The sequence below is a fragment of the Paenibacillus sp. JNUCC 35 genome (assembly GCF_058269095.1).
On sequence record NZ_CM177771.1, the window covers coordinates 820,687 to 877,923 of the forward strand.

The following is a 57,237-nucleotide window of genomic DNA, read 5'->3' on the forward strand; positions in this document are numbered from 1 at the left end:
TAAAAAGGTTCGCTGAGGAAATGCATGATTTGGGCTATTCCAACGAGCAGATTATAGAGAATGTGCAGAAATTTCTCAAGCTGAATTAAGGGTCTTTCAGAGGAGAGGAAATGAAAATGGCAGAAACCGGGAACGGTACGGAACCTATCGTCGTGTTCGATGGGGTAAGCAAGAGCTTTATCGGCAAAAGGGTGCTGAAGGACGTCAGCTTCCGCATACCGAGGGGGCAGATTATCGGCATCATCGGCACGAACGGAAGCGGAAAATCGACCGTGCTGAAGCTGATGGCAGGCCTGCTGCAGCCTTCCAAAGGAAGGGTGGAGCTTGAAGGACAGCGGGTATCGCGGATCAGTTCGCGGCGGGTCGCGTTCCTGCCGGAGCAGGACGTATTCTATCCGACGCATACCGTGGAGCGTACGCTGCGTTTTTACACCGCGATGTACCAAGACTTTGACATTGCGAAGGCGCTGGAACTGGCCGAATCTTTCGGGCTGGATTTGAAGGAAAAGGTTGCCCGTCTGTCCAAAGGCAACCGCGCGCGTCTGAAAATCGTGCTCGTGCTCGCCAGACAGGTGCCGCTGATCGTGATGGACGAACCGCTGTCCGGCTTGGACCCGCTGGTGAGGGAATCGATCATCCGGACCGTGATTTCTTTCGTGGACATGGAGGAACAGACGCTCGTCCTGTCTACCCACGAAGTCGACGAGATCGAGCCTCTGCTGGACCGCGTTATTTTGATCCGGGACGGTGAGGTCGTGCGGGACGAGGCGGTTGAACAGATTCAAAGCGAATACGGAATCGGACTTGTGAACTGGATGAAGCAGGCAGGCGGATAACGCCCGGCTGCTTTTTCTTCTCCTGAAAAGGAGGTTGACAAACCAATCTATAAACCAATATATTGGTTTTATGAAAACGAAACCAACCATTCAACGAATTAAACGCCAATCGTTCCGCGAAGAGATTTACGAGGCGCTGCGGCAAGCGATCGTTTCGCTGGAGCTTGAGCCGGGCGCCAAGCTCAGCGACCAGGAGCTGGCCGAACAATTCGGCGTAAGCCGCACGCCTGTCCGGGAGGCGCTCAAGCGCCTGGAGGACGAGGGGCTCGTCGAAGCGGTTCCCGGCTCCGCGACACGCGTCACACCGCTGAAGCCCGAGGAAGGCAGGCACGCCTTCACCGTAGTGGCGGCGCTCCATGCCTTGGCCGCCCGTCTGGCCGTGCCCTATCTGGGCCCGGAAGAGTATGAAGCGCTGGAACAGTTCAACAAGGCGCTGGAGGAGGCTCTCGGCCGGAACGATGTTCCGGCGGCGATCGAGGCGGACAATGCTTTCCACGCCGTGTTTCTGCAGGCGGCAGGCAATCCGGAAATCTTGTCCGCGCTGAAAGGCATCCTGCCTAAAGTGCAGCGGCTGGAGATTTCCCGATTCGCTTCCGTTCACGGGCTTCAATCCGTCGAGCAGCACCGCAGAATTGCGGATGCGTGCCGGAAGCGCGATGCGGCAGACGCCGCCCGTCTGGTCGAAGAGAACTGGCTCACCTTGGGGGAACGATTGGCCAAGAGCAATCAAGCAGAGAAAGGCTGAACCTTCATGAAACCGATACTGCTGGGCATTTTATCCGCCTTTTTCTTTGCCATTACGTTCGTGCTCAACCGTAAAATGGAGCTGGGAGGAGGGAGCTGGCTCTGGAGCGGCTCTCTGCGCTACCTGTTCATGGTCCCGTTCCTCCTCCTGATCGTTGCGGGCCGCCGCAACCTGCGGCCTCTCTTCCGGGCGATGCGGCTGCATCCGTGGCAATGGCTCCTGTGGAGCACGGTCGGCTTCGGGCTGTTCTACGCGCCCATGTGCTTCGCCGCGGCCTATTCCCCCGGCTGGCTGACCGCCGGGACGTGGCAGCTTACCATCATCTCGGGCTCCCTGCTCGCCCCGCTCTTCTGGGAGACGGTCGCGACTCCGGCCGGGCCCGCGAAAGTCCGCAGCCGGATACCGCTGCGCGGACTCGCGATGTCGCTCGTCATTCTCGCCGGCATCTTCCTGCTCCAGCTTGAGCAGGCCGGCTCGTTGACGGCGAAGGATCTGCTGCTCGGCGTCCTGCCGATCGTGGTCGCCTCCTTCGCTTACCCGCTCGGCAACCGCAAGATGATGGAGCTGTGCGGCGGCGGACTGGACGTGTTCCAGCGCGTGCTCGGCATGACGCTGGCCAGTCTGCCGTTCTGGCTGCTCCTGGCGGGCTGGGCTTACGCAAGCGCCGGGCTGCCGAGCACGGAGCAGACGTTTCAGTCGCTCATCGTCGCGCTGTCATCCGGCGTCATCGCCACGATACTCTTCTTCCGGGCCACGGATATGGTACGGGAAGACGTGTCCAAGCTGGCCGCCGTGGAAGCTACGCAGTCGGGCGAGGTGCTTTTTGCTCTGGCGGGCGAGGTGCTGCTGCTGTCCGCCGATCTTCCTTCGGCGTTGTCCTGGCTCGGCATCGGGATCATTGTGGCCGGAATGGTGCTTCACAGCCATGTATCCCACCGGCGGTCCGCACCGCGGTCCAATCCAGAACTTTCTATGGAAAAGTAACCGCGAATTTCCGGTTATCCCCAGAAACCGTACTCCCCAAGCAAAGAATTCTTTTGCCAAGGAGGCGGTTTTTTTCGGTTATACCACAGTTATCAACAAAGTTATCCCCATAATCTACACCTTTAAAAGCTTATCTGTGCATAGATTGCACTTTTATTATTAACATATCCACAACCTGGTTTATCCACAAGATTAATCTTTTTTAATGGACCGGGAAAAGGACTTCCAAACGGAAAAACCGAATGTATGTAAAGAGACTCAATCTCTTATAAGTAAAATCTTGCAGAGAACCCGGCGGAGAAGAAAAGGAGTGCGCGAGATGGAGGACCTTACTTTAAACCACGTGGATGCCAAGCATCCGGATCTATGGTTGCTGATAGAAAAACTGGACGAGGAGCTGCTCCATCGGTATCCGGCCGAAGACATTTTCGGTCTTGACCGGGACGATCCCCGTCTGGATCAATCTGTTTTTGTGGTCGCCTACGACGGAGACCGGCCGGTCGGCTGCGGGGGCATCCGTCCGTTTGATGCGGAGAGCACGGAACTGAAGCGTTTTTTTGTGGACCGGAATTATCGCAAAAGGGGAGTCGCGGGCCGCATGCTCGCGTTTCTGGAGGAACGGGCAAGGGAGCGGAGCTTTATATCGATTAAGCTGGAAACGGGTCCGGCACAGCCGGAATCCCTTTATTTCTATAAGAAGCACGGTTATGTGGAAATCGAAAAATACGGCGAATATATCGGCAGTGAAGCGAGTATCTGTTTTGAGAAACCTTTAGCGGCCAAGGGGAGGGAATAACATGGCGGTAACGACTTTATATTTGACCCGGCACGGGCAGACCGAATGGAACGTGGCCAAGAAAATGCAGGGCCATCAGGATTCTCCGCTGACCTCTCTGGGCGAAACGCAAGCGGCCTGGCTGGGCGAAGCGCTGGCGGACGTGCCCCTGGACGGCATCTACTCCAGTTCGAGCCCGCGGGCTGTCCGGACAGCCGAGATTATACGGGGCGCGCGTAAGCTGGACATTGCGGAGCGGGACAGCCTCAGAGAGATGAACCTGGGGGAGTGGGAAGGGCAGCGCTTATCGGATATCGAGCAGTGTGAGCCTGAGCGGCATCATGCATTCTGGAAAGCGCCCCACGAGTTTCGCGCGGGTACGGGCGAATCCTATGAGGAAGTGAAGGAGAGAGCGGTCGGAGAGGTTTTGAAAATGGTCGAAGAGAACCCGGGCAAAAGCATGCTGATCGTGACTCACACGGTTGCGCTCAAACTGATCATGGCGCACTTCGAAAGCCGCGATCTCCGCGACCTGTGGGAGCTCCCTTATATCCATCCGACCTGTCTGTGCAAGGTGGAGCTGACGGACGGTGTTCCGCGGATCGTTCTGCACGCCGATATCTCTCATTACAAAAATGAAATCGAAGGCGCGTTCTGAGCGGAAGTTATTGATTTTTTTCATAGAGTATGCAAAAATACCACAAAAGATCGCATTGGTTAATCATTCCGGTATAGATCTGACGTAGAAAGTACAGCTGGCCCGTGACGGTATGTCCGCCTCTTATGAGGCGATAAATCTGATCTTGTGAGGAGGAAGATAGGCGTTAGTCTATCGAACCGCGATGAAATTTGTTTGCGTTGAGTGCAGCAAGGTGTTTGCCGAATTCCGCTATACCTGTACGTGCAATGGAATGCTTGATATTTCCCAGGACTTTACCGGTCTGGACGCCGAGGAGCTGAAACAGCTATTCCAGAGCCGGCTTTCGGACAGGCTTTCCCCGTATGCGAGCGGGGTGTGGCGCTACAAGGAACTGATTTTTCCGGACGTGGAAGATTCGGCGATTGTGACCAAATACGAAGGAAACACGGGGCTGTACCGGAGCGATGCGGTTGCTTCTTATGCGGGGACGAGAAGCGTCTGGCTTAAGGCACAGAGCGAGAATCCGAGCGGCTCTTTCAAGGACAACGGCATGACCGTTGCGGTTACGCACGGCCGTTCGCTGGGTTACGACCGGTTTACCTGCACCTCTACGGGCAACACGTCTTCCTCTCTTGCGATGTACGCCTCTCTGGCGGGACGCAAATCGTACGTGTTCGTACCGAACAAAAATATTTCCTTGAACAAAGTGCTGCAGACATTAGCTTACGGAGCTAATATTTTCTCTATTGAAGGAACTTATGACCACGGAATCAAGTTTCTGGAGGAGAACAGCGAGAAGCTTGGTTTATATATTTGCAACTCTATCAACCCGTTCCGGATCGAAGGCCAGAAAAGCATCGTGTACGAGCTGGCTCAAGTGATGAGCTGGAAGCTGCCGGACTGGATCTTCGTACCCGGCGGCGCGCTCAGCAACGTGTCCGCCCTAGGTAAAGGGCTTTCCGATCTATATGCGCTCGGTCTGATCGACAAGCTGCCGCGCGTGGCGCTCGTACAGGCGGAGGGAGCGAGTCCCTTCTACAAGATGGTCGCAGAGGGCAAAACGGCGCTCGAAGCGGAGCCGAATCCGTACACGAGAGCCTCGGCTCTCAACATCGGCGATCCGCCGAGCTGGCGCAAAGCGCAGCGCACCCTCCAGGAGACGAACGGCGTTGCCGTGTCCGTCACGGACGAGGAGATTCTGAACGCGAAGGCCGTAATCGACGCGTCCGGCATCGGCTGCGAGCCGGCTTCCGCGGCTACGGTAGCGGGTCTGCGCAAGCTCGTATCCCAGCAGATTGTGGACAAGGACGAGACCGTGGCCTGCATTCTGACGGGGAATATGCTGAAAGACACCGATGCGCTCCGCGAGTACCACCTGGAGGACAACAAACCGTTCTCCAACAAGATCATTCCGTCCAGCCTGACTTACGACGACATCTTTGCCGTGATTAAATAAATGACAGGTTCTGCCCCGTTTTCCCGGAAGGGAGGGCGGGGCTTTGCTTACGGCCGTACGCCAAAGAGCCGCCTTCTCCCGAAAGCGGCTCTTCATGAACCGGATTCCTTCTTCCGAAGGAATCCGGTTTATTTTTTGCTCGTCATGATGCCATAGGCGACCCGCAGGATCAGCCCCAGGAAGAGTCCGGTACCGGCTATGATGTAAATGATCGTGAAAATCTTGCCGAGCTCGGTCTGGGGAACAAAATCCGGATGACCGACCGTGCTCAGCGTCGCCACGCAGAAATACAGCGAATCCAGGACGGAGAGTTCCTCCACCTGCGTGTAGAAAATCGTGCCGGACAGAAGAATCAGGAGAATCAGGACGAACAGCACCTGAAAATCCTTTTCTTTAAAAGCGTGCCAGAGACCGCCGACGAGTCTTTTGAGTGTGAGTATAAACGATACCATGGTTCACTCCTGCTTCAGATGAGAGTACGGGGCTGTCGTTACAGGCGAAGTGTCCGGTGTTCGCGCTCTGTGTTCCGCGTTTCGAAAGCGGCGGCCGCCGTATACAGGTTCCGGATCGCCCTAAGGCGCCCGCTTAGAGAAACCGCAAAACGGGTCCGGCGGTCAGGCTTCCGGTTTGACGAGCGCTTTCTGGCTCTGTACCTCGTTGTTCAGCGCGAGCATCCGGGCGTCCAGCGAGGCAATCAGATCGGCGGTGTCCTTAAGCTCCTGACGGATCTCGGCCGGAACGCCTTCGTTGTATTTGTAGTAGATTTTGTGCTCCAGGCTTGCCCAGAAATCCATGGCCACCGTGCGGATCTGAATTTCCACGGGCACATGCTCGATCCGGTTGGTCAGAAAGACGGGAATCTGAATAATAAGATGAAGACTCTGATAGCCGTTGGGCTTAGGATGCTTGATGTAATCCTTCGTCTGAACGACTCGCACATCGTTCTGGCTGCAGATCATGTCATAGATCCGGTAGATGTCGGTTGAGAACGAGCAGATGATGCGGATTCCGGCAATGTCCCGGATATAGGAACGGGTGTTGTCCATCGTGATCTCGAGATTTTTGCGTTTGAGCTTGGCGGCGATACTCTCGGCCGATTTGATTCTCGTTTTCATATGCTCGATGGGGTTGTAGTCGTGAATAAACTGGAACTCCTCGTTGAGGATTTGCAGCTTCGTGCCGACTTCATCCAGGGCAAATTTGTAGGTGAGCAGAAAATGCGCCCAGCTTTTCATATTTTTTATATCCAAAATCAAAATGAATCCTCCTAACCGGCCGGCCAGCCGGCCGGATTTTCGAAAGGTACGCTATAAATTTTACAGGCTGCGGACCGGGAACACAAATTCCTCGATATTTGGGCTTAAACGCAGCCGTTTCCGAATGCTTATCCTTGCCCTGAAAAGCGGAGACATATCCCCGCTTGTTACGCAGGATCCCCGAAAAAAGGGCGCTCTTTCGAACGCCCTTACCGGACCGGAGATCAGCTCTTGGTAATATGCCCGATCAACTCCGAGACATCCTCCTGCCCGGCGAGCGGGGAGAGGGCTTTTCTGAACAGCCGGAAGGTTCCGGGCTCATGCTGTTCCAGCCATCTCAGGGATTTTTTCGGTCCCCAATACCAGCGCCCTTTAAGCCTGAAGTAGATCTCCAGACTGTCCTTAAGCAGCCAGTGATACCTGAAATCGCCCTCGGTGTCACCTTTTCCTGCTCGTTTCAGCATTTTTTGAAGCCATGCCTTCTGAAAATCGGCCTCTTCCGGACCTAATTTTTCCGGTCCTTCCGCGAATATGGATTGAATCTTCTCCAGAAAAGGAGCGGCCAGTCCGCGGCTGTCGGTCACAATTACACCATCATGAATATGCAGAAAACGGAGCGGATCGTCCATGGACGATGTGGGATGAATCCAGGCATCGAGCAGCAGGCCGTCTATCCGGGAGGTGTCGTTTCTCTTGAAATTCCGATCCGAGAAGATCATAAGATCCAGATCGCTTTCGTCTGTATAATCCCCGTTCGCATAGGAGCCGTAGAGGATAACCGAATGGCCTTCATACTTGCCCGCCAAATAGCCGGCCGTTTGTTTGATTTTCTCGTTGTTCATTGATATTCCCCGCTATCTATAATGTTGTGAGTTATTCCGGCACCTGTTAATGAAGCGGGGAGGGAATCAAATCGGTGTTATTCCGTGTACCATGGACAATCCTCCTTTGGCCCAATGAAAATGACGTTCAAACTTGAGGAAGTTTAAACGCCACTCAGGGTAGGTTCATTCGTTTTCGACATTTCATATCGTTCTCCGCCAGCCTTTAGACAGCTATTTTAGGAAATTTAGAGAAGTGCTTTGAGTTCCCGGCAAGCTTTATCGTATGCCTGCCACAGCTCTTTAAAGATGGTGCCCGATAGATGAACGGTTCCGTTCTTGGCCTGGTTTTCGATTCTCTCGATCAGCTTCGAAAATTGATCGATCCCCAGGCTAAGACTTGTCGATTTAAGGTCATGGGCGATATATTGGATGGCGGTCAAATCGCCCGCCCGCATTTTTTCTTCCAGCTGATTCAGCTTGGAAGGCGTCTGTTCCTGGTACATGTCGAGCAGCATGGCCAGCACGCCGGGTGACCCGGGTTCATCCAGCCCGTTGAGCTCCTGGATCACCTCCGGTATGAGCACATGCTCGTTCACGGGCTCGGGCGGACCGGCGGGAAGCCATCTGCGGATGACGGACTGGAGCTTCGAGAGCTGGATCGGCTTCGTCAAGAAGTCGTCCATCCCGGCTTCCAGGCAGCGTAAGCGGTCGCTTTGCATGGCGCTTGCCGTCAGCGCGACGATGGCGCTCCGCGGATGCCGGCGGGCATTCTCCCATTCGCGGATAAGCTGAGTCGCCTGGAGTCCGTCCATGACGGGCATCTGCGAATCCATCAGCACGAGCGAATAATCTTTGCGGGAGCGCGCTTCCAGAGCTTCCTCGCCATTACTCGCCGTGTCGATATGCATGAAGCCCAGCTTCTGGAGCTGGAGGAGGGCGACCTGACGGTTGATGGCGTTGTCTTCGACGAGCAGGAGAGGCTGACTCCGCTCTTCGTCCGTGAAGGCGGGGCCGATGCCGCTTCCGGTAGTGTGCAGCGCGGCCGCGGCTTCCTGACGGTACTCGGCTTCCGACGGAATCGCGAGCTGCAGCTCGAACCAGAAGGAGGAACCGATGCCTACCTTGCTCGTCACGTCGATGCGGCCTTCCATCCACTCGACAAGCCGCTTGCAGATCGATAAACCGAGGCCGGTACTCTTCTGGGCGTCTTCCCGCTGGGTATGGGCCTGGTAAAACGGCTCGAACACTCGATTGACATGTTCTTCCGGGATGCCCACTCCCGTATCCGTCACCTCAAAGCGCAGAGTCTGGAAGGTGGCCGAGCTTTGCAGCAGGCGGATCCGGATATGAACCTCGCCGTCGTCGGTAAACTTGATGGCATTTCCTGCTAAATTAATCAGAATTTGTCGGATTCTTCCTGCATCTCCGGTCAGGAATTGGCCGACGGATTCGTCAACGGTCCCCCTCAGCTTATTTCGCTTGCGGGAAGCGTTCGGCTCCAGGAGTCTCAGGGCGTGATGAAGGAGTTTCCGGACCTCGAAGGTTTCCGGTTCCGGCTGCATGTGGCCGGCTTCGATTTTGGAAAGATCGAGAATATCGTTGATGATCGTCAGGAGAAGCGAAGCGGATTCTTCTATAATGGCGATGGACTGTTTCTGTTCTTCGGTCTGCAGCGTGTCGGCGAGGAGCTCGGCCATACCGAGAATGCCGTTCATAGGTGTGCGGATTTCATGGCTCATGGTGGCAAGAAACATGCTTTTCGCCTCGTTGGCTCTTTCGGCTTCCGCCTTGGACTGTACCAGTTCTACATTTGTTTTGGAAAGCTGCCTCTGCAGCGTGATTAGCTCGTTGTTCAGGGAACTGAACTGGGTAAGGGCTTGCTCTTCGCGCTGTCTCGCCTGAATGACCTGCTGGGAAAGCTTCTCGATCGTTTGGCGGTAATGAGTGATTTCCAGGCGTTCGTCCTCTGTTTTCATATTGGGATCCACGTAGAATCCTCCTTCCTCGGTAAACGAGCGGTCTCAATTGGACCGGGCTAATTCGTTTCCGATACGGTGGTTATTCCAGTGGTCCGCCAGCCGAATGGCTTCCTGCGCGTCGTCCGCATAACCGTCGGCTCCGACTTTACGCCAGAGATCGCGGTCAATATTGAACGGCAGTCCGCCCACCAGAATGTGCACATATTGTCCTGCTTCACTGCTGCGGATTTCGGCAATTAGCTCTTCCACCAGATGCACGTGAAACGTCATAGTCGCCGAGATGGCGACAACTTGTGCTTTCTTCTCGACAAGGGTGCGGATCAAACTGCGCGTAGGGACATTGGCGCCCAGATAGTAGGTGTCCCAACCGTTCAGTTCAAAGAAATCGGCGACCATGCGTAATCCGATTTCATGGAGCTCCTGTCCCACGCAAGCGGCCACCATCGTGTTACCGCTGCGCTCGGTTGCAAACAAGTGCGGATACAAGTGCGACATAATCATCTGGGTGGCAGCCGTGCACAAATGCTCCTGTGCGACGGTAATCTGATTGGTCTGCCACAGCCGGCCGATTTCACGTTGAGACGGTTGAAAGACATGGAGGTACAGGTCGGCTATCGCCATGCCTTCCTCCAGCTTCGTTAAAATGAGCTGTAACGCCTCGCGGCGGTCCGCCCGCAGGATAGCCTCGGTATATGCGATTGCCGTTTCCGAGAAAGGCCGTTCTTCGGATAAGAATGTCTCCGAAGTCTGGGCGGATTGGATCTGATGGAGTCCGATTTCGAGGTACTCGCCGATCAATGCGCGATCCGCTTCCCCGAAATGAGCGTTAATCGCTTGTTCGATCATCTGGAAATTCAGCGCCAAGTCTTCCCTGGATACTTGGTAGCCGGACAGAAGCTCCGTCATCCAGGATGTGTAGTGATTGAACAAGTCGGGACTTTGCATGTATACGCTCTCGGCCAGATACTTGATGCTGTAACCGGAGTCTTGAATCGTCAGCAAACGTCCGCGTTCGCCGAACCGTTCCGCCAGTTCCGGCTGATACTTATATTGAAGCTGAGTCACATACTCCGCTAAATTCTCCGCCATCTGAAAAAGGCGTCTGCCCGTTTCCTCATGATTCATGAATAGGGTGACCTCCTTTATAGGCATCGTTGATGCCATATTTTTAGTAGACGGGAAACTCGGACGTTTCTACCATTATACCCTTTTTCGGCATAATTGGAAATTGTCTGGCTCGGGGAAAGACTTAAAAAGTTCGGATAACGGACCGAAATGTATGTTAGGATGGTGCTATCTACCTATTTCGACATGATCTGAACAATTATCAAGCGGGGGATAGAAAATGAGGCGCTGGCTGGATCGTTCGCTGAAGCGGAAACTATCATTTCTGATGCTGGTATCCATAGGGATTCCGTTGTTGTCTTTCGGAATATTTTCCTATCAAATCGCTTCGTCGGTTACGGAAGAAAAGGCGAAGCAGTCCGGTTTCGGGCTTCTGACCCAGATGAGAACCAACATGGAGCTTATGGTCCAGGACGTAGAGAACATGTCGATCTTCCTGATCGGGCAGAGAGATGTGCAGCAGTATTTGTCCGATACCCAGTGGGATGCGCTCAAGCCTACCATTATTATAGGGTTTCTGACCAACCTGGCGTTCTCGAAACCTTACATTGCCGAAATCACCATAGACTCGGCGAGAGACCTTCCCTCCTTATCCAATACAAGCATCGTCAGTTCCGGCATGCCGCCCTGGCCGGGTCCCAAAGATACGGAGCCCGGAAACCGTCCGAAATGGTGGACGCCGCTGTATAAGAACCAGACCACTATCGGCGAGAAAAATATGATTTCCCTGGTGCGGCCCATCCGAAGCGTGAACACATTCGCCCATCTGGGCAGCCTGACGATCAGCCTGGACCAGAAAGTGATTGCCGATACCTTGCGGAAATCGAACATCAGCGAAGGCGGCAGCGTCCTGCTCGTGAACGAACAGGGCAACATCATTGCCGGTCCCGGAGTGGAATGGCTGAACCGTCCTCTGTCCGAATGGATGCCGGGAATGCCCGGTATCACGGGGGCCTCGGGGTCTTTTAATGTGGGGCAGGGCGCCGACAGAAATACGGTTTTGTACGATACGGTGCCCGGCGTGGACTGGAAGCTGGTCGGCATTATGCCGTACAAAAACTTCCGCGAGCAGAACCGTTACGTGCTGCTGTTAACCGCGGCGGCGGTCGCTATTGCGGTGGTTCTGGTCGCCTCGCTCGTGATCTTCTTCGTCCAGCGCGTGACGAAGCCGCTGCTTATGCTGACCCGGTTCCTCAAGGACACCGACCCGGAGGAACCTATGAAAGCCCTTCCGGTCACATCGGCCGACGAGGTCGGGCAGCTTATGCGCAGCTACAACCGGTTAAGCGACCGGATCGAACGGCTGACCGAGCAGGTAAAGCTGAATGAAGCGCGGAAGAAGGAGACCGACATGCTCGCTCTTCAAGCGCAGATTCATCCGCATTTTCTGTACAATACGCTCTCTTCTGTCCACTGGATGGCTCTGATGAGCCAGGATATGAAGATCGCCGAGATGGTCGGCCATCTCAGTGACTTCCTGCGGTTCAGCCTGAACAAGGGGGCGGAGTACTGCGAGGTGCAGCAGGAAGTCGCTCACGCGGAGCACTATGCCGCCATCCAGGCCGTCCGCTATCCCGACAAATTCGATATCGAGTTCGTCGTGGATCCGGATATCCGGCAGAAGCCTGTATTGAAGCTTCTTCTTCAGCCGCTCATCGAGAATGCGCTCATTCACGGCATCCAGAAGCAGCGCGAAAAAGGCAGCATCCGCGTCTACGCGCAGCGGATGGGCACGGAGCTGACCTTTATGGTGGAAGATACCGGGATAGGAATCGAACCCGATAAATTGAATGAAATCCGGGCGGCCTTGTCGGCGGCGGACGAGCCTGTCGTGCCGGGCAGCTACGGCTTGCGCAACGTCCACCGGAGGCTGCAGCTCCATTACGGCAGCGAGGCGGGGCTGCATATCCGCAGCATCGTCGGAGAAGGCACGGTGATTACATTTATGATACCGATTGTAGAGGGGGCGGGGACAGCATGAATATTCTGATTGTCGATGACGAAGTCATTATTCGCACCGGCTTAAGCACGGTTATTCAGTGGGAGGAGCTGGGCTTCCGCCTTCTTCCTGCCGCGGAGTCGGCGGAAGAAGCGCTGGAACGCGCCCCCGCCGAGCATCCCCATATCGTGCTGACGGACATCCGTATGGGCGGAATGGACGGAATCACGATGGCCGAGAAGGTGAAGCAGATGCTTCCGGACAGCGAAATCATCGTGCTGACGGGCTACGATGATTTTGCTTACGTCCAGCAGGCTATCCGCGGCGGCATCGGCGATTATTTGCTGAAATCGAGCCGGCCGGAAGAAATTATCCGGGCCGTGATGAAAGCGAAGCAGCGCATTGTGAGCAAGTGGGATGCCCGCAAAGCGGACAATATGCAGCGCCGCGCCTTCCGCAGCGGACTGCTGGAGCGTCTTGTGACCGAAGGCATCGACGATGCCGATTCGCTGGAGCAGGTGCCCCAGGTGCTGACCAAGCTCGGCCTGCCTCACCTGCCGGAAGCGGCCGCGGGCGTGTGCCTGCAGGTGCTCCTGATCAGCGTGCAGGGCTGGGGCGACAGCCGCGCTGCGGGGAACCTGCTCCAGTTCGCCGTCGACAACATGCTCGGCGAGCTGCTGCCCTGCGAGACCCTGCGGCGCAGAGACGACATCGTCGTCCTGCTCCGGGCGGATGGCAGGGACGTGGATGCTCTGCGCAGCAGGCTCGGCCGCGTCTCGGACAAGCTCAAGTGCGTACTTTTCACCGCGGCAGGCTCGCGGGTAAGCGGGCTGGGGCAGGTGCCGCGCTCCTACCGGGAGGCGGTCTATGCCGCATCTTTCCGCGGCTTCGCGGGGGCGCAGACGCTGCTTGCCTACGAAGCGGTGGAGGGCCGCAAGGGCGGGCGCACGGTCTGCTCGAAGGAGGAAGAATCGGAACTGGCGATTCTGCTCAAGAACGGCAATCCGATCGAGCTGCGCCACTTCGTGCAGAAGGCGCTGGACGGCGAGATCGCCGATGCCGAAGCGACGCCCGCTTCGCTGAAGGCCTACTCGGATTCGCTCGTCGTTGCGGCCCACCGGTGGCTGGAACGGACCGCGTCTGCGCTCGGCATGCCGCAGCTTCCCCGTCTGCCCGAGCAGGACCCGGCCAAACGTGCTCAGGGAGACAAGCTTCCGGGAGACGGCACGGGCGCCGAAGGGCAGGGCGATCTCCAGGAGAACCTGTATCTGCGGCTGCGCGTCATTATGGAAACCTATTATCAATACGTGTCGGAAGACGGCGTTCTCTATATCAAGCGGGCGATAGCCTACATTCAGGATAATCTCGACCGGACCCTGACTCTCCAGCAGGTGGCGGGGCACGTGCATGTTCACCCGAATCATTTCAGTGAAGTTTTCAAACGGGAAACCGGCGTAAACTACATTGAATTCGTCATGAGGGAGCGCATCCGCCGGGCCGCCGAAATTTTAAGGGAAACCCCCGTCAAGGTCAGCGAGGTGGCCAAGAAGGTCGGCTACGAGGATATTAAATATTTCAGCCAGCTGTTCAAAAAATACACGGGGCAGACGCCGACGGAATTTCGTGCGGGACGCGAAGGCAAGCAGTAAAGCATTGGACCCGGAGCCCGGCCGGTTGGCCGGATACGTGCTTTTGAACGCGGGTAACGGCTTAAGACCTGGGAATTTCTGTCTCTTTAAATTCAGTAGATTCGGGCTCGCGGAGTCAGGAGGAAAGCAGGGCAACCTGATAAACACGGCCCTGCCGGTGTTTAAAATAAAGGCTCCGTGATGCTTGCCGGCATCGCCGGGGCCTTCTTATTTTCCAACTATTGGAGGGTAAGGGCATCTAAAAGGGCTGAATTTACCCCACCCTATCCCCGAAATCACTCCCCTTTTGACAATGGCTGTCCCCTTTTATACTAAAAAAGAATAGAGATAAGGAGGGGTTACACATGATGAAAAAAACGGCAAAAACAGGTATTGCGTTGATTCTGTCACTCTCATTGTTATCCGCATGCAGCAAAGAGCCGGCAACAACGGGCACGGGCGACGCCGGTAAAGGGACCGAGAAAGTCAAGCTTTCCCTGTGGCACAACTTTACGGGTGAAGATGCGCGCGCCAAAACGATGCGGGCTATCATCGAAGAATACAAAAAAGCGAACCCGAATGTGGAGCTTGAAGTGCAGGCGATTCCGCCGGACGGTTACAAAACGCGTTTGAAAACGGTTGCAGCCGCTAACGAAATGCCGGATCTGTTCCAGATGTGGCCGGGCGCTATGACCAAAGAATTTGTAAGCGGTAACTTGCTTCAGCCTGTGGGCGATCTGCTCGATAAAAATGCGGAGTGGAAAAACGGTTTCCTCCCGAACTCCTTCGACGATTTTACGGTAGACGGCAAAGTATACAGCATTCCGATGTCGTTGTCCCCGACCTCTATCCTTTACTACAACAAGAAAATTTTTGACGATAACGGCGTAACGGTACCAAAAACTTGGGATGAAATGATGAAAGCGATTGAAGCGTTCAAATCCAAGAAAATTACCCCGATCGCACTCGGCAATAAAGCGGCATGGCTTGCGCAGTCCAGTATCCTCAGCTCACTGGCAGACCGTTACACCGGTACGGAATGGTTTATGAAAGCGGCGGCGCAGGACGGCGCGAAGTTCACGGATCCCGAATTCGTATCCGCTCTGAAAGCGCTGCAGGATCTCGGCAAGGCGGGAGCTTTCCAGGAAGGCTTCAACTCCATCGACAACACGCAAATGGAGCAAATGTTTGCACAAGGCAAAGCGGCTATGATGATCGACGGCGGATGGGCCTTGACCAACCTGACCAACGGCGCGCAGCCGGAAGCGTTGAACAACATCGAAGTCACGGTGCTGCCTTCCGTTCCTAACGGCAAAGGCGATCCGCAATCCCTCTCCGGCGTTGTAGGCATAGGTCTGGGCCTCAACAAGAAAGTAGAGGGCGCGAAGAAAGAAGCGGCTGACAAGCTGATCCAGGCGATGGCCGGACCGGAAGCGCAGAAGCGCACGCTGGAGTCCAACCAGTTGGTCTCCTATAAAGTCGAGCTGGATAAGAGCAAGGTTTCCACTCTTTTCGCGAAAGTGAACGACCTGGTCGGCCAAGTAAAACGTACGCCGGTTTATGATTCCCAGCTTTCCTCGGCGGCTTCCGAAGTGATCAACAACGGCATTCAGGAGCTTCTGATGGGCGGCAAGCCGGAAGAAGTAGCGAAGAAACTGCAGGATGCACAGGCGAAATCTCTCGGCAAATAACAGGATTCCGGTAGTAGAAGAAGCGGGGCGCTAGTCGCCCCGTTTTTAACAAAGACAGGCGGAGAGAGCCGGGACGGCGGAGAAAGACCTGCCGGAACAACGGACGGCCGGACATCGGCGCGGCCGGGAAGCCGGAAAATTTTCGAACGATTGAGATCATAAAAAGAACGATCCCGGTGAAAAGCCGGGCACAACGGAATTCCCGGTAGGAAAGCACGGCGGAAACACGCCCCGCAGTCTGCCCGCATTACGCAGTCTGAAGCTGTTTCCGCACGCTGCTTCACCGGCGAATAACCATGCTTCCTGATAGGTTTAGTAGATATTTTTTGAACCGCCTTGAAGGTATACACCAACAGGAGGGGAGAGACGCCATGACTTCCTCGTCAAGAAGGACCAACTTTATCGTGCTTGGTCTCCTGCCTGCGCTGCTTATTTACAGCGTATTTGTCATTGTCCCGATTTTCTGGTCGGCGTATTACGGGTTTTTCGACTGGAAAGGGATTGGAGAAGCCAAGTTCAACGGATTTGATAACTATGTCGAAGCCCTGAAGGATCCGATCTTCTGGCTCGCGTTAAAAAATAACCTGATCGTGGTAGCGGCTTCCGTCTTCGGACAGGTGCCGATCGCCCTCGTGCTGGCCCTGGTGCTGCGCAAGAGCAACTTCTTCCAGCGTTTTATCCGTTCGGCGGTATTTATGCCGATGGTGCTTTCGTCGGTCGTCGTCGGGATTATCTGGAGCTACATTTATCACCCGCAAATCGGGATACTGAACTTCCTGCTGGATGCGGTGGGGCTGGAATCGTGGAAGAAAGCCTGGCTTTCCGACAAATCGGTGTCCATGCTCGCGCTGACCGTTCCGATTATCTGGAACTATATCGGGCCTTACCTCATCATGTTTATCGCGGCGCTTCAAAATATTCCTTCGGATATTGACGATGCCGCCATGATCGACGGGGCGACGGGAAGCCGCAAGCTGTTCTCCGTTACGCTGCCGATGATCTGGGATACCGTGAAGGTCACGATCGTGCTTTGTATTTCGGGAAGTTTGAAAGCTTTCGACCTGATTTATGTCATGACCGGGGGCGGTCCTGCGCATTCAACGGAACTGCTCGCCTCCTATATGTACAACAACACGTTCTCCGTCTACCGCTTCGGTTACGGCAGCGCCATTTCCACGCTGATCATCATTATCAGCCTGGTGCTGATCGCCGGAAGCCAGCGTCTCATGAGACGGAATCAGGCTGCATGACGAAAGGAGGAGGGCTCGCATGCCACAGATGACCGGAACCGCCGTTCCTCCCGTGAAAGGGACGGAACCCGCCCGCAGAGAGAACGCTTTTGGCAAGCTCGCCAAAAGCTCGATTTTAAATATTTTGCTTGCCGTGTACGCGCTCGTCACGCTGTACCCGCTGATCTGGCTGTTTATCAGCGCATTCAAGACCAACGACGAATTTTTCGGCAAGCCGTTCGGCCTTCCGGCGGAATGGAAATGGGACAACTTCGTGCAGGCCTGGAAAGTGGCCGACATCGAGACGGCCGTTATCAACTCGGCGATCGTCACGCTGGTTGCGCTGGTGCTTACTCTGGCCATTGGCGCGCTGACCGCGTTCGTCCTCTCCCGCTTCTCGTTCCGCATGCGCGGACCGCTGATGGGCTACTTCCTGCTCGGCATGCTCATTCCCGTGCACAGTACGCTCGTGCCGCTGTTCATCATGCTGAAAAAAATCGGCATGCTCGACACGTACGGCGCGCTGATTCTGCCGTACGTCGCCTTTGAGCTGCCGGTAGCCATCTTCATCATCGCCGCCTACATGACGTCGGTGCCGAAGGAAATCGAGGAAGCCGCGCTGATCGACGGTACGGGCTACTGGGGCATTTTCACCAAAATGCTGCTGCCCCTGTCCGTTCCCGCGCTGTCCACCGTCGGAATTCTCGCGTTCCTGCGTTACTGGAACGATTTCGCGTTCGCGCTCGTGTTTATCAACAAGCCGTCCCTCAAGACGCTTCCGCTCAGCTTGTCGCAGTTCGCTACCGGTTTCGGCACGGACTACAGGCTGACGATGGCGGCCATGGCCATCTCGGTCATCCCGACCATTCTGATCTACCTGGCCTTCCAGGAGCAGATCATGAAAGGCATGGTTGCCGGCGCGGTTAAGGGTTAATGAAAAGAATGCAAAAAAGCCTCTCTGACCGAACACATAAACGTGTTCCTGTTCAGGAGGCTTTTTTTGCCGGGCACGCGGCAAGGGTAAAGGGAGAGGTACTTACAGACTCACCGCTGTATACGCGAAAATCACGATGAAAATCAAATAAGTGATGCTGACGTTTTTCATGTAAGAATTAAAACTTTTGTTTTTTTTGTAGTCCAGATACGCACATACGAAGGCGGCAGCGATAAGTAAGCACGCCGTAGTAAGTGTAATCACGGGACTGAAGTTTAGGAATTTTACGATCAACAATGCGACAATGCTTAAGAATGAATAGAGAAGAGCAATCAAACCATCACCCCCGGGTGAAGAAAATACACCAAAATTACGATTTTGTTTGTATATTTTACCATATTTTATGTCGGGACAGTACTCGCCCTGCGCACAAGAAAGCATCAAAAAATCCCTCCGAGTAAACAGGGTCTACTTAAGAGGGATTTTTTCTGCTTCATTCTATGCAAACGTTCCGGCCTTGTGCAGCGCGCCTGACAGGCATGAACGGTGTGAGGGAATCAGCTGCCCGGAGGCAGTCAGGGCCGTTGTCCGTTTTACTGGACGCGGCTCTGTTTTTTGCTTCTCATTTTTTCGAAGGCCATGTCAACGAGTTTTGGGAGCACCGCCACTAAAACTCCTGTCGCAACCTTTTGCATCAAGGAAGATTTCATGACTCATTCTCCTCTCTTGTTCTGTTGTATTTCTTCTTAACCGGAGGGGGAAAGGATGAAACGGGAACGGGTCCGGTTAGCACGATTTTCCGACCGTGACGATTTTCCTGCTCTTTCAAAAAGAGTGGAAAAAGACGGAATAAGCATCTTATTTTAGGTTTTTGTAAACAAAACTTAATATTTATACAGGATTGTAAACATTGACAGCTTTTAACAGCAGGGGGATAATAATTGTAACTTATGGAAAAAGGAGGGGAGACAGCGAGCAGGTTATCGTTTGTACTGGAGTTTGTGAACGCAAGAACTCGGTTGCACCCTCACACATTAACCCTTTAAAGGAGTGTAGTCATGTACGATAAAATCGTAGACATTTTGTGCGCTATCAAAGAAGATCAACCGGAACTCCGGCAATCCCTGTCCCCCGCAACGGACCTTAACAACGATATAGGCCTCGATTCACTGCAAATGATCCAGTTTATGCTGAAAGTCGAGGATCAGTTGAACGTCGCCATCGACTACGACCAATTCGATTACGAACATCTCGAGTCGATCGAAGCGTTTATCTCTTTTTTGAAAAGCTGCCAGTCCCAAGCGCAGCCGCTGTACGAAGATGTCAAACAGTGAAGCCGGCATGATTCCGAAAACCGTTATGGGAACCTTCGATCCCGAAACGCGCTGGAGGGACCCGGATCTGGCCCGGCTGCCGGCTATGCCCGATAAGGACCGAGAGTCAATTGTCCTCTGCATGGACGACCTGTTGTTTCCGTTCTGCGGGCCGGAAGATATCCTTTACAGCCGCTGCAAAATCGATCCGGTGCTGCACGAGTATCTGGAGGGGCTAGGGTTTTCCTTTCGGAACCGTTACCTCTATGATTTGAACGACGAGCGGGCCGCTCTGCCGGGACCGGACGATTTCAAGCGCTGTGTGTTCCGGCTTGCGGCCGACAAAGACAAGCTTGTCGATCCGGAAAACAGGGTGCTGCAGGCCGCCGGTTCCGGTTATTCCGACGGTGCGGAGCAGCCGCAATCTTTCGCTCCGATGAATGCCGCCGGAGCCTCCCGACAGGCGCAATCGGCGGAAGAAGCCGGAATCACCGGTGCAGCCGGCATTTTGTCTCCGTACGCCATTACGGCGGAGACGGAAGCGTACCTGCAGGCGGCCGGACCGCTGGAGCCTCTGCCGGACCTGAAGACGGTTGTACGCGTCAACTCAAAGATGTACTCCAGTCGTCTCCTGGCCAGAATCGGCGAGAAGTGCTACGGCACGGAGGCGGGCAGTGCGGCGGAAGTGGAGGCGGCCGGGAATGCGCTTCTGAAGCAGGGGCCTTACCTGCTGAAAGATCCCTTCGGCGTTTCGGGCAAGGGAAATCTGCTCATCGACAGCGAAGCGATGCAGCGGAGGATAGCGGAGCACTTGCATAAACAGGAGGGAAGCGGACTGCGCTCTCATTTCCTGCTGGAGCCTCTGCTGAAGAAAGAAACGGATTTCAGTTCTCACTGGCTAATCCGGGAGAGCGGAGAGACGGAATTCATCTCCGTTCAGCGGATGATCAACCACCAGCAAAATTACGGCGGGTCGATCAAGGCGGATGAGGCTTTTATCCGCCTGCTGGAGAACGCCGGCTATTTCGGTGTGATGGAGAAAGCGCTCCGGCTTTTGGCGGAGGACGGCTACCACGGCTTCGTCTGCTTCGACTCCATGATCCTGGAGGACGGGGAAGTCGTATCCATCGTGGAGATTAACGCCCGCAAGTCCATGGGCCTCATTAACGCTTATCTCGATAAATGCTGGGAGAAGCACGGCCGTACGGGCTGGCTTACGTTCCTCTCCCTCGGGCTTCCGGAAGGCTTCGCCTTCGGCAGACTGCTGCATGCTCTGCGTGAGTCCGGTCTGCTGCTGACGGCCCCCGGCGGGTACGGGATCGTTCCTCTCTCATCCAATACCGTGATGGTCAACGAGATTCTGACCCGCCGCCGTATGGCCGAGGGAACACTGAACAAACGCGGTATGCCGAAAGGACGGCTGTATGTATCGGTGGTCGGCCGTGACGACGAACACCGCAGCGAACTGGTCGAAAGCTTGCGGCACGTTCTCGCCGGTTTGTCCGTTAAGGTGTACAACTAAATCTGCAACTCGGGAGCTGCGAATGAATTCATCTTCGGTTACTTTGCTGGCGTCGGGGAATTCGCTCGGCGCATACATTCCGGCTATGCATCTGCACACGTACCTGCAGGGCAGGGGAGTCGGTTCGGACGTTCACGTTCTGGAGAACGTGTATCACGAAGAAGTCCGGCACAAGATCCGGGCCACCAAAAAAGCGTTCCATGCGGACTTCTCCGTTGCCCGTATGGGGCACAAGCTGGCGAAGCCCGTCGACACTTCCCTGAACGAGGAAGCGGTCCTGAGGCTGCTGGAAGACTGGAAGCGGTCCGGCGTCACCCGGTTTGCGGTGTTCACCGGCTTCTGGCTGCCGATTCTGGAACGCTATAAGGCGGCTGCCGGCCGGCCCCTGGATATCCGGCTGATCCGGCTGGACGCGTGGGATACGCCGTCGTTTAAAGTGCACAAGCAGCTGTATCCCGGCTACGACAACGTCTGGTTTTACGAGCCATCGGAGCTGTCCCCGGTCGGCTACATCGCTTCGGACGAAGCGGAGCCCCTGCCCTACGGGCAGCGTGCCGGACGCATACTGATCCACGGCGGCGGCTGGGGGATCGGCACTTACGCCGAGACGATCCGCGAACTCCGCGCGCTCGGCCGCCGGCTCGATGTGATCGTCTACGACCCTTCCGAAGTGGAGGAGGACGACGGGGTTACGCGCTACTTCGGAACGGATGCCTCCTGGGATCCATGGAGCCGGGACGAGCAGGGGCGGCATACGTTTCCGCCGATGGTCCGTTATGTCCGTGAGGATGGCGTTCTCCGGGAGTACCCGCTCCGGGATTACTCCATTTACACGGACTTGATGCGCAATTGCGCAGCGATCATCAGCAAGCCGGGGGGAGCTACCCTGAACGACTCGCTGTCGTTCGGAATCCCTTTTGTCATGCTGGAGCCGTTCGGCGACCACGAGCTTCATAATTCAACCTACTGGGAAACCTGCGGTTTCGGTATCCGGTTTGCGGAGTGGCAAGCCCGGGATTTTTCTGAACCTCTGCTGGAGGGGATTTGCACACGATTGCTGGAGCAGCGGTCAAAAATCAACCATTTTGGGAGGAATACTTATGCAGCCGAAAACAGCAGTTACGTTTGACCAACTTACGTTCCGTAATATGAAAAGAACCCTGGTTCCGCTGGCGGAAACGGGAAGGAAGCGCAGGGAAGATCCGGCTTATGCGGCCCCCGTGCCTTACGAGATCGGAATCAAGCTCAATAACGGCTGTAACCTGCGCTGCAAACACTGCTTCGAATGGAACCCGGACGGCTTCCATCACGGCTTTGCCAAAGAAGTGAAGAACGATGAAATCGAGATTCCCGTCGTGGAGAAGCTTCTGGCCGAAACGAGAGAACGCAAATCCCGTGTGTTCCTGTGGGGCGGGGAGCCGCTGTTCTACTCCAAGTTCGATGAACTGGCGGAATTGCTGGCCAAAGAAGACCGGTACACGACCATTTGCACGAATGCGATTCTCATTGAGCAGAAGCTGGATTCCATTCTGAAAATGTCGGAAAATCTCGTCATGCTGGTCAGCCTGGAAGGCTTCGAGAAGGAGAATGACGCGATCCGGGGCAAAGGCACGTTCAAGAAAGTGATTCACGCCGTCAAACTCCTTCTGGATCTGCAAAAGCAGGGCGTGTATAAAGGCAAGGTGTCCGTAGCCTTGACCGTAAACGACCAGATGGTCGGCCAGTTGTACAGCTTTATGGAATACTTCGAAGAAATGGGCGTCGATTCCGTCTACTTCTGTTTCCCTTGGTACATCCCTACCGATACGGCGGAGAAAATGGACACCTACTTCGATGCCCATTTCCCGCACTTGGCCGCCCGTTTCGAAGAAGGCCACAAGAACAGCTGGCATTCGTTCACGTTCCACATCTCGCCCGACAATTACGACACGCTGATTGATGAACTGAACCGCGTCAATTCCCGGGTATGGAATGTTCGTGTCCGCTACCAGCCCGCTCTGGAGCCCGAGGAAGTGGAAGACTTTATCCGGGGCAGCGAGAAGCCGGCCATGAAACGGACGAAGTGCTTTTCGATCTCCAACCGGATGGACGTTATGCCGGACGGCAAAGTGAATCCGTGCAAATTTTTCCCGGAATTCAGCGTCGGCAACTTGAATGAAGAAAGCGTGGCGGACATTTTCCACGGCGATGATCTCCGCAAGCAGCGCGAAGTTCTGGCCTGCGGTCTGATGCCGATTTGCTCCAAATGCGTGCTGCTTTATAACAACGGGATTTAAGCGTTTAAACTTTATGCCGCCCAATCAGGCAAAACAGGCAATCGTTCAGGAGGGGCAGGGATGGACTTCATCCGTGTGCGGGAGCTGCACAAATCGTTCGTGTATTACCGGAAAGAAGCCGGGCTTAAAAATTCGCTGAAAAATTTATTCGCCCGCAAGTCGCTGGTGAAGGAAGCGGTAAAATCCGTTTCCTTCGACATCGGCCCCGGCGAGTGCGTCGGATTTCTCGGGCCCAACGGGGCGGGTAAAACCACGACGCTCAAAATGCTGTCGGGCATTCTGTATCCCACCGGCGGGGAAGCCGACGTGCTCGGCTATGTGCCGTGGGAGAGGAAAAACGAGTTCAAACGGCTTTTTTCCATAGTGATGGGCCAGAAAAACCAGCTTTGGTGGGATCTTCCCGCAAGCGAGTCGATTTATCTGAACAAATGCATCTATGACGTGGACGACGATCTTTACCGCCGGAGCCTCGCCGAGTTATCGGAAATGCTGGATGTTCAGGAGCTTTTGAACGTACAAGTGCGCCGGTTATCCTTGGGCGAACGGATGAAAATGGAGCTGATCGCCGCTCTTATCCACCGGCCCCGGCTGCTTTATCTCGACGAGCCGACGATCGGCCTCGATTTTCCTTCCCAGAAGAAGGTCAGGGAGTTTCTGAAATATTACAATGAGCAGTTCGGCGCGACGATTCTGCTGACGAGCCACTACATGAAGGATGTGGAGGATCTATGCAAGCGGACGATCATCATTAACGAAGGAAGTCTGCTGTATGACGGGGACCTCCATAAGATCAATGATCTTTTCGGCGAGCAGAAAATTATCCGGCTGCAGTTCTCCGAGCCCGTTGCCGAGCATCGGCTGGCCAAGTTCGGCAAAATCGTCAGCGGAGACGGCTACAATGCCGTTCTGGAGCTGCCGAAGCACCGCTTGAAGGAAGTGTCACGCGCCGTGCTCGATGCGTTTCCGATCGTCGACTGGACGATTGAAGACGTGCCGATCGAGGAAAGCATTTCGATGCTTTACCGCAAGGAGTCCGTCGGATGAACAGACGCAAATTGTACATGGCGGTTTTTTCGATGGGCGTCCAGCATTCGATGGAATACCGGTTTCACTTCTTTCTCGGTCTGCTGGGAGCCGCTTTTCCGATCCTTGTCCAGTATTTCATCTGGACGGCGGTGTACCGGCATTCCGGCCAGGCGGCGCTGTTCTCGTACTCGTACGGTCAAATTATTTTGTACACCATTTTGGCGGGGCTGGTGTCCAAGCTGATCGCTACCCAGTTCGAGCACCAGATTGCCGACGATATCAAAAACGGCGGCCTTAACAAGTATTTGATCAAACCGGTGAGTTACTTCGGTTATCGGCTGGTGTCCTTCTTCGGACAGAAGGCGATCTATTACGGAATTACGGCGATTCTGCTTATCGGGATTATCTGGATTTCGGCGGCAAGGGAAGTGCTGGATGTGGAGGCCGTACGGCTGATCTTGTTTGCCTTCACGCTGCTCGGAGCGCTTCTGCTCAACTTCCTGATCGCTTACTGCATCTGCGCGAGCGCGTTTTACTTGCATGAAATCTCGTATTTTTTCGTCATTACAAGTCTGCTTGTCAATATTTTGAGCGGGGGCATGTTTCCTTTGGAGATTTTCGGGGAAACGGTTGTGAAGGCGCTCCAATACACGCCGTTCCCGTATACGATTTATTTTCCGGTCAATGTCCTCAGCGGCAAGACGGAAGCGGCGGCTATGTACCTGGGGCTGCTGATCCAGTGCGGGTGGATTCTGCTGTTCTTCTGGCTTTCCCGCCTGACGTGGCGCGTATCCATGAAGAAATATTCGGCGGTTGGGGGGTAGCGGACGTTCCATATGTTTAAAATCGCGAGAAAATACGCGCTCCTGTACGGCATGTTCATCAAAAACTGCCTCATCGCCCAGATGGAGTTCCGGGGCAATTTTATCATGAGCCTGCTGGTCGAATCCGTCTACCTGCTCGCCAAGCTGCTGTATGTGCTCGTCGTGTTCCGCACCGATCTTCACGTGGACGGGATACCGCCCGAAGGGCTGCTGCTATTTATTGGCATGCATACTGTGGCGACCGGAATTTATGTCGGCCTGTTTTTTACAAATTTCATGAAAATTCCCGAGTATATCAAAGACGGCTCGCTTGATCTCATGCTGACGAAGCCGGTTTCCCTCCAGTTCATGGCTTCCCTGCGTTATGTGGATCTGGCGCTTCCGATTCCCGACATTCTGGTCGGGTTCGTCATGGTCGGTATCGGTTGGCACGCCATGGATATTCCGCTGACGTTCGTGCAGCTTGCGGGATTCGCCCTGCTGCTTGTCGTCTCCGTTGTCATCACGTACTGCCTGATGATTATTCCGGCGCTGCTTTCGTTCTGGTTCGTCCAGACGGGCTCCGTATCGGAAATCGCCCATTCTGTCTGGGACGCCAACAATTTTCCGATGGCCATTTACCCGGCCTGGGTCCGCCGGATCGGCACCTTCGTTATTCCCCTGTTCCTTATTACCAATTTCGGCCCGCTGTTCCTGCTCGGGCAGCTCAGCTGGTTGTATGCGGGACTGGCGCTGGTTGGATCGCTGCTGCTTTTCGCTGTCGTACGGCTGCTCTGGAAACAGGCCGTAAGGGGATACAGCAGCGCGAGCAGCTAAGACGGCTCCGGCTTTGCGGTCCTGACAAGCGACCGGGCCGGCAGACGCGTGAAGGCTGCTTCCTGCCTGGAATTGCTGCCCTGAGCTTGAATTAGCGCTCGTGCCTGAGTCGGCGCTCTGTGCTTGGAGCTGCGGCCCCGTGCCGAGTCTGCCGAGGGAGCTTCCCGCGGAAAAGTACTTCAAGGAATTCTGAATTCCCATCCTATACCTAGAAAAGGAAGTGCCAAAGCATGCCGGATGTTGCGACAAGAGAGGGATACACCTCGTTAAACTGCGTATTTCAGGAGCCGGGCCGGATCGAGCTTATAGAGGAAAAGGTGCCCGAGCCGGGACCCGGACAAATTTTATGTGCGGCCAAAAAGTCGCTGATCAGTACGGGAACGGAACTAGCCTGTCTGAAAGGGAACTTCGATGAGGGGACGGTCTGGTCATCGTGGGTCCGCTACCCGTTCTATCCGGGATACTCCATGGCGGCGGAAGTGCTGAAGACGGGCAGCGGGGTAGAAGGAATCCGAGCAGGCGACAGGATCATCTGCCCGGCCGGACACCGCCAGTACTTCCTGGCCGATTACCGGGAAGCGGCGCTTATTCCCGATACGGTCCGTGATGAAGAGGCGGTTTTTACGCAGATCGCCAAGGTCGCCCTGCTGGGTATCCTGCGTGCCGAGCCCGCATTCGGCGAAAGAGTAGGCGTCGTCGGGCTAGGTCTTATCGGCCAGCTCGTGGTCCAGTATCTGAATTCGAGCGGTGCGCGCCAAATTATCGCGATTGCGCCGGAGAGCTCCCGTCTGGATCAAGCCCGTCGAAACGGGGCGACCGATCTGCTGGATCTTCCGGTGGCTGATGCATTCGGACCGGTAGAAGAGCTCACCGGAGGTAGAATGCTTGACACGGTGTACGATATTACGGGCTCCTACGCCGTACTGCCGCACTGTACCCAACTCACCCGGGACCTCGGAAAAGTGATCCTGCTGGGCGATTCGACGGAGCCTTCGAAGCAGACGGTCGGGCCGAAAGTCGTCTTTAATTCGGTCAGCATACTGGGAATTCACGGGCGGATGATGGAAGGTTTTAAAGGGTGGACGGAAGCGGATATGAACGGATTCATCTTCGAATCCATCCGTCGCGAAAAACTGGACGTCGCAAGTCTCATTAGCGAGAAAGTAAGCCCGCTCGAAGCCGTATCGGTGTATTCCCGGCTCGCCGGGCGAAAGTCAGATTCCATGGGAGTTATATTCGATTGGACGCAAGTGTAACGGCAGAGGGGGAGACGAATGAAAGCGTGTAGCGAGCTTACGTTGAAGGAGAAAATCGGCCAACTGTTGATGGCCGGCTTCGAGGGCTTTACGCCCGATGTGAATATCCGGGACCTTTTGCAGAACCATTTCGTCGGTGGTGTCGTGTTCTTTTCCCGCAATCTGGACAACCCCGGGCAGGCATTCGCTTTAACGGAGGAACTTCAGCGGATGGCTGTGGCCGCAACCGGCATCCCGCTGTGGATCGGGACGGACCAGGAGGGTGGCATGGTGGTCCGGGTAAGGCAGGGGATCGCGCAGCTGCCCGCGGCGATGGGGCTGGGAGCTGCGCGCAATCCCGGGCTGCTTTACGAAGCCGCCAAGGGGACGGCGGAAGAGCTGAAGGCGCTGGGCATCAATATGAATTTCGCGCCGGTAGTGGACATCAACGTCAATCCGCGGAATCCGATCATTGACGTCCGCTCGTTCGGAGACGACGCCGAACTGGTCTCCGAGCTGGGGATCGCCGCCATGCTCGGCTTTCAGGACGGAGGGATCGCCTCCGTCATCAAGCATTTTCCCGGGCACGGCGATACGGAAACGGATTCCCATGCCGAGCTGCCGGTCGTGAGGCATTCCCTCGAACGGCTTCGGTCGGTGGAGCTTGTGCCGTTCCGGCGGGCAGCCCTGACAGGGGCCGAAGCCGTTATGACGGCCCACGTCGGAATTCCGCTGCTCAGCGGCGGCGAGCCTGTTCCTGCCACTCTCTCCCGGGAAGTCCTGACGGGACTGCTGCGGGAGGAGCTGGGCTTCGACGGGCTTATCGTGACCGACTGCATGGAAATGGACGCGGTGACACAGGGAATCGGCGTAGGCGAGGCCGTCGTCCGGGCCATGCTGGCCGGAGCGGATCTGCTGCTCGTCAGCCACACGTACGCAAGCCAGTTGGAGGCGGTGGCTGCTCTGGAGCGCGCCGTGGCGGACGGGCGCCTGCCGGAGGAGCGGATCGACGCTTCCGTGGAGCGTATTCTTCGCCTGAAGGAGCGCCGCATCGGAGAGCTGCGGGAGCGCAGCTGGGAAGAAGCGCGGCTTCTGCTGGAGAATCCGCAGACGCTGCGGACGATAGAGCGGCTCCGTGAAGAAAGCATCACGGCCGTCAACCGTGAACCGGATTTCTGCAGGCTGTCCCCGGGCGTCGACACGCTGGTGCTATGGCCGCAAATCTCGGCCGCCTGCAAATCCGAAGACGAGCCGGTACACGATGCTACCCTGGCCGGCTTCCTGCGCCCTTTGATCGGGGCGAAGCTCACGGAGCGCGTGTACGGGACCAGCCCGGGTCCGGATGAGATTGCGGCCTTGGCTTCCGAAGCGCAGCGATACGGGCAGATCGTCGCCGGTATTTTCCACACGGCTTCTAATCCGGGACAGCCCGCATTGGTCCGCAAACTGCTGGAGGGAGGCGCCAAAGTCATCCCGGTTTCCCTGCGCAACCCCGTCGATCTTGCGGCATTCCCGGAGGCCAAAGGCTTCCTGGCCTGCTACGAGCATCATCCGCATACCCTGCAGGCCCTGGCCCGTGTTCTGACGGGTGCGGCGGAGCCTGCCGGAACTCTGCCGGTCACCATTCCGGTTTACATCTCAGAAAGGGGAGAATCAGATGAACGCCGTTCAGCTTCCGTTATCGAATCCGCCACTTAAAGGTTTTTTGCGGTGGGGCTACACACTTTCCATTACCAGCGGACACGAAGAAACGACTCCCTGGTTCTACAGCAATTTTGTCCAGTTATCCTGCACAAAGAAATTTTTGGAGGACGGCAGGCAGTGCTACGTCGACTTTTTCCGGGGCGAGCCCAATGAGCTGAATTTCAACAATCCGTTCCTGCTCACATGCACCGTCAATTATACGTTCTTGGAAAATCTGGCGCTGGATGATTGGCCGAAATTTTTTGCGGATCAGATCCGTAACGGGTATTACTGTATCGTTTTTTTGGACGAATCCAGGCTGTCGCCGGCGGCTTGCTATCAGAAGGAGTCGTTCCCCCATCATCTTTTTCTGTATGGGTTTAACTGGGAGGAACGGGTCTTTTATGCCTCCATGTTCGACCATACGGGGGTATACCGCAATCTGGAGATCTCTTTCGAAGAGTTTCTCGATGCCGTAAATTCCATGAAAAAGCTGCTGAAGGAGGAACAAACGTCCGATCACCATACGTATTTTTACAAATACGAGCCGGAATTCCACTATCCTTTCGACAAAACGGCCGTGATCGACCAATTGCGCGATTACCTGAACGGGGAGACCCGCTTAAACCGGATCAATTACAATCCGGACAAGGATGAAGCTTTCGGAATCAGGGTATACGACTATTTGCAGATGTACTATGACGCCGTAGAGCAAAACGATCCCCGGCTGGGAATGCGCAACGATGTAAGGCACCTTCATCTCCTGTGGGAACATAAAAAAATGATGAGCGACCGGATCGGATATCTGGTGAATGAGGGGATTATTCCGTATGACGAGGAGCTTGCGGAAGGTTATAAAGATCTGGCTAAGAGAGCGATGAAGCTGAGGGACCAGTACATTCGACATGAAATCCGCGAGGATAAGGAAATGTTTGAACGGTTAAGACTCCGGTTCAACCAATTCCGGGACGAAGAGCCTGCACTTCTGCAAAAGCTGATTGCACTGCTCGAAAGTTGAAAAAGGCCCCAGAGAGAGAACCATCGGAACCGGATGCGGCGCATACCGGAAAGCCGGGTTTCTGCAAGGGGCCGGGATAACTGTGCGATGTGAAAAAAAGCAGCGGGCAAAGAAAGGGCTTGGGCGAGGAGCGAAGGTACATGTTCTTTGGCAGTGCATGACACTAAGGGTTCAGCCCGCCTCTCCTAATGCCGGAGCCGAATTTTTGATCTGCTGAGCCAGCCGGGCGACAGCCGCGTCAGGCTCGGTTACGTAATACAGGTAGGACGAGCGGCCGGTATCCAGCTTCCACCAGAGCCAATGCAGCCTGGATTCATTGCGGAGCTCCGCTTTGGATACCGGCGTATAAATCCGGCCGTCCGCATCGACGAGAATAACCCGGCCTTTGGAATTTTCATAAGAAAGCCGGAGAGGCTCCTTGCCGGGAATAAAGGCGGAGGTGGCTTCTTCTTGCCGCAAAGCTTGCTTGGTAAGGGCCAGGCGGGTAAACGATTCAATGACACCCTTGTCACGGTAAGTAAAATTTTCATCAGGCAGATAAAAAGAGGCGGGCTGCGAGCGGGTCATCAGGTCGCCGTAAGTCATGGAACCCGGCACGAGCCTGTTTAGCAGCGCGCTTAACACCAGGGAGACAAGGACGGCCGTGATGATCAGGCCTGCCGTTAATCTACGCCCGAAACCTTCCGGCAAACTCCATTTACCGAACCATTGAAAAAAACGCAGTGTCATTGTACCGCCTCCCGGGTCATAATTGTAAGCGATTTCAATAAAGATTGGAATTAAATCGTGAACGATCAGATGTCTGAGCAAGCGCCATTGATGAGAATGTGACTGCGATCCGTTCGTGCATAAATTGCGCTTATGATTCTTGGGCAGCCGCTACGCATTTACTGCTCGCCACTTACTACGTACCTTTTACCACTTGCATGTAAGTTTATTTAAACGGATTCCGTTAGTTAGACGCCGATTTTCGAAAAAAGTTTTTTCCGGTATTGGATTTAAAGGATCGGTGTGTAAAAGGAGCCGCAGGTTGCACATACGGTGCGGTTCGGTAAAAGGCAAGCCGCATTTTATGCAGCTTGCCTGGTTTTGCGTAGAGAAGGAAAGAAGTTCAATATTCGGTTGTAATGACCGGCGTGCCGATTGTGATACGCTGCAGTCCGCTTTCGGTTACCGTGTGAACCGCGGCCTGCAGGTTGACGCGTTTGCCGCCGCTGATTACCGAAGCGTGAAGCTTGGGCGCGCTCAGCGTTATGCTGACGGTCTCTCCGTCGGCATAACGCTCCAGCGGAGCGGCGCCGAGCCGCTTCGCGAGCAGCGCCTGAAGCCCGTCGGCTTGAGCCGCGGCCCCTGCCGAAGGCCGGGCCGCAGCTCCCTGCAGGACGACGTTGCAGTCCGCCTGCACGCCCGCCGCTTGCAGGGCGGCTTCCAGGCTTTCACGGCGCGCTTCCAGCGCCGGGAGGCCGTCGGCTGTGCGCGCTTCCAGCCGGGCGATGACGAACGCGCTGCCGTCGTCAAGGCGGGCGAGCTGCAGCGACAGCCCGCCGCCGCCCGCCGCAGAGCCGCCGCCCGCCGCAGAGCCGCCGCCCGCCGCAGAGCCGCCGCCCGCCGCAGAGCCGCCGCCCGCCGTGTAGACGGCGTGGCCGGAAGCGCGGCTGACGGCGCCTGACGGCAGCGACAGCCGCGCCGCCAGCGCGTCGCCCGCTGCGGCGAGCGCGTCGTCGCCTGCCGCGGCAGGCAGCGGAGCCGCATAGCGCAGCGTGACGGCGGCGTCCGGCGCGAGCACGCCGTCCGCGGCGGCCAGCAGCGCGGCGAGGTCGGAGCGGCCTGCATCCGCGGCCGTCGGCTTCGCGGCGGCGGACCAGCCGGCCAGCAGCAGCGCGGCCAGCAGCGCGATGCCCCAGAGCAGCCCACGAGCCGGGACGCCGCGCCGCGGCTCCGCTGCAGCGGCATGTCCCGCTGCGGCACTGTCCGGCGTCCGGCAACTACGTACCTGCGTCAGCGGGCTCTTCTGCTGGATGCTCTTCATCATCGCGTTTCTCATCATCTTTATCGCTCCGTTTCCCGTTCGAATCTAGCAATCTAGTAACAGCCTTGCCGGAGCGGATCGCTTTTATACGTCCTCCCATGTAAATGCTATAAATCCTTATTTCCTCGGTCAGCTCTTCTTCTTACGCAAAAAAGCAGGGCAGGCCCCCAAGCGGCAAAACACGCTTGAGAACCAGCCCTGCTGCGCCCGCGGAATTACCGCCGCAGGCTGCCGGTGTATATCCGGTGAAGACTCACGGGTCCTCTGTTACCGGCGGAAATTCACATCTTCTTGGTTGCTCAGAAGATCGGGATTGTCGTGGACGGCATGAGGAGTGGCCTCATACACGCCGCTCTTCGATCGCTCATCGGCGGTGACGTTGTCGTCCCGGTTTTCCCGGAGAATCTCGTTGACGAGTTCCCACTTATCTTCCGGCGTATCGACGACGATTAGAATATCTCCGCGGTCTACACGGCTGTGGTAATTCTCGACTTCTTCCTCCGGTATGCCCGCACCGACAAGAGCGCCCGTTACACCGCCTGCTCCGGCTCCGATCGCGGCACCGGATAAAGCGGCGGCCAGCGGTCCCGCGGCCAGAATAGGGCCGATGCCGGGTACGGCCATCAGGCCGATTCCCGCGATCAGTCCCGCGGCGCTGCCGATGGCAGCTCCGCCGATGGCGCCTTTTTCCGCTTTCGTATCTTCTTTACCCGCAATTTCCTGTCTTTCGGTGTAAGGTCCGAATTCTTCTCTATGTTTGGCGAGAACGGATATATCTTCGTCTCTGTAGCCATGTTCTTTTAACGCCTCGATAGCGCGAAGGGCATCCCCGCTCGATTGAAAAACACCTCTTGCTTTTCGTGTCATTACAGGCAACCTCCCTTAAAAGTGGATTACCCATCGTTACCCGGCAGAGCCCCTAGTGAATCGGAATATCGGACCGGGGGAGGATTATTGATCCCGGTTTTCCCGGTCGTTCTTACGGCCCCAATGGCTGAATACCCGTTTCACTTCATCGAAGAGAATCGGCTTGGAGATAAAATCCTGCATGCCGCTCTCCAGGCATTTTTCTTTATCGGCCGGACGCGCGGAGGTGGTAACGGCGATAATGACGGGATACTGGCCCGGGGGCAGCAGCCGGCGGATCAGCCGAGCGGCCTGCAGCCCGTCCATGACCGGCATCTGCATGTCCATAAAAACAAGGTCGTACTCCGTCCTCGTGACGGCTTCGACGGCTTCCATCCCGTTCTCCGCGATATCCGCCCCGTAACCGAGCTTTTCAAGGAACTTGATGAACAGCTGACGGTTTACGGGGTGATCCTCTACCACGAGAATTTTGAGTGGAGCGGGCCGGGAATTCAGTCGGGAGATCATCCATTCCTGCTGTTCTTCCCCAAGTGTCTGTTCTTCTCCGGTTTCTTCTTTTTTGATCTGTGCGTTCGGAAGGGTGAAGCGGAAAACAGAACCCGCGCCTTCCGTGCTTTCTACGGAAATCGTGCCGCCCATGAGTTCGACAAGCCGTTTGCAGATCGACAGACCGAGTCCCGTGCCGCCGTATTTTCGGTTCAGCACCGGGTGCAGCTGGGAGAAAGACTGGAACAAGTGGTCCAGCTTGCCGGCGGGAATGCCAACGCCCGTATCGGCGACGGAAAACCCGAGCAGAACGGGGCCCGAATTCACGGCGGCCAGACTTTCCACGGAGACAACGACTGATCCGCTGTCCGTAAATTTCAGCGCGTTCCCGACGAGATTAACGAGCACCTGCCGCACCCTGGAGGCATCTCCCATGTACAGATGCGGAACATCGGGCTCGATCCTGGAGATAAGCTCCAGCTTTTTCTCGGCGGCCTTCGGAGCGAAGAGCTCCAGCGTACTCTTCACGACAGCATGAAGATCGAACGGCTCCGTAATGAGCGTCATTTTGCCGGCGTCGATTTTGCTGAAATCCAGAATGTCATTCAAAATCTGCAGCAGGGCATCGCTGCTTTCGCGGATGATGTCGGAATAATCCCGCTGTTCGTCGTCCAAGCTTGTATTCAGCAGAAGGTCGGTCATTCCCATGATGCCGTTCATCGGCGTACGGATTTCATGGCTCATCATCGCGAGAAATTCGGATTTCGCCCGGGCGGCCTGCTCGGCGATTTCTTTGGCGCGGATAATTTCTCTTTCATCGGTGATATCCGTAAAAACGACGACCGCTCCCATAATCTCCCCTTTGTCGTAGAGGGGATTGATCCGGTATTCGACCAGGAAGCTCGACCCGTCCTTCCTCCAGAAAACCTCTTCCTGGACAATCCGGGAAAGCCCGTCCAGCATCGTGGCGTGAATCGGGCAATCCTCGTGGGGATAATCGCTTCCGTCCGCTTTCGTATGATGGATGCTGTCGTGGATATTGACGCCGATCAGCTCTTCTTGCGAGTAAGCGAGCATCGACGCTCCCGCCGGATTGACGAACATGACGTTGCCGTCCCGGTCCAGGCCGTAAATGCCTTCCGACACCGAACCGAGAATCAGGGAATGCTGATAGCTGAGGTGCTCGATTTCTTTGACATACTTTTTGCTCTCCGTAATATCGTTGGCAATTCCGTATACGCCTACGATTTCATCGTCGACGACGATTGGAACGTTCGTAACGCTGACATCAATGAGCGACGCGTCCTTGCGAATCAGCGTCGTTTCGTAGTTTTGCGGGATGCCCCGTTTCGCATTATGGAAATGGGTTAAGGTTTTCTCCAGCAGAGACGGCTCGATCAGGGAAGTAAACGAGTGATGGAGCAGTTCTTGGCGGCTGAATCCGGTCATCCTCGCCAAGTTGGCGTTTAAAGAAACGTGGTTGCCCTCGAGATCGAACGAGTAAACGCTGGACGGATTGTAATCGAAGAGAGACTTGTATCTCTGTTCGCTTACTTTCAGCTTATTTTCCGCAATTTTGCGCTCGCTAATATCCCGGGAAATCGCGATGATTTCCTGAACGGCCCCGCTGTTCTCGTCATACGTGTAACGGCTGCTGCTTTCGAACCAGATGTATTCTCCGTTCTTGCGCCGGATGCGGTAGGACACGGTGTACACGCCGACCTCGGCGAGATTTGCCAGCAGATATTCGGTAACGAGAAACACATCATCCGGGTGAAAATAGTCGTATGCGCTCGTGCCGATCAGTTCTTCCGGCTCGTACCCGAGCAGAGAACGGCAGGCGGGGGAGGCATACAGATAGACGGCCTGCTCGTCGGCGGAATGACGCGAAATGAAATCCAGTGAATTTTCGGAGATGAGCCGATACTGCTTCTCACTGGCCCGGATCCTTTCTTCCATTTTTTTGCGTTCGGTAATATCCCGCCCGATGCCGAGAATTTTCTCCACTTGTCCTTCGGCGTTGCGGACGGCTTTCACGGTCGTTTCAAACCAGAGGTAATGTCCCTCTTTATGCCGGAAGCGCCCTGTGAGCAGATCGGCGTCCTCGCTCGGATTTTCGGAGCAGCCGGGTTTGATTTCTCCGGGAAAGTAATAATCGCCGATAGGGGCGTTTACGATTTCCTCGGGCTCATACCCCAGCAGTTTATAAATAGAGGGGGACACATATTCGCAAATCCCCTGGGGATTCGTGAACGTAATAATGTCGCCCGCGTTTTCAGAGATCAGGTTGTACAGGGTTTCGCACTCTTCCAGCTTGCTGAGGACGGCCTTCTGCTCCGTGATATCCCGGCCCATTCCGTATACGCCGACTATTTCCCCGTCCACGACGATCGGAATATAGGTAGTTTCTATATGGAAAACGGCACCGTCTTTCCGGCAAAATTCCACCTCGAAATGTGGCGTTTCGCCCTGCAGCGCCCGCTCGAAATGGGTTCTGCCTTGTTCGGCGTGCTCGCTAAAAAGAGTTTCCCGGCCGAGCTGTATAAATTCTTCTCTGGAATAACCGCTGATCCGCTCCGCGGCAGGGTTGGCGTCCAAATAACGTCCTTGCGTATCCATGACGTAGATAGCATCGGGATGATGCTGAAATAACGATTTATAAATGCCGCCTTCCGAGATCGCCTTTTTAAGTTTAGCGTTTTTGGTTATTCCCACGGTGACAGCTTCCTTTCTTACCTTTAAAATCTTTCAGCCGCGGAATCCGGCTTCCTGTTTATCATCCTATATTTCTTTACTGTCGGAAAGAGCAAATTGAATCTAATTCGGGGTTGATTTTTATTGGCGGCATTTGGTAAGATGAAATCCCTCTACACGCATTTCACGCTGAAACGATCGTCTACTGATGAACCGGAGGTGTTGGATGCTTTTTTCTGTCTTGGCGCGTAAAGCTTACGCGCGGAATTTGCAGTACCGGGGCGCGCATATGATTCATAACGTGTCCAGTTTTATGTTCGGATTTGTGTACGTGTCCTTGTGGGCAGGTATAGGCGAGAGTCATTCGCTGGGAGAATACGGGGTCCAAGGAATGACCGCGTATATCGCCTTCAATCAGGCCTCTTTATGGCTGGTGCTCTTTATCACGAACGGTCTCGGCATGGAGCAGTCCGTACGCACCGGACAAATTGCTCTGGATCTGATGCGTCCCGTCCCCCTGTTTCTGCATAAGATGTACCGGGAATGGGGACAGATCGCCTATCAGTTCGTGTACAAATTTCTTCCGATCTACATCCTCTATTTTTTCCTGTTTTCGATCCCGGTTCCCGGGAAGCTCTCCGTTTACGGCTGGACCGCTCTATCGCTTCTGCTCGCCGCTTATATTTCCATCTGCATGAATTACCTGATCGGCGCCGCCGCCATGTGGACGACCGAATCCCGCTGGCTTTACTGGGTGAACTATGCGTTCTCCATGCTGCTATCCGGCTTCTTTATCCCGCTGGAATGGCTTCCCGCCTGGCTTCGCCAGCTTAGCTGGCTGACTCCGTATCCCTATTTGCTGTACGTTCCGGTGTCGCTGTTCACGGAAAGAACGACGCCTGCCGCTCTGCCGGCAGCGCTGTTTTGGTGCGTTCTTTTTACGGGATTATGCATGATGGCGACAGGCGCGATGCGCAAGAAGCTGGAGGTGCAGGGAGGATGAGAAACGGACTGCGGATGTACGTGCTGCTGATCCGGGCATCTATGCGAAGCCGGATGCAGTACAAGTTTAATTTTATTTTCTCATCATTGATGGCGGCTCTCGTGAATGTGGCGGAGTTTCTGATGGTGGCGCTCGTGCTGGACCGCTTCGGAAGCGTAAAGGGCTGGTCGCTGCATGAGGTGGCTTATTTGTACGCGGTAATCCTGCTGTCCAAAGCGATCTACCGGTCTCTGGCCTCCGATGTGCATCATCTGGAAAAATACCTGGTGGGCGGAGATATGGACGCTCTGCTGATCCGGCCCCTGCCGGTGCTTTTCGTCCTGATGACTCAAAATTTCCGCCTGCTCGTCGGAGAATTCGGACAGGGCCTGCTCGTTCTCGCGTATGCGATGACTCACATGTTGCGTGTCGGCCAGATCGGCTGGGAAGCTATCCCGCTGACCGTGATCGCAATCGGCTCGGGAGCGCTTATCCTGTTCGCGATCGGACTGGCTACGGCTTCGGCCGGTTTCTGGCTGACCCGGATCGAGGAACTACAGAACGTGACGGAGGACGCGGCAAGATCCGCCGCCCAGTATCCGCTGGACGTATATCCCGGCTGGCTCCGTTACATCCTGCTGACGTTCCTTCCGGTCGGGCTGGCCAACTATGTGCCGGCTTCCGTCATCATCCGGCATGAGTATGGCGGATGGGCTTTGGCCGCGGTAACGGTCATGGCCTTCGTCTTCGTCCTGCTGGCCGGAAGGCTGTGGAAGCTGGGCATTTCACGTTACCAGAGTACGGGAACGTAGGGAAGTCGCCTTGCGGGGTCCTTGGTTTATCCGTTCCCGGCGGACTCATACAGATCCGGCAACGCGGCTGCTGCCGGGTGCCTGCATGAGATTCGCCCTTCCGCCTAAAGATATCGAGAGGCCGTCTTAACGAAGGAGGCGAGTCTTTCGAGGGGCTTGGTTCGTCTTTCTACATAGAGAGACACAGACAAGAACCGAAGGAGCGGAGTGACGACGTGAAACGGATCAAACGGAAAGTCCTGCTGTTGGCCGTCCTTGCGGCCGCCGGTATCTGGTTGTGGAATGAAAGAAAGCATGCGGATCCGGATATCCAAGCCAGGTCCGCCTTGCTGATGGAAGCGGGGAGCGGCCGTGTGATTTACGAGCGGAACGCGGAGGAGAGCCTTCCCCCGGCTTCCATGTCCAAGATGATGACGGAACTGATCGTTTACGAGGAAGTGAAGGCGGGCCGCGCTTCCTGGGAAGACCAGGTGACGACGAGTCCGTATGCCAGCGAGGTGACCGGCGCCCAGATCGGGCTCGAGACCGGAGAGAAGCTTGCCCTTAAAGATATGCTGGCCGCGATGGCCATCGTGTCCGCCAACGATGCCGCCGTAGCGGTAGCCGAACATCTCGGCGGTACCGAGGATGAATTCGTGGTGAAAATGAACGCGAAAGCGAAAGAGATCGGCCTTTCCGATAAAACGGTATTCGCCAACGCAAGCGGGCTGACGCGCGCCGATCTGGGGCCCTTCGCTCCCAAGAAAAACACGGGAGAAACGCTCATGACGGCTAAAGACGCGGCCAAGCTTGCGGTTTATCTCATCCGGGAGCATCCCGGTATTCTGGAGCTAACCGCTAAGGCGGACTATACCCTGCCGGGCAGGTTCGGGACGCTGAAAACGACCAACCGCATGCTGCCGTTTACGAAAGACTCCTTTTCCTATGCGGGTGTCGACGGGCTGAAGACCGGGTTTACGGATCAGGCCGGGTACTGCTTTACGGGAACGGCGGTCCGGGACGGCAAAAGGCTGGTCTCTGTCGTGATGGGAACGGAAACGGCGGAGAAGCGGTTCGAAGAAACGCGCAAGCTTTTTAATTACGGCTACGGCACAAGCCGGAGTCTGACGGAATGGATCAAAGATAGGATGCGCTGAGTGAGAGCGTGAACAGAAGGAGGGGAAATTTTGATTACCGCGACGAATTTAAACAAAACGTTCCGTACGCCGGTGGTCCGTCAAGGGCGGCTGGTCGGTCTGCGGAGCCTGCTGTCCAGAGAATACAGGTCCAAAACGGCGGTGAACGACGTTAATTTCACAATCGGCCGAGGAGACTTCGTAGGCTTTATCGGTCCTAACGGGGCCGGGAAATCCACGACGATCAAAATGCTCACGGGCATTCTGCATCCGACTTCGGGAGAAGTGCGGATCTCCGGTCTGAGCCCGCAGCGGGACCGCAGACGGGTGGTCGCCAAGCTGGGCGTCGTGTTCGGCCAGCGAAGCCAGCTCTGGTGGGACCTGCCGGTCCGGGATTCCTACGAGATCCTGGCGGCTATGTACCGGGTCCGTGAGGAGGACCTGAAACGCAAGCTCGCGGAGCTCGGAGAACTTCTAGGACTCGGCGAATTTATGGATACGCCGGTCCGCAAGCTCTCGCTCGGTCAGAGGATGAGAGCGGATCTGGCGGCCGCCATGCTGCACGATCCGGACATCCTCTTCCTCGACGAGCCCACCATCGGCCTGGATGTGGCGGCCAAGCAGAGCATCCGCGGCTTTCTGCATACGCTGAACAAGGAAGCGGGCAAAACGATTCTGCTCACCACGCACGATATGGATGATATCGAGCAGCTTTGCGAGCGTGTGATCGTCATCAACGGCGGGACTATCGGCTACGACGGCACCGTGGAAGGCATGCGGCAGCGGATCGGGCTGCCGACGATCATGACGATCCGGTACCGGGGAGCGTGCGGGTTTGCGAGCGGGGAGGGGGACAAGGAGTACCCGTTCCGCGTCACTGCCGCGGAGAAAGAAAAGCTTGTGCTGGAATTCAACCGCACGGACATCGGCCCGATGGAGGTTCTGCAGCTTGCCGGAGGATGGGGCGAAATTGCCGACGTACATATGCAGGAGCCGGATTTCGAAGATATTGTACATCGTGTGTATTGATACAAAACAAGGTACAATAGATGAAGGAATCTAAAGAAATTCCGGGCGTTCGGGGCAGGTTGGAGGGCGCAGCGAGACAAGGGCGCCCGGAGTTCCATCAACGCTCAGGAGGAATTACAATGACTTTTACCAAACTGGTGGATGTATTCGTGCCCGTCACCGATTTGAAGCGGTCGGCGCCCTGGTACGAGCAGGTGCTGGGCCTTCGTTTACTGGGCCTGGACGATCGGCATGCCAGGCTCTCCTTCCTTGAAGGAACCTGCCTCACCCTAGTTCAGCAGGCAGAGCTTAACCGGTACGACGAAGCTCCCTTCAACGTGAACGTTTACGATGCGGAGAAGGCCTACCGGAGCATGATCGGAAGCGGAGTGAAGATTGCGGAAGAGCCCGCTCCTTTTCATCATATGCAGTGCTTCAAAATCAGCGACCCGGACGGCAATCCCATCGGCATCGCAGGCTGGAGAGAAGAAGCCTACGCCGGGACCGAAGGAGCTATCCGGCTTGGCGGGGCGTTCCTGCCCGTCCGTGATCTGCAGCGCTCCGTAGAGTGGTACGAAAGCAAGCTGGGCGCCCTTGCTCTTCAACGGTTCACTTACAAGCTGCCTGCCCTGGATAAGGAAGTGGAAGCGGTTTCCTTTGAAAATATAAACGTATGCCTGTTTGAGACTCCGCGCTTCTCCGCTCTGGCTCATATGGCGTTTACGATCGGATCGACGGACCCCCGGAACGACTTCGAGACGCTGCGGTCCGGCGGGATCAAGCTGTCCGCGCTTACCAGAGAGTTCAACCGGGACCGGTTCGGTCTGCTGGATCCGGATGAGAACGAAATAGGCGTCATCGGCATTTTGCAGGTAAACTGAACTAATCTTGGATGTATTACAAAAGGTCGGCTGTTCGGTGTAAGGGTCTGTTCCGGGTGAGCCCGGCGGACCCTTTTTTCTTTGCCGAGTGTGTTACCGAGCTTCCCGCACGGCCTGCGGCGTAGTATATTGAGGACATACGCTTTTACGGCGGCGTCCCGGGTCATGCGGTTAAACGGGCGGCCGCTTCTCAATTGAAAATCAAAGCAAGGGAGATACGTTCATGTCCATCCGTACCCGGCTGCTGCTTTCCTACATAGCCATGCTGGTCATCCCGCTTATTCTGGTCGGACTGACTGTAACCGGGCTGTATTTTATGCTCATCCAGGATCTCAAAAGGGAATACCACATCGACCTTACCCACGGCAATCCGCTTAAGGAAGTCGCCCAGATGGAAGATGACAATTACAACAAAATCCGCAGAGCTATCGCGATGGACACCGGAAGCGCCGGCGATCCGGTGCAGTGGAAGCAGTGGGAGGCTCTTGTGGAACGCGTGAATATGGGCCTCATTATCCGCAAGGACGAGCAGATCCTGTATATTTCGCCCACCATGAACCACCCGGATGTACTGAATTCGCTGCCGGCTTTCAGTTACTATTCGGGCCTTACGGATTCCCAGCTGGAGAACAATTATTACCTGCTGAGGCATCACGACTTTACATTTCCCGATGGGGGAAAAGGCAGTATTTTTATCGGGACGCACGATACGATCGGCAAAAAATATTTTATTAAATACGGACTGATCTTCCTTGCTGTCCTGATCGCCGTGCTCGTGCTGACGAACGGAATGATGACGTACCTGATGTCGAGAAGTCTGATTACGCCGATCCGCGCCCTGCAGCGTTCCGCGGAACACATCAAGGAAGGGCGGCTGGATATTGAAGTGCGTCCGGCTTCCAGCGACGAGATCGGGGAGCTTGCCGTTTCATTCGAAGAAATGCGCCGCAGGCTGAAACAGTCCATCGAGCTTCAGATGCAGTACGAGGAAAATCGGAAGCAGCTGATCTCGAACATTTCCCATGATCTGAAAACGCCGGTGACGGCCATCAAGGGATACGTCGAGGGAATTATGGACGGCGTTACGAACTCCCAGGCCAAATTTGACCGTTATCTCCAGACGGTCTATTCCAAAACGGTCGACATCGACCGGATGATCGACGAGCTTTTTCTGTACTCCAAGCTGGATTTGCGGAAGCTGCCTTTTCAATTCGAGGAGGCGGATTTAACGGCCTATCTGAAGGATTGCGTCGAAGACATGCAGTTCGATATGGAGAAAAAGGGAATCCGGCTTACGCTTGAGCTCTCCTCGGAGGAGCCCCTTCCGGTCGTAATCGACCGGGAGAAGCTGAGGAGGGTACTCACGAATATTACGGAAAATGCGCAGAAGTACCGGGATAAGCCGGAGGGGCATATCCGTATCTTCGTTCTGGAGCGGCCGGAATTCGTGGTGATCGGCGTTCACGACAACGGGCAGGGCATCCCGTCCGATGTGCTGCCGCATATTTTCGACCGGTTTTACCGGGGGGACCCGTCCCGGAGCTCGCAAACCGGGGGGAGCGGGCTGGGGCTCGCCATCGCGAAACAGATCGTCGAAGAGCACGGGGGCACGATCTGGGCCAACAGCCGGTTCGGGGAAGGGACGACCATTCAATTTACCGTGCGCAAAAACCGGGAAGAGAAAGGAAGGATGGCAACATGAAAGAAGGCGGACGTATTCTGATCGTCGAGGACGATGTAAGCATTGCCGAGCTGGAGCGCGATTATTTGGAGCTGGACGGATTTACGGTCGATATGGAGCATCACGGCGAAACGGGCCTTCAGCGGGCTCTTGTAGAGCGCTACGACCTGATTTTGCTGGATGTGATGCTGCCGGGTACCGACGGCTTTGCCATCTGCGAGCGGATTCGCGTGGAGCGGGATATTCCCATTCTGATGGTTTCCGCCAAAAAGGAGGACTTGGATAAAATCCGCGGCTTTAGCCTCGGAGCCGACGATTATATCATCAAGCCGTTCAGCCCGGGAGAACTCGTGGCGCGCGTCAAGGCGCACTTGTCCCGGTACGAGAGACTGAAAGGGCAGCAGGAACAGGATAAGGACGAAATCCGCATCCGCGGACTCGTCATTAACCGTGCTTCCAGAAGGGTATACGTAAACGGCAAAGAAATTCCTTTCACAACCAAGGAATTCGATTTGCTGACTCATCTTGCCATGAATCCCAACCGCGTGTTCAGCAAAGATCAGCTGTTCGACCATCTGTGGGGCATGGACGCGATCGGTGATATTTCGACCGTGACGGTTCATATCCGCAAACTCCGGGAGAAAATCGAGCCGAACCCGTCGGACCCCGCCTATATCGAGACGATCTGGGGAGCGGGCTATCGGTTCAAGCCGTAAGGGTTCGAAGGGGGAGCCCCGGGTTCCGGCGGACCGCTTTCGGCCGCGAGATTTTCGCCGGAACCGGTATAGGCGATCGTGCCCGTCGGATTGGTGTAAGGCCCGATCGGACGAAACTGGCGGATATGCTTGATCCGCGACTGCAGGCTGACCGGACCGCTGCCGCCCACCTGCATCACCGACGAGGCGGACACACCGAGCACCTTAACCGGGCCTACCTGGATGGTGCCGAGGTTGCGGGTCGTTTTCTCCGCTTCCGGCGGAAAAAGCACTTCCGGATGCGGACGGGCGAAAATGGGATACACTTCGAATGAGCCTTCGTCACCCAGATAGACGGGAATTTCCCGCTGCAGGGCGAGAGCTCTGAACCGGGTGTGAATCCCGCCGTTGTCGCCGATCTGGAAAACGGCGGCGCTGGAGACCGAAAGCACTTTCGCCTGAGTAAGCCAAACCAGACGTCTGGCCATGGCTCAAGTATGGGGCAGCGGAACGAGCGGTCCCACTATGACGGATTCCGGCGGGGTATCGAACATGGACGATGCGGTGATGGAATCGGTGTCCCCGATAAGGAAGGTCGAAGAACTGGATACCCCGATGATATAGACGGAGCCTACCTGCAGACATTTATTTTCCACATAAAAATCTACCTTCACGGCTGTCCATCTCCTTTTCCTTCCTGATAGTGAGCCAAATAATTGCGGATGCCGGCGCGTATGTCGGCTTTTGTTTTTTCGATAAGTTTCCACGTTGCGTTCCCCGGCGGCTCCTGTCCGCCCGTATGCAAGAGATCCGGAGAGGAGGCATACTGCCGGACTCTGGCTTCGATCTGCTGCCGCAAATCGTCCATAACCCGTCTGCTTTCGTCCGCTCCGATGTTCAAGTGCCGCTTGGCCGCAAGCTCGATCAGCTCTTCCATGGCTTCGCGGTCGAGAAAGTCGTGAAGGTGCCGGTTAGCGGCTCCTTCGTCTGCGGCCGGGCGGTCTTCGCCGGCTTGTTCGGGCTCCCGGCTTTCATTCGGGGAGAAGCCGTCGGAAGACGGAGTCCCGTTACCCGGGAAGGAGGCATCCATTCCGTTTACGGAGAAATCTTCGATTTCGTCCACGGTAGAGGGAGAGACGCCGATCGTCAGTGTGCCGTCCAACTGTTCGACTTTCAACTGATCGAATTTGTATTCGATGCGGTCGATATGTATCCCGCGCTGCCGCTTCAGCTCTTCGATCTCGCCGCGCATGGCTGCGGTCGTCTCTTCGAGCTTGGCAATGCGGGCTTCCTGCCGCTGAATGTGCGTCCACATCTGTTGAAGCTGATAGGCGTACAGATTGGGATCGCCCGGCCCGTAGCCGTACATAAGCTCACCTCTCTTTCGCTTCCGCAAAATGCCGCCGGGGCTCATCCCCGGCGGGAAGTATGAGGCCGCCTGCCGCGGCAGGGCCCGGCGCGCTGTCAGCTGCCGCGGGAGGGCCCCCGGCAAGCCGGCGGCCGCCACGGCATCCACGGCGGGAACGGCGGCTGCAGGTGGGGACCCGGCCCGAGCAGGCCGCCCGCTCCGGGAGCCGCCTCCGCAGCGCCGGTGGAGCCGGGACCCGCCGCCGGCTTGCCGGACGCGCCAGGCCCGGCTGAACCGGCCTTGCCGGGAGGCCCCCCGCCTTCCGCAGCGCCGGGCAGGCCCCCGCCTGCGGCTCCGCCGAAGCCGGCGAGGGGGCCTTTGCCCACTTCCGGGGCGGGTCCGGTGAAGCCGCCCGTGTTGTACTGGTTCGAGAGCGCACGGATGCTGCCCGCGCTCCCGACCTGCAGGACGGAGGAGTTGGACACAGCATCGACCCTGAGCTGATGGATCGTAATCGTCTGATGGATCGTCCAGCTCATGCGGTTGCCGTTTTATTCGCTTCAGCTTCGACGACATCACTGTCGTTCGTATTCGTGGCGCTGACGGCATTAAATACATGCGGCAAATCACCTGTATTAAAAGAACCTGCTCCAGCATAGCTTTTTGAACTGCTGTTTGGCGATATGACCAGGCAGTCCCCGAATTGAACGACAGAGCTGGGGCCTACGGCTAGTATTTTCACGTTTCCGACGATGGCCGGCATAGGCGTTCTCCTTTGCTGCATCTTCTTTTATAGCTTATGTACGGGAGCGCCCAGATGTTCATACTCCTTTCCTCGATTTAACGGATTCCGCAAAGAATGTTCACCACCGGGCGGTCTCCGTTCATATAATGCAGAAGAAGCGGGGGGAGCTGCGATGAATCAGCCGGACACGAATAAATGGCTTAAATGGGAGCATGTCGAAAAATTTCTCGATCAGCCCCAGAAATACATTGAGAATATCAAATGGATCGAAGGGTTCGTGCGCGACGTCTTCGACCGTACACTGCCGCCGCCCCAGATGAATGCGGACATTCAGCAAACGCAGACGCAGCCCAAGTCTCAGCAGAAGGGCAAGGAGCGAACGCTGTCCCAGGAGCCGAGGGAGACTGTGAACGGCGATGCGTTCGAAACGCATACGGACGTATTCGTCCGGTTAAAAATTCCGAAACGCGAAGATCCGCGTTCGCTGCAGGTACTGGTGAAAACCAGTCACGTCAAAATTCTCGGGCTGACGGACGAACCGAGAAAACTCATCAAACTGCCCAGCCCGGTTCTGCCGAAAACGGCGAAGGCCACTTACAAGGATGGCGTTCTGCAAATACAGGTGCGCAGGCGCAAGTTTAAAGACAGCTACCATGAAGCGTATATCGAGTACTGATACGAAAAGAACCGGCCGTTGGAGGCCGGTTCTTTTTTTGCTGCGTTGGAGAGATGGCTTCAGGCTCGGGTCTCTTTTCTTTCAGCGTGCAGCGATGTTGAAAGGAGAACGGAGCGTCCCGATCCTAAAAGTAGGGACCGAAATCGCAGCGCGTGCAGCTCCCGGCAACCGGTGTTTGGCGTCTCATGGCGATGGCCCAAAAGCGGTTGGCCCGGACCCCGGGCTTCCTTAATCCTTCGGGAGCCTGACATGAACTTCGGTGCCGATATCCGGCTCGCTTTGGATTTTGAGAGTTCCGGCATGGAGCTTGACGATGTTCTCGGCGATGGCGAGCCCCAGCCCGACGCCTCCGTTCTTGCGGCTGCGCGCTTTATCGACGCGGTAAAACCGGTTGAACAGCTGCGGGATGTCCTCCGTCTCGATGCCGATCCCTTTGTCCACGACGGAGATCTGCAGGTGACGGGGCTGCTCCCGGACGATGATGTCGATCGGCAGCTGACTGTACTTGATCGCGTTGTCGAGCAGAATGATCAGCAGCTGGCGGATTTTCTCGGGGTCGCCTTTCATCTTCAGAGGAGTGTCCTCTTCGGGAAGATCCAGACGCACCTCGCGGTCGAACGTCAGCTGAATGGACGCGGCCGTAGCCTGGACCAGGGGGCGCAGCTCGAATTCCTGCCACTCGGTCCGCTGCCTTTCGTCGGAATCCGCAAGAGTGAGCAGGCTCTTCGTCATTTCCCGCAGCCGGACGGATTCGCTAAGGATGGCTTCGATCGCTTCTTCGCGGATCTGGGGATCGTTGCTGGCCCAGCGCTTGAGCAGCCTGGCGTAGCTCTCGATAATCGTGAGCGGGGTCCGCAGCTCATGGGAAGCATCTGCCAGAAACTGCTTCTGCTGCTCGAAATGCTGCTCCAGCCGGCCGATCATTTCATTAAACGTCTGGCCGAGCTGGGCAATCTCGTCTTTTTTTCGTGTGGATTTGATTTCCAGCCGTCTGAATGTCCCGCTCCGTTCAATGCTTTCCATCGTCTGGGCCAGCCTGTGAATGGGGTTGAACACCAGACTGGCGTAGATATACCCGATGATAACGGATAAGACAAGCGCACCAAGCGTCGTATAAAAAAGAGCGAGAAACAGCACCTGCACGTTATCGTTCAGGGTGACCAGCTTGCGGGCGATTTCCAGCGAAGCGATCTGGCGCTCGTTTTCCATGACCGGTACCTGTACATACAGACAAAAGCCGTTGTCCGTGGAGACCAGCTTGGAGATGGTGCCCGAAGACGTTATAAACTTGGCGGGACGCTGAAGGAGCGTTTCGTCCGTGTAGATTTCTTTTTGCACCGTGGAGTCCGGTCCGATGAGCCGGATCAGTTCGTTGGCTACGAGAAAGTCTTTGAGCAGAAAAGGATTTTCCCAATATTCGGGATGCTGCACCACATTTTCTTGAAGCAGCAGCTTGGCCGCTTTGCGTTCGATATTTTGAGTTTCATTGCGCGAATTGTTTTCGATAAAAAGATAGTAAATGAAGAAGTTGACGCCCAGAAGAATCAGAAAGAGCAGGGAAGTCTGAAGCAAAGCGAACCGCAGCTTAAGACTCATCGGGGCCACTTCCTTTTATGAGGTAACCGACACCGCGGATCGTATGGATCAGCTTGCCGGGGAAATTTTTTTCGAGCTTCTGCCGCAAATAACGGATGTAGACGTCCACAATGTTCGTATCGCCTACAAAATCGTAGCCCCATACATCGGAAATGATATCTTCCCGGGATTTCACTTCCCCCTTGTGCTGGAGCAGGTACTGCAGCAGGTCGAATTCCTTGGGCGTAAGCTCGACGGATTTCCCCATGCGGGTAACCTCGCGGCTCTTCAGGTTCATGAGAATATCTTCCGCCTGAAGAATCTGTTCGTTCTCCGCCTGGCTCTGCTGAGTCGTCAGCCGGAGCAGGTTGCGGATGCGGGCGAGCAGCTCTTCGATGGCGAACGGCTTCGTCACGTAGTCGTTCGCCCCCTGGTCCAGGCCGCTTACCCGGTCGGGCACCGCGTCCCTTGCGGTCAGGAGGATGACGGGGACCGCGGACTGCTGCCGCAGGCGGCGCAGTACTTCCAGCCCGCTCAGCTCGGGGAGCATGATGTCGAGCAGGATGAGATCCCACGGCTCCGCCAGAGCCATGTCGAGACCCTCGCGCCCGTCCTCGGCCAGACTGACCTCGTAGCCCTCATGTTGCAGCTCCAGCTGCAGGACGCGTGCAATTTTACTCTCGTCTTCCACCAACAAAATTTTGCTGCTCATCCCGCACCTCCGCTTTTACAGATAGTGTTTGTGGAGGGGGCGGTTTCCATACGGAACAGTTGAAAATTGAACGGCAATCCGGCAAGGTTTGAAAAAAGAGGCCCGTTTTTAGACAAAAGGGCTAAAATGTAAGGCTGTTTGGTTGACGGGACCCGTTGATTTTGTCACGTAAAGATGATATTGTTTTGACTACAGAACTAAAATAGGATTTTGGTCAAAACGGAGGTGCCGAATGGATCAGCGGCGCGATAACATTCTCGATGCGGCGAAAAAATCGTTTGCTTTGTTCGGATACAAAGGAACGACGGTCGATCAGATCGCCAAAATCGCCTGTGTAGGGAAGGGAACGCTATACCTGTATTTTGAGACAAAAGAAGATTTGTTAAACGAGATCGTCAAATCCCTGATCGCCGAGATGAGAAAACTGGCCGATGCCAGCATTTCCAAGGGCGGCACGATCATGGAGAAGCTGCATTCCGCAACATACAGCATTCTGGTTTACCGGAAGGAGCACGAGCTGCTGCTTAAATTGTCGCAGGAGGTGGCCCAATTCGGTACTCCGGCGGCTCAGCACGCTCTGCGCGAGATCGAGGAAGGCGTCATCGGCTACATCAAGCAGCATCTGGAGATCGCTGTCGCGAACGGAACCATCAAGCCGTGCGACCCCGAGATTACCGCCTTCGTGCTGGTTCGTATGTACTTAGTGCTGCTCGTCGATTGGGAAAGAAAGCATCCGCCTCTTACCAATGAGCAGATTTCGGATTTAATCCAGCTTTATATGATGGACGGAATCGCCCTCTAAGGGCGGTTTGTCCGTTTACACCCTAAATTATGAACTAGAGAAAGTATCCTGGGAGGGAAATGTTAGATGAAGTTTGTTAGACCTGTTGTATACGTAGTGATGGCCGGATTGATCGGCGGGGGAACTTTCCTGCTCTCTTCCAAAGAAGCCATGAGCAGCACCCAGAACCGTCCGGCGAATCTGCCGACCGCTTATATCGAAGCGAATCAGGTGGCTGCAAGTTTTAAAGCCGGTGGCCGCGTGACGGAAGTTCTCGTCAAAGAAGGGGACACCGTGAAGAAGGGCCAGGTGCTGGCCCGGATTCAAAGCCAGGAAATCGAGGCGAAAGTAGCCCAGGCCAAAGCGGCCGTAGCGCTCTCCCAAGGGAAAATCGCCGAAGCGAAGGGCGCGGAAGCGACAGCCCAGGCGAAAAAACAGCAGGGTCAGGAAGCGGTGACGCTTACCGCGGAAACGGGCGAGAAACAAGTGAAGCAGGCCGAAGCGGTCGTGAAAGCCGCGCAGACGAAGGTGGACGCCCTCAAGAACGGAGCGAGACCGGAAGAGAAAAAGCAGGCGGAGATTCAGCTGAATGCGACCAAAGAGGTTTTCCAGACAGCGGAAGAAAGCTACAACCGGGTTAAAAAAATGAAGGAAGAGGGTCTCGTCGCCCAGACGGACGTGGATAAAGCGAAGGTCAGCTACGAAGAGGCCAAAGCCAAATACGAAGTGGCGCAGCAGCAGTACGCGCTTGCCCAGCAAGGACCGCGCGTGGAGGAAATCCAGGCCGCGGAAGCGCAGCTGGAACAGGCCAAAGCGGCCGTCGAGCTGGCTAAGGCGAACATGGATCAGGTAAAAATCCGCCAGGGTGACGTAAGTGCCGCTCAGGCGTCGATCCAGCAGGCGCAGGGCGCCGTCAAATCCGCCCAGTCCGGACAGCAGCAGGCCCAGGCGGCCCAAAGCGAAGCCGAGACGTACCTGAGCTACACCGAGCTGCTTGCTCCGTCCGACGGCATCATCATTTCCCAATCCGCTCAACTGGGTGAAATGGTAGGCTCCGGCTTCCCGGTGTTCACGATGGAAACGTCCGCCGAGACGAAATGGGCGCGTTTCTATCTGAAAGAAACGGACGCGGCCGGCCTGAAAGCGGGCGATACCGTGACCGTAAAAGTGACGGCTAACGGCGACGCCGTGACCGGCAAAGTAAGCACGGTCGCTCCGGCTGCGGACTTCGCCGTGAAGAAAGCGACGCAGAACGCGTCCGATACCGATATCCGCTCGTTCGGCGTGAAAGTCGAGCTGCCTCAGCTGCCGGAATCGGTTCTGACGGGAATGACTGTACAATGGGAAGGAAAAGCGGGTGATACCGTTGCCCCTTAAAGTCGGAAGCGTGATCGCCGAGGAATGGCGGCAAATTTTCAAGGACCGCCGGTTGATGGCGATTCTGTTCCTCGTGCCGATCCTTTACACAACCTTATTCGGATCGATTTATATGCAGCATAAAGTAACCGAGATGCAGACCGTTGTCTTCGACGAGGACAACAGTCAGCTCAGCCGCCAGATCGTGCAGGCGTTCGACCAGAGCGAAACGTTCCAGGTCGTGAACGCCTACCATTCGGAGGCGGAGGTGACGGAAGCCATCTCCCGCGGCGAAGCGAAGGTCGGGGTCATTATCCCGAAAGATTTCGAAGCCCGCATTAAACACGGCGATGTGCAGCCGGTCATGACGCTGATCGACGGCGCGAACATGATGATCTCCAACTCCGCGACGCGCGCGGCCAATGAGATCGTGACCACGTACAGCTACGGCGTCAGCGGCAAGAAGCTCCAGCAGCAGGGCCTTCAGGATGAACAGGTCAGCTCGACGTTCTCCGCGGTCCCGTTCCGCTACCGGGTGCTTTACAACCCGACGTTCAACTACAGCGATTTTATGATTTTCGGTCTGGCGGGCGCGATTTTGCAGCAGGTGCTTCTGCTCGGCATCGCCTTGACCATCACCCGTGATAAGGAAAAAGGGATCTGGAGCCGTTTTGCGGAGTGGAAAAAGATGCCGTGGCGCCTTGCTTACGCGAAATCGGTTCCCTATTTTATCGTCGGCATGCTGAATGCGGTCGTGGTGTTCACGATCATGCTGTTCGGCTTCGACCTTCCGATGCGCGGACAGATTCTGATGGCCTTGCTGCTCTCGGCCTGCTTCAACTTTGCGGTACTCGGCATCGGATATTTCATCTCCCTGTTCTCAAGCGCTCAGCTCGGCTCCACCCAGATCGCGATGCTGATCGCGGTGCCGTCGTTCATGCTGTCCGGCTATACATGGCCGTTTGAAGCGATGCCGAAGGCACTGAGCATTCTCGGCCATATGCTGCCGCTTACTTATTTCCTGGAGGGCGTCCGCCATGTGTTCGTCAAAGGCAACGGCTACGACGTCATCGTCAAGGACTGTATCGCGCTTGTTCTGACGGGCCTCATCACTTACTTTGCGGCATTCCTGCTCACCCGGTTCGCCATGTTCCGCAAGCAGAAGGATGAGCCGGCTTCGGCCGGGCTGCCTGCGGTTCAGCCGGAGAGCAGCTCCCTTACGGTGTAAGAGCCCTGTTCCGGCCGACACCATGCCCAACAACGTTTCACCGGCGCGCGAAAGCCTTGCTTTTACCGTGCAAGCGCGCCGTTTACATAGTTTCAGTCATCAGCGCTTTTGTTCCCATGTCCCTCAGCCTGCGTTTAGTTCTTATCATACCTTGGAAAAGAAGGGATTTTCGATGAAAAAAATCATAGCTACGCTGACCGCGTCCGCTTTTGTATTCGGGATGATGCCTGCCGCATGGGCGGCGGATACCCATTCGCCCTACTACGAAATCAAAGACGGCAACCTTGTTCAACTTCACGCGACAACCGATAAACCTCTCGATAAGGACGAGGTGCGCCTGCCCGCGCTGGAGAAAGTCAGCAAGCTGACCCTCGATAACGTGCTGGAACGTACGCTAAACAACTCCTACAACATGAAGCTGCTCTACCTGAAAACGGCCGCGCTCGGAAGCAAAAGCAGCGATCTCAAGAATCAGAGCGACAACCTGTACGGCGGCAGCTTCGAAGGCTACAAGCTTCCGGCTTCCCCGCAGGACTACATGACGCCCGAGGCGATGAAGAAGTACCAGATCGATCCGACCAAAGCGACTCCGGACAGCTTCTTCTGGATCGGTCCGGTTGTCGAAACCAACACGGTGCTGAACAAAGTCATCGAAGGCCAGGGCCAGATGGTTAATGGCATTAACCAGATTTTGCAGGCCCAGCGCGAACAGATGAAAACAACCTCGCATCAGCTCGATACGGACATGTGGAACAACCTGCTCCAGACCGATGAAGCGATTGAGGGCATCAAGCTTCAGGTGACGGCGCAGGTTGTGCAGCTTCTCGGCTCCAAGAAGCAAATCGCCCTTATGCATGAGTACAAAGGCGTAGCGGAGAAAGAGATGAAACGCGCCCAGGTGCTGAGCGACGCGGGTCTCGCTTCTCCCGAAGACGTGGAAACCGCCCGCAAAGCGGTGAACAAAATCGGCGACGATATTCAGACGCTGGAGAGCAACTACCGCTTAGGCCTCGTACAGCTGTGCTTCGATATCGGCGTGGAATATTCCCCGGATTTGCTGCTTGAAGAGCCTGCCGCCGTATCCGGAAACGTGGAGCCGGTCGTAAAGAAAGACACCGAAACGCTGCTCGCCAATTCTTTTAAGCTGAAAATGGATCACAACGGCATCGACGAAGCCATCTGGCAGCAGCAGAATACCGTGACCAAGAATACGTACGGCGGCCAGTATCAGAGCGTCAACACGGGAATCGCTTATCAGAAACAGGAACAGACGAAAGCCGAGCTGGTCAAAAAGATCTACGCGACCTACAGCGATGCCGAGAACGCTTATCAGACCGTGCTGAACGAGCAGCGCAACCTGAAAGACGCGCAGGCCGATGTCGCCAAAATGAAAATCCGTTACGAGAACGGATTTGTCTCCAAGCACGATTTCGATAAATTTTCCTTTAAACTTCAGCAGGCTCAAACCACGCTGGAGGGAGCCAGACTGAAATACTTCGCGCTGGTACGCAAAGCCGAAGCGATGGATAGAGGATTTATCTCGTAAACGGCCCATATTTCGAAAGTTTATGCAGCTGAATGTATATGGACTTTATTATTGTGAGAATGAATAAGAGGGACCGATCCTTGGGATCGGTCTCTTTTTAGATCCATTGAAATGATACTTGTCGAAAAACGGAGCATGAAGAGTCCTTAATCTCCCGCTTGTTCGTGGTGAGGCCGATTGTATTCGGCGGTCAACCGCTTGCCGGTGAAGGTCGTGTTCAAAATTAGGGACACAGGAAGTTGACTTTGTATAAATATACATTATAATGAATAATTAATCTATTGCGTATATACACGTACCGGAGGCGAGAGCGATGACCTTTAAGATCCGCACGGATCTGCCGGCGAAAGCCGATTATTATGAGCTGTTCCAATCGACAGGATGGAACGGGGACGGAATCTGGACGGAAGACATGCTGCACGAAGCGGTCCGGAACAGCTGGTACGTCGTTACGGTTTACAAGGGCGATAGGCTGGTCGCGTCAGGCCGCATGGTTTCGGACGGGGTTATTCAGTGTATCATCTGCGAAATGATGGTGCTGCCGGATTACCGGAATCAGGGCCTCGGCAGCAAAATCATGGACCGTCTTCTGGACTACTGCAGGGCAAAAGGAATCCGCTGGGTTCAGCTTGCCTGCGCCAAAGGGAAGCAAGGCTTCTATGAGCGCTACGGATTTCGCGAGCGGCCGGCCGATGCTCCGGGGATGGGCCTGTTCCTCTAACCGGCGAGGAATGGCCGGCCTTGATGGCAGGTAGTGTGGTGGAGCATGGGCGAAAGCATGCCTGGGGCTGGAACAGCCTCACGCCTGAAGCAAGGGCGGCCGCACGCCTAGAGCGAAAGCGTTTCTGCCGGAGCATGAGCAGACGGAGGGCTGAAGCGACCTGCCGGAGCGGGGACGGCCGCACGTCTGAAGCGAGGGTGCTTCTGCCGGAGCATGAGCAGACGGGAGGCTGAAGCGAGCTGCCGGAGCGGGGACGGCCGCACGCCTGAAGCGAAGGCAGCCGTTGCCTGGGCAAGGCCAGCCGTACGCCGAGAACGGCGAGCGCACGCATCCGGCGGCCCCGCAGCCGAACGCAAAAAGACGTACAAAATTGTCTCCAATTTTGTACGTCTTTTTCGTTTACCCGGCCGCTTATGCGGTCCGTCTCGCCGGGCCGCGAAGAAAGCGGGCACCGCCGGAGGCGACGGTCTTACAGCCCTTCGAAGCTGAAATCGTCGTCGCTGAGCGGTTCGACGCGGAGGGCGCGGACGTAGCCGTTGCCTTTTTTCGAGAAAAAGTCATGCTGCTTCGTCTGCGTCCGGATTCCGTTCAGAACGACCGGATGAACCGGCTCTTCCGGGAAATAAGGATCGCGTCCAAGATTCATCAGCGCTTTGTTGGCGTTGTAGCGCACGTAACGCAGCACATCGTCCTGCAGGCCGAGCGGAGTGTACAGCTCTTCCGTGTAGAGCTTCTCGATCTCGTACAGCTCCAGAAGCAGCTTGATCTGCTCCTCGGCGGCTTCCTGCTGATCGGCTTCGCTCAGAGACGCGAACAGCTCCTGCGCCAGCGTGCCGACGTACAGGCCGTGGATGCTTTCATCGCGCAGAATGAGGTCGATGATCTCGCCGCTGTTCGTCATTTTGCCTTGTCCCGCCAAATAGAGCGGGTAGAAGAAGCCGCTGTAGAACAGGTAGCTTTCGAGATAAACGGAAGCCGTCATCGCCAGGTATAGGTCTTTCTCGGACTGGATGCTGTTGTAGTAGCGGTTGATGAGATCCGCTTTCTGCTGCAGGCGTCCGTTCTCTTCGACCCAGCGGAAAATGCCGTCGATCTCCTCGTTGCTCGCCAGCGTCGTGAAAATGCTGCTGTAGGACTTCGCGTGGATCTGCTCCATCATGCCCATGAACGACAGCACCGCTTTGCGCTGGAGGCCGTCCATGTGCTCGACGAGTCTCGGCATGCCGACTCCGCCTTGAAGGGTGTCCAGCAGCGTCAGCCCGCCCAGAACCTTCTTGTAGACGTCCTGCTCGTCCGGACTCATCTCGATCCAGACCATTTTATCGTCGGAAAGGGGAATTTCTTCTTCGGTCCAGAACTGCATCACGTTCTGCTGCCAAAACGACCAGGTGTAATCGTCGTCGGGTTTATTCCAATTGACGGCTTTCATCGCTTTCTCTCCTTTGGATGGGGCGCGCTGCAAATGCGGCATCAGTCGCTGCCGTGCATAACCATAGGCAGCTTTATACGGGGCTGACAAGTTCCGGCCCTGCATAAAGCTGCTTATAGGGATAGCGCCATACGGATGATTTGCGGCCTGCGCGGAGCGTTTTTACGCTCCTGTCGCGCAGCCGGCTTTCTTTTAAAGAATCTATTCTTAACCCGGCCCTCTCTTAAACGGAGCAGCTCAGGCATTCTTCCATGGTCAACCGCTTTGTGCGGGTATAGTAGAGCGATTTCAGGCCTTTTTTGGCGGCGTACAGGTAGTTGCGGGCCAGCTCGCGGGTCGAGATGTCGCTGTTTACGTGCAGTACGGTTGAAATCCCCTGATCCACATGCTCCTGGATTTCCGCGATAAGATCAATGATCTTGAACGGGTCCATCCGGTAAGCCGACTTGTAGAAGAACATGTTCTCCTTGGACAGGTAAGGCATCGGATAGTAGGTCGTCGAGTTCGCATACGTGCGCGTTTCGATCTGATCGACGATCGGCATAACGCTCGAAGTGGCGTTTTGAACGTACGAGATGCTCTGCGTCGGCGCGATGGCCAGGCGGTAAGCATGGTACAGGCCGTGTTTCATGACTTGTTCTTTCAGGGCTTTCCAGTCTTCCGGCGAAGGAAGATTCATGCCCTCGAAGAGAGCTTTGACTTTATCGGATTCCGGACGGTAATCCTTCTCTTCGTACTTGGCGAAATAGGTGCCTTTCGCGTATTCGGAGCGTTCGAAATCGGCGAAAGTGACACCGCGGTCGCGTGCGATTTCCATGCTCTTCTCCAGCGAGTAGAAGTTGATGGCCATGAAGAAGGCACGCGCAAACTCTTTCGCTTCCGGGCTTTCGTAAGCGATCCGGTTTTTCGACAGATAGCCGTGCAAGTTCATCGCGCCGAGTCCGACGGAATGAAGCTCCTTGTTCGCTTTCACAACGCCCGGCGCGTTCGCGACCGTCGTGTTGTCGCTGACGGAAGTCAGCGCTTCGATGCCGCTGTGGACGGAATCGCGGATGCTTTTCGTTTCCATCACGTTCACGATGTTAAGCGACGCGAGGTTGCAGGAAATGTCCCGGCGGATAATATCGCCCTGGCCGTAATCGCCGATTTCCGTCGTCTCCTGGAGCTGGAAAATTTCCGTGCACAGGTTGGACATTTTCACTTTGCCGATGTCTTTCAGGGCATGTTCGCGGTTCGCGTTGGAACGGTTCATGATGTAAGGATAGCCGGATTCCAGCTGGATAACCGCAATTTTGGTCAGCATGTCGCGGGCGCTCATGACGACTTTTTTCTTCACGTTCGGGTTGGCGAGCAGCTCTTCGTACATGTCGTCGATATTCATATCGTCGAGGTGACGGCCGTACTCCTTGTAGACGGAGAACGGGGCGAACACGTGCAGCGGCTTGTTCTGCTCGGCCAGCTCGTAAAACTTCTGCGGCACGATCAGGCCGATGGAGAGCGTCTGGATGCGGGATTTCTCGTCCGCGTTAATCTTTTTGCAGTCGAGGAATTCGATGATGTCCCAGCCGAATACGGAGTAGTAGACCGCTCCGGAGCCCCGGCGCTGACCCATCTGGTCCGCATAGGAGAAGGCATCCTCCAGGAGCTTCATGACAGGCATGATGCCCTTGGCGGCGCCTTCGACGCCTTTGATCGGCTCGCCGCGTCCGCGCAGCTTGGACATGTTCACGGCTACGCCGCCGCCGATTTTGGACAGCTGCATGCAGGTGCCGATGACGTACTGAATGGAGTTCAGGGAGTCGTCCATCTCCAGCAGGAAGCAGGAGACCATTTCGCCCCGGCGGCTGCGTCCGGCGTTCAGGAACGTCGGCGTTGCCGGCTGGACGCGCTGCTCGATGATCGCCTTGGCGATCCGCTGGGCTTTGCCGATGTCGCCTTCACCCAGGTGAAGGGCGACGATGGCGGCACGGTCCTCGTACGATTCGAGGACTTGCTTTTTATCGTTGGTACGCAGGGCGTAATCTTTATAAAATTTCGAAGCGGCCATGTAGGACTGGAACTTAAAGCCGCTTTCGCGGATGGTTTCGTGGATGGCTTCGATCTGCTCCAGCGTGTA

The 57,237-nt window shown here is 55.8% G+C and carries 53 protein-coding genes and 1 pseudogene (2 of these 54 cut by a window edge); 36 read left to right on the forward strand and 18 right to left on the reverse strand.

The window, feature by feature from the left end:
* The 7 genes from AC2TF6_RS03745 to thrC form a co-directional block, all read left to right on the forward strand.
* Positions 1–89 carry the 3' portion of a GntR family transcriptional regulator gene (locus AC2TF6_RS03745; RefSeq protein WP_103996389.1) on the forward strand. Its footprint begins 277 nt before the window's first position, so only the last 89 of its 366 coding nucleotides appear in the window; its start codon lies beyond the left edge, outside the window; its stop codon occupies positions 87–89.
* A gap of 27 nt (positions 90–116) precedes the next feature.
* Positions 117–836: an ABC transporter ATP-binding protein gene (locus tag AC2TF6_RS03750; protein WP_491309963.1), complete on the forward strand. Its 720-nt coding sequence runs from the start codon at positions 117–119 to the stop codon at positions 834–836.
* A gap of 70 nt (positions 837–906) precedes the next feature.
* On the forward strand, positions 907–1,581 hold the full coding sequence (locus AC2TF6_RS03755) for a GntR family transcriptional regulator (RefSeq protein WP_491311587.1): 675 nt from the start codon (positions 907–909) through the stop codon (positions 1,579–1,581).
* Between the two features lie 6 nt (positions 1,582–1,587).
* Positions 1,588–2,565, forward strand: coding sequence for a DMT family transporter (locus AC2TF6_RS03760; RefSeq protein WP_491309964.1), 978 nt, complete (start codon positions 1,588–1,590; stop codon positions 2,563–2,565).
* A gap of 319 nt (positions 2,566–2,884) precedes the next feature.
* Positions 2,885–3,361, forward strand: coding sequence for a GNAT family N-acetyltransferase (locus tag AC2TF6_RS03765; protein ID WP_491309965.1), 477 nt, complete (start codon positions 2,885–2,887; stop codon positions 3,359–3,361).
* A 1-nt stretch (position 3,362) separates the two neighbouring features.
* A complete protein-coding gene (locus tag AC2TF6_RS03770; RefSeq protein WP_491309966.1) occupies positions 3,363–3,998 on the forward strand; it encodes a histidine phosphatase family protein in 636 nt (211 codons plus the stop codon).
* 184 nt (positions 3,999–4,182) lie between these two features.
* On the forward strand, positions 4,183–5,436 hold the full coding sequence (thrC, locus tag AC2TF6_RS03775) for a threonine synthase (protein ID WP_009671698.1): 1,254 nt from the start codon (positions 4,183–4,185) through the stop codon (positions 5,434–5,436).
* Between the two features lie 128 nt (positions 5,437–5,564).
* Here the strand turns inward: thrC and AC2TF6_RS03780 are convergent, their stop codons facing one another.
* The 5 genes from AC2TF6_RS03780 to AC2TF6_RS03800 form a co-directional block, all read right to left on the reverse strand.
* Positions 5,565–5,888 carry a potassium channel family protein gene (locus tag AC2TF6_RS03780; protein ID WP_491309967.1) on the reverse strand — a complete coding sequence of 108 codons (324 nt, stop codon included), beginning with the start codon at positions 5,886–5,888 and terminating at the stop codon, positions 5,565–5,567.
* Positions 5,889–6,050: 162 nt separating this feature from the next.
* Positions 6,051–6,671 carry a GTP pyrophosphokinase gene (locus AC2TF6_RS03785; protein WP_170318597.1) on the reverse strand — a complete coding sequence of 207 codons (621 nt, stop codon included), beginning with the start codon at positions 6,669–6,671 and terminating at the stop codon, positions 6,051–6,053.
* A 245-nt stretch (positions 6,672–6,916) separates the two neighbouring features.
* Positions 6,917–7,534: a nucleotidyltransferase domain-containing protein gene (locus AC2TF6_RS03790; protein ID WP_491309968.1), complete on the reverse strand. Its 618-nt coding sequence runs from the start codon at positions 7,532–7,534 to the stop codon at positions 6,917–6,919.
* 227 nt (positions 7,535–7,761) lie between these two features.
* Positions 7,762–9,504, reverse strand: a complete 1,743-nt coding sequence (locus tag AC2TF6_RS03795) for an ATP-binding protein (protein ID WP_491309969.1) — start codon at positions 9,502–9,504, stop codon at positions 7,762–7,764.
* 33 nt (positions 9,505–9,537) lie between these two features.
* Complete coding sequence (locus AC2TF6_RS03800; RefSeq protein ID WP_491309970.1) at positions 9,538–10,620, reverse strand: cobalamin B12-binding domain-containing protein; 1,083 nt, start codon at positions 10,618–10,620, stop codon at positions 9,538–9,540.
* A 220-nt stretch (positions 10,621–10,840) separates the two neighbouring features.
* Between AC2TF6_RS03800 and AC2TF6_RS03805 the strand changes: the two genes are divergently transcribed.
* From AC2TF6_RS03805 to AC2TF6_RS03875, 15 genes are all read left to right on the forward strand, one after another.
* Entirely contained in the window at positions 10,841–12,601 is a 1,761-nt protein-coding gene (locus tag AC2TF6_RS03805) for a cache domain-containing sensor histidine kinase (protein WP_491309971.1), read from the forward strand.
* Entirely contained in the window at positions 12,598–14,208 is a 1,611-nt protein-coding gene (locus AC2TF6_RS03810; RefSeq protein ID WP_491309972.1) for a response regulator, read from the forward strand. The genes AC2TF6_RS03805 and AC2TF6_RS03810 overlap by 4 nt, the downstream gene beginning before the upstream one ends.
* A gap of 344 nt (positions 14,209–14,552) precedes the next feature.
* Positions 14,553–15,878 (forward strand): sugar ABC transporter substrate-binding protein, encoded by a 1,326-nt coding sequence (locus AC2TF6_RS03815; RefSeq protein ID WP_491309973.1) that lies wholly within the window; start codon positions 14,553–14,555, stop codon positions 15,876–15,878.
* A gap of 371 nt (positions 15,879–16,249) precedes the next feature.
* Entirely contained in the window at positions 16,250–17,128 is an 879-nt protein-coding gene (locus AC2TF6_RS03820) for a carbohydrate ABC transporter permease (RefSeq protein WP_491309974.1), read from the forward strand.
* Between the two features lie 19 nt (positions 17,129–17,147).
* Positions 17,148–18,041, forward strand: coding sequence for a carbohydrate ABC transporter permease (locus AC2TF6_RS03825; protein ID WP_009671722.1), 894 nt, complete (start codon positions 17,148–17,150; stop codon positions 18,039–18,041).
* Between the two features lie 1,058 nt (positions 18,042–19,099).
* Entirely contained in the window at positions 19,100–19,375 is a 276-nt protein-coding gene (locus AC2TF6_RS03830) for an acyl carrier protein (protein ID WP_491309975.1), read from the forward strand.
* A complete protein-coding gene (locus tag AC2TF6_RS03835; protein WP_491309976.1) occupies positions 19,362–20,876 on the forward strand; it encodes an ATP-grasp domain-containing protein in 1,515 nt (504 codons plus the stop codon). The genes AC2TF6_RS03830 and AC2TF6_RS03835 overlap by 14 nt, the downstream gene beginning before the upstream one ends.
* A 22-nt stretch (positions 20,877–20,898) precedes the next feature.
* Positions 20,899–22,005, forward strand: coding sequence for a hypothetical protein (locus AC2TF6_RS03840; RefSeq protein ID WP_491309977.1), 1,107 nt, complete (start codon positions 20,899–20,901; stop codon positions 22,003–22,005).
* Complete coding sequence (locus tag AC2TF6_RS03845) at positions 21,977–23,152, forward strand: radical SAM protein (RefSeq protein ID WP_491309978.1); 1,176 nt, start codon at positions 21,977–21,979, stop codon at positions 23,150–23,152. Before AC2TF6_RS03840 ends, AC2TF6_RS03845 begins: the two co-directional genes overlap by 29 nt.
* A 60-nt stretch (positions 23,153–23,212) precedes the next feature.
* Positions 23,213–24,196 (forward strand): ABC transporter ATP-binding protein, encoded by a 984-nt coding sequence (locus AC2TF6_RS03850; protein ID WP_491309979.1) that lies wholly within the window; start codon positions 23,213–23,215, stop codon positions 24,194–24,196.
* Positions 24,193–25,002 carry an ABC transporter permease gene (locus tag AC2TF6_RS03855; RefSeq protein WP_491309980.1) on the forward strand — a complete coding sequence of 270 codons (810 nt, stop codon included), beginning with the start codon at positions 24,193–24,195 and terminating at the stop codon, positions 25,000–25,002. Before AC2TF6_RS03850 ends, AC2TF6_RS03855 begins: the two co-directional genes overlap by 4 nt.
* A 12-nt stretch (positions 25,003–25,014) precedes the next feature.
* A complete protein-coding gene (locus tag AC2TF6_RS03860; protein ID WP_491309981.1) occupies positions 25,015–25,818 on the forward strand; it encodes an ABC transporter permease in 804 nt (267 codons plus the stop codon).
* Positions 25,819–26,048: 230 nt separating this feature from the next.
* Positions 26,049–27,074: a zinc-dependent alcohol dehydrogenase gene (locus AC2TF6_RS03865; RefSeq protein ID WP_491309982.1), complete on the forward strand. Its 1,026-nt coding sequence runs from the start codon at positions 26,049–26,051 to the stop codon at positions 27,072–27,074.
* Positions 27,075–27,092: 18 nt separating this feature from the next.
* Complete coding sequence (locus AC2TF6_RS03870; RefSeq protein WP_491309983.1) at positions 27,093–28,751, forward strand: glycoside hydrolase family 3 protein; 1,659 nt, start codon at positions 27,093–27,095, stop codon at positions 28,749–28,751.
* The gene (locus AC2TF6_RS03875) at positions 28,711–29,754 is read left to right on the forward strand and encodes a hypothetical protein (protein ID WP_491309984.1); all 1,044 of its coding nucleotides are present in this window, start codon (positions 28,711–28,713) and stop codon (positions 29,752–29,754) included. The genes AC2TF6_RS03870 and AC2TF6_RS03875 overlap by 41 nt, the downstream gene beginning before the upstream one ends.
* Before the next feature lie 171 nt (positions 29,755–29,925).
* Here the strand turns inward: AC2TF6_RS03875 and AC2TF6_RS03880 are convergent, their stop codons facing one another.
* The 4 genes from AC2TF6_RS03880 to AC2TF6_RS03895 all read right to left on the reverse strand — a co-directional run bounded on the left by AC2TF6_RS03880 (position 29,926) and on the right by AC2TF6_RS03895 (position 35,851).
* Complete coding sequence (locus AC2TF6_RS03880; protein WP_491309985.1) at positions 29,926–30,483, reverse strand: hypothetical protein; 558 nt, start codon at positions 30,481–30,483, stop codon at positions 29,926–29,928.
* A 382-nt stretch (positions 30,484–30,865) separates the two neighbouring features.
* A complete protein-coding gene (locus tag AC2TF6_RS03885) occupies positions 30,866–31,801 on the reverse strand; it encodes a YwmB family TATA-box binding protein (RefSeq protein WP_491309986.1) in 936 nt (311 codons plus the stop codon).
* 249 nt (positions 31,802–32,050) lie between these two features.
* The gene (locus AC2TF6_RS03890; protein WP_218231487.1) at positions 32,051–32,650 is read right to left on the reverse strand and encodes a general stress protein; all 600 of its coding nucleotides are present in this window, start codon (positions 32,648–32,650) and stop codon (positions 32,051–32,053) included.
* An 84-nt stretch (positions 32,651–32,734) separates the two neighbouring features.
* Positions 32,735–35,851, reverse strand: coding sequence for a PAS domain S-box protein (locus AC2TF6_RS03895; protein WP_491309987.1), 3,117 nt, complete (start codon positions 35,849–35,851; stop codon positions 32,735–32,737).
* Between the two features lie 205 nt (positions 35,852–36,056).
* Between AC2TF6_RS03895 and AC2TF6_RS03900 the strand changes: the two genes are divergently transcribed.
* From AC2TF6_RS03900 to AC2TF6_RS03930, 7 genes are all read left to right on the forward strand, one after another.
* Positions 36,057–36,833 carry an ABC transporter permease gene (locus AC2TF6_RS03900; RefSeq protein ID WP_009676332.1) on the forward strand — a complete coding sequence of 259 codons (777 nt, stop codon included), beginning with the start codon at positions 36,057–36,059 and terminating at the stop codon, positions 36,831–36,833.
* Positions 36,830–37,624 (forward strand): ABC transporter permease, encoded by a 795-nt coding sequence (locus AC2TF6_RS03905; protein WP_491309988.1) that lies wholly within the window; start codon positions 36,830–36,832, stop codon positions 37,622–37,624. The genes AC2TF6_RS03900 and AC2TF6_RS03905 overlap by 4 nt, the downstream gene beginning before the upstream one ends.
* 215 nt (positions 37,625–37,839) lie before the next feature.
* Positions 37,840–38,760 carry a D-alanyl-D-alanine carboxypeptidase family protein gene (locus AC2TF6_RS03910; protein ID WP_491309989.1) on the forward strand — a complete coding sequence of 307 codons (921 nt, stop codon included), beginning with the start codon at positions 37,840–37,842 and terminating at the stop codon, positions 38,758–38,760.
* Positions 38,761–38,790: 30 nt separating this feature from the next.
* Complete coding sequence (locus AC2TF6_RS03915; RefSeq protein ID WP_491309990.1) at positions 38,791–39,768, forward strand: ABC transporter ATP-binding protein; 978 nt, start codon at positions 38,791–38,793, stop codon at positions 39,766–39,768.
* Positions 39,769–39,887: 119 nt separating this feature from the next.
* Positions 39,888–40,628 carry a VOC family protein gene (locus AC2TF6_RS03920; protein WP_491309991.1) on the forward strand — a complete coding sequence of 247 codons (741 nt, stop codon included), beginning with the start codon at positions 39,888–39,890 and terminating at the stop codon, positions 40,626–40,628.
* Positions 40,629–40,851: 223 nt separating this feature from the next.
* Positions 40,852–42,330 (forward strand): sensor histidine kinase, encoded by a 1,479-nt coding sequence (locus tag AC2TF6_RS03925; RefSeq protein WP_491309992.1) that lies wholly within the window; start codon positions 40,852–40,854, stop codon positions 42,328–42,330.
* A complete protein-coding gene (locus tag AC2TF6_RS03930; protein WP_491309993.1) occupies positions 42,327–43,025 on the forward strand; it encodes a response regulator transcription factor in 699 nt (232 codons plus the stop codon). The genes AC2TF6_RS03925 and AC2TF6_RS03930 overlap by 4 nt, the downstream gene beginning before the upstream one ends.
* Here the strand turns inward: AC2TF6_RS03930 and AC2TF6_RS03935 are convergent.
* The 5 genes and pseudogenes from AC2TF6_RS03935 to AC2TF6_RS03955 all read right to left on the reverse strand — a co-directional run bounded on the left by AC2TF6_RS03935 (position 43,007) and on the right by AC2TF6_RS03955 (position 45,115).
* Positions 43,007–43,492, reverse strand: coding sequence for a spore germination protein GerPE (locus AC2TF6_RS03935; RefSeq protein WP_491309994.1), 486 nt, complete (start codon positions 43,490–43,492; stop codon positions 43,007–43,009). The two genes, AC2TF6_RS03930 and AC2TF6_RS03935, sit on opposite strands and share 19 nt — an antisense overlap.
* Positions 43,493–43,495: 3 nt before the next feature.
* Positions 43,496–43,771 carry a hypothetical protein gene (locus AC2TF6_RS03940; protein WP_491309995.1) on the reverse strand — a complete coding sequence of 92 codons (276 nt, stop codon included), beginning with the start codon at positions 43,769–43,771 and terminating at the stop codon, positions 43,496–43,498.
* Complete coding sequence (gene gerPC / locus AC2TF6_RS03945; RefSeq protein ID WP_491309996.1) at positions 43,675–44,373, reverse strand: spore germination protein GerPC; 699 nt, start codon at positions 44,371–44,373, stop codon at positions 43,675–43,677. The genes AC2TF6_RS03940 and gerPC overlap by 97 nt, the downstream gene beginning before the upstream one ends.
* A gap of 356 nt (positions 44,374–44,729) precedes the next feature.
* Positions 44,730–44,891, reverse strand: a pseudogene (locus AC2TF6_RS03950) (spore germination protein GerPB); the annotation flags it as partial.
* Positions 44,888–45,115: a spore germination protein gene (locus AC2TF6_RS03955; RefSeq protein WP_491309997.1), complete on the reverse strand. Its 228-nt coding sequence runs from the start codon at positions 45,113–45,115 to the stop codon at positions 44,888–44,890. The gene AC2TF6_RS03955 and the pseudogene AC2TF6_RS03950, both read right to left, overlap by 4 nt.
* 154 nt (positions 45,116–45,269) lie before the next feature.
* Between AC2TF6_RS03955 and AC2TF6_RS03960 the strand changes: the two genes are divergently transcribed.
* Complete coding sequence (locus tag AC2TF6_RS03960) at positions 45,270–45,773, forward strand: Hsp20/alpha crystallin family protein (protein ID WP_491309998.1); 504 nt, start codon at positions 45,270–45,272, stop codon at positions 45,771–45,773.
* A gap of 228 nt (positions 45,774–46,001) precedes the next feature.
* Here the strand turns inward: AC2TF6_RS03960 and AC2TF6_RS03965 are convergent, their stop codons facing one another.
* A complete protein-coding gene (locus tag AC2TF6_RS03965) occupies positions 46,002–47,369 on the reverse strand; it encodes a sensor histidine kinase (protein WP_491309999.1) in 1,368 nt (455 codons plus the stop codon).
* Positions 47,359–48,060, reverse strand: coding sequence for a response regulator transcription factor (locus tag AC2TF6_RS03970; protein ID WP_218231494.1), 702 nt, complete (start codon positions 48,058–48,060; stop codon positions 47,359–47,361). Before AC2TF6_RS03970 ends, AC2TF6_RS03965 begins: the two co-directional genes overlap by 11 nt.
* Positions 48,061–48,292: 232 nt before the next feature.
* On the opposite strand from AC2TF6_RS03970, the gene AC2TF6_RS03975 reads away from it, so the two are divergent.
* The 6 genes from AC2TF6_RS03975 (at position 48,293) to AC2TF6_RS04000 (ending at position 53,925) form a co-directional block, all read left to right on the forward strand.
* Entirely contained in the window at positions 48,293–48,862 is a 570-nt protein-coding gene (locus AC2TF6_RS03975) for a TetR/AcrR family transcriptional regulator (RefSeq protein ID WP_491310000.1), read from the forward strand.
* A gap of 66 nt (positions 48,863–48,928) precedes the next feature.
* On the forward strand, positions 48,929–50,218 hold the full coding sequence (locus tag AC2TF6_RS03980; RefSeq protein WP_491310001.1) for an HlyD family secretion protein: 1,290 nt from the start codon (positions 48,929–48,931) through the stop codon (positions 50,216–50,218).
* Positions 50,199–51,425 carry an ABC transporter permease gene (locus AC2TF6_RS03985; RefSeq protein WP_491310002.1) on the forward strand — a complete coding sequence of 409 codons (1,227 nt, stop codon included), beginning with the start codon at positions 50,199–50,201 and terminating at the stop codon, positions 51,423–51,425. Before AC2TF6_RS03980 ends, AC2TF6_RS03985 begins: the two co-directional genes overlap by 20 nt.
* A 172-nt stretch (positions 51,426–51,597) precedes the next feature.
* Positions 51,598–52,971, forward strand: coding sequence for a TolC family protein (locus AC2TF6_RS03990; RefSeq protein ID WP_491310003.1), 1,374 nt, complete (start codon positions 51,598–51,600; stop codon positions 52,969–52,971).
* A 313-nt stretch (positions 52,972–53,284) separates the two neighbouring features.
* A complete protein-coding gene (locus AC2TF6_RS03995) occupies positions 53,285–53,692 on the forward strand; it encodes a GNAT family N-acetyltransferase (RefSeq protein ID WP_491310004.1) in 408 nt (135 codons plus the stop codon).
* A 20-nt stretch (positions 53,693–53,712) separates the two neighbouring features.
* Entirely contained in the window at positions 53,713–53,925 is a 213-nt protein-coding gene (locus AC2TF6_RS04000; RefSeq protein ID WP_491310005.1) for a hypothetical protein, read from the forward strand.
* Positions 53,926–54,161: 236 nt separating this feature from the next.
* Here AC2TF6_RS04000 and nrdF read toward each other — a convergent pair whose 3' ends face one another.
* Both nrdF and nrdE read right to left on the reverse strand, forming a co-directional pair.
* Positions 54,162–55,121 carry a class 1b ribonucleoside-diphosphate reductase subunit beta gene (nrdF, locus tag AC2TF6_RS04005; protein WP_042235758.1) on the reverse strand — a complete coding sequence of 320 codons (960 nt, stop codon included), beginning with the start codon at positions 55,119–55,121 and terminating at the stop codon, positions 54,162–54,164.
* A gap of 223 nt (positions 55,122–55,344) precedes the next feature.
* Positions 55,345–57,237, reverse strand: the 3' portion of a protein-coding gene (nrdE, locus tag AC2TF6_RS04010) for a class 1b ribonucleoside-diphosphate reductase subunit alpha (RefSeq protein ID WP_491310006.1). 192 nt of this gene lie beyond the right edge of the window; the window shows 1,893 of its 2,085 coding nt (coding positions 193–2,085); its start codon lies beyond the right edge, outside the window; its stop codon occupies positions 55,345–55,347.

Coding starts and splice junctions, on each gene's coding strand:
- AC2TF6_RS03885 (WP_491309986.1), bottom strand. CDS start 31,801: ATGATGAGAAACGCGATGATGAAGAGCATCCAGCAGAAGAGCCCGCTG.
- AC2TF6_RS03900 (WP_009676332.1), top strand. CDS start 36,057: ATGCTTTTTTCTGTCTTGGCGCGTAAAGCTTACGCGCGGAATTTGCAG.
- AC2TF6_RS03955 (WP_491309997.1), bottom strand. CDS start 45,115: ATGCCGGCCATCGTCGGAAACGTGAAAATACTAGCCGTAGGCCCCAGC.
- AC2TF6_RS03750 (WP_491309963.1), top strand. CDS start 117: ATGGCAGAAACCGGGAACGGTACGGAACCTATCGTCGTGTTCGATGGG.
- AC2TF6_RS03765 (WP_491309965.1), top strand. CDS start 2,885: ATGGAGGACCTTACTTTAAACCACGTGGATGCCAAGCATCCGGATCTA.
- AC2TF6_RS03970 (WP_218231494.1), bottom strand. CDS start 48,060: ATGAGCAGCAAAATTTTGTTGGTGGAAGACGAGAGTAAAATTGCACGC.
- AC2TF6_RS03770 (WP_491309966.1), top strand. CDS start 3,363: ATGGCGGTAACGACTTTATATTTGACCCGGCACGGGCAGACCGAATGG.
- AC2TF6_RS03820 (WP_491309974.1), top strand. CDS start 16,250: ATGACTTCCTCGTCAAGAAGGACCAACTTTATCGTGCTTGGTCTCCTG.
- AC2TF6_RS03965 (WP_491309999.1), bottom strand. CDS start 47,369: ATGAGTCTTAAGCTGCGGTTCGCTTTGCTTCAGACTTCCCTGCTCTTT.
- AC2TF6_RS03760 (WP_491309964.1), top strand. CDS start 1,588: ATGAAACCGATACTGCTGGGCATTTTATCCGCCTTTTTCTTTGCCATT.
- AC2TF6_RS03755 (WP_491311587.1), top strand. CDS start 907: ATGAAAACGAAACCAACCATTCAACGAATTAAACGCCAATCGTTCCGC.
- AC2TF6_RS03815 (WP_491309973.1), top strand. CDS start 14,553: ATGATGAAAAAAACGGCAAAAACAGGTATTGCGTTGATTCTGTCACTC.
- thrC (WP_009671698.1), top strand. CDS start 4,183: ATGAAATTTGTTTGCGTTGAGTGCAGCAAGGTGTTTGCCGAATTCCGC.
- AC2TF6_RS03830 (WP_491309975.1), top strand. CDS start 19,100: ATGTACGATAAAATCGTAGACATTTTGTGCGCTATCAAAGAAGATCAA.
- AC2TF6_RS03995 (WP_491310004.1), top strand. CDS start 53,285: ATGACCTTTAAGATCCGCACGGATCTGCCGGCGAAAGCCGATTATTAT.
- AC2TF6_RS03780 (WP_491309967.1), bottom strand. CDS start 5,888: ATGGTATCGTTTATACTCACACTCAAAAGACTCGTCGGCGGTCTCTGG.
- AC2TF6_RS03975 (WP_491310000.1), top strand. CDS start 48,293: ATGGATCAGCGGCGCGATAACATTCTCGATGCGGCGAAAAAATCGTTT.
- AC2TF6_RS03800 (WP_491309970.1), bottom strand. CDS start 10,620: ATGAATCATGAGGAAACGGGCAGACGCCTTTTTCAGATGGCGGAGAAT.
- AC2TF6_RS03875 (WP_491309984.1), top strand. CDS start 28,711: ATGAACGCCGTTCAGCTTCCGTTATCGAATCCGCCACTTAAAGGTTTT.
- gerPC (WP_491309996.1), bottom strand. CDS start 44,373: ATGTACGGCTACGGGCCGGGCGATCCCAATCTGTACGCCTATCAGCTT.
- AC2TF6_RS03870 (WP_491309983.1), top strand. CDS start 27,093: ATGAAAGCGTGTAGCGAGCTTACGTTGAAGGAGAAAATCGGCCAACTG.
- AC2TF6_RS03855 (WP_491309980.1), top strand. CDS start 24,193: ATGAACAGACGCAAATTGTACATGGCGGTTTTTTCGATGGGCGTCCAG.
- AC2TF6_RS03850 (WP_491309979.1), top strand. CDS start 23,213: ATGGACTTCATCCGTGTGCGGGAGCTGCACAAATCGTTCGTGTATTAC.
- AC2TF6_RS03825 (WP_009671722.1), top strand. CDS start 17,148: ATGCCACAGATGACCGGAACCGCCGTTCCTCCCGTGAAAGGGACGGAA.
- AC2TF6_RS03920 (WP_491309991.1), top strand. CDS start 39,888: ATGACTTTTACCAAACTGGTGGATGTATTCGTGCCCGTCACCGATTTG.
- AC2TF6_RS03890 (WP_218231487.1), bottom strand. CDS start 32,650: ATGACACGAAAAGCAAGAGGTGTTTTTCAATCGAGCGGGGATGCCCTT.
- AC2TF6_RS03865 (WP_491309982.1), top strand. CDS start 26,049: ATGCCGGATGTTGCGACAAGAGAGGGATACACCTCGTTAAACTGCGTA.
- nrdF (WP_042235758.1), bottom strand. CDS start 55,121: ATGAAAGCCGTCAATTGGAATAAACCCGACGACGATTACACCTGGTCG.
- AC2TF6_RS03845 (WP_491309978.1), top strand. CDS start 21,977: ATGCAGCCGAAAACAGCAGTTACGTTTGACCAACTTACGTTCCGTAAT.
- AC2TF6_RS03990 (WP_491310003.1), top strand. CDS start 51,598: ATGAAAAAAATCATAGCTACGCTGACCGCGTCCGCTTTTGTATTCGGG.
- AC2TF6_RS03880 (WP_491309985.1), bottom strand. CDS start 30,483: ATGACACTGCGTTTTTTTCAATGGTTCGGTAAATGGAGTTTGCCGGAA.
- AC2TF6_RS03810 (WP_491309972.1), top strand. CDS start 12,598: ATGAATATTCTGATTGTCGATGACGAAGTCATTATTCGCACCGGCTTA.
- AC2TF6_RS03930 (WP_491309993.1), top strand. CDS start 42,327: ATGAAAGAAGGCGGACGTATTCTGATCGTCGAGGACGATGTAAGCATT.
- AC2TF6_RS03905 (WP_491309988.1), top strand. CDS start 36,830: ATGAGAAACGGACTGCGGATGTACGTGCTGCTGATCCGGGCATCTATG.
- AC2TF6_RS03835 (WP_491309976.1), top strand. CDS start 19,362: ATGTCAAACAGTGAAGCCGGCATGATTCCGAAAACCGTTATGGGAACC.
- AC2TF6_RS03960 (WP_491309998.1), top strand. CDS start 45,270: ATGAATCAGCCGGACACGAATAAATGGCTTAAATGGGAGCATGTCGAA.
- AC2TF6_RS03935 (WP_491309994.1), bottom strand. CDS start 43,492: ATGGCCAGACGTCTGGTTTGGCTTACTCAGGCGAAAGTGCTTTCGGTC.
- AC2TF6_RS03790 (WP_491309968.1), bottom strand. CDS start 7,534: ATGAACAACGAGAAAATCAAACAAACGGCCGGCTATTTGGCGGGCAAG.
- AC2TF6_RS03980 (WP_491310001.1), top strand. CDS start 48,929: ATGAAGTTTGTTAGACCTGTTGTATACGTAGTGATGGCCGGATTGATC.
- AC2TF6_RS03840 (WP_491309977.1), top strand. CDS start 20,899: ATGAATTCATCTTCGGTTACTTTGCTGGCGTCGGGGAATTCGCTCGGC.
- AC2TF6_RS03860 (WP_491309981.1), top strand. CDS start 25,015: ATGTTTAAAATCGCGAGAAAATACGCGCTCCTGTACGGCATGTTCATC.
- AC2TF6_RS03805 (WP_491309971.1), top strand. CDS start 10,841: ATGAGGCGCTGGCTGGATCGTTCGCTGAAGCGGAAACTATCATTTCTG.
- AC2TF6_RS03785 (WP_170318597.1), bottom strand. CDS start 6,671: ATGAAAAGCTGGGCGCATTTTCTGCTCACCTACAAATTTGCCCTGGAT.
- AC2TF6_RS03925 (WP_491309992.1), top strand. CDS start 40,852: ATGTCCATCCGTACCCGGCTGCTGCTTTCCTACATAGCCATGCTGGTC.